Source organism: Pseudomonas citrullilanati (genome assembly GCF_030580855.1).
In the GTDB taxonomy this organism is placed as follows: Bacteria; Pseudomonadota; Gammaproteobacteria; order Pseudomonadales; family Pseudomonadaceae; genus Aquipseudomonas; species Aquipseudomonas citrulli.
Map to the genome: position 1 here is coordinate 1 of NZ_JAUQOP010000045.1, position 40,831 is coordinate 40,831.

The window sequence follows — 40,831 nt, forward strand, 5'->3', positions numbered from 1 at the left end:
CAAGGGCAAGTGCGCAAAAGTGGCCTTGGTGGCGTGTATGCGGGTATTGCTGGTCCGGCTCAACGCGATGGTGCGCGACGGCACGCCGTGGCGGGATCAAACCGCTTGAGGCCCCGGAGGGGGCCATCTGAGGCCGCGATAGCACCCAAAAGACGACCGCGGGTCGGGTGGGGGTGAAAGACAGTTGGCTCCCACGCTGGATCTTCAGCGTGCAGAAAACCTGTGTTTGGCACAGGTCCCCTGTGGGAGCGGGCTTGCTCGCGAAAGCGGTGGGTCAGCTTGCCTGGTGTTGGATGTGTCGGCCTCTTCGCGAGCAAGCCCGCTCCCACATTGGATCTTCAGCGGGCAGAGAACTTGTTTCGGCACCAACCCCTTGTGGGAGCGAGCCTGCTCGCGAAGGCGGCGGGCGGGTTGCTAGCGTGGATCGGCAATATCCAGCGCCCGATTCGCCAACAGTTCACTCAGCTCGATCACTTGCTGGTTACCCATCGCGACGTATTTGTCTAGATGCTGGATGTGCCGCCGCCGTTGCGAGCAAGTTTGCTCCACAAGGGATTCTGGCATTAGTTGGTTTGGCTATAACGCTTATTCGACCCCCAGCTTTCCTGCTAGACCTAGTACTTCTGCTAGTGGCTGTTGACGAGATATGGGTTTATATATCACGTAACTCCCAGACTACGGATGCGCAGTCATGTCTTCAAAAAAAGAAAGCTTTCAGATTTTTTATAGCTATGACCCGATTGACCGGCATACCGGTGTCAGGCATTCGGACGGTACGAGCGTACGCATATTTCATCGCGGCAACCGGGTTGCGACTGAAGTGGCGGACGATGCCGTGCACAGCGTATTTGAAGCGCAAGGCGCTCTTCTTGGCCAACAGACAGCAAATGGAGGTGGCCAGGAGACGACCTTGATTGCCCATGATGACAAGCGCTCGACTCTCCTCAGCCTAAGGGCAAGCCAGACAGTGCCGCAAGCAACGGCATATAGCGTGTCTGGCTACAGTCCTGTTGACGAGGCTTCACATCGTGTACTGGGCTTTAATGGGGAACGTCACGATAAAAGCAGCGGATTTTATTTGTTAGGTAATGGCTACCGCGCTTTTAACACGGTACTGATGCGTTTTAATAGCCCTGACAACCAGAGCCCATTTGGAGAGGGTGGAATGAACGCCTATGCGTATTGCGCGGGCGACCCGGTTAATAGAACCGATCCGACTGGGCATTCTTGGATGTCGCTCTTCAAGGGCATAGCTAATCTTGCCGGACGGCAGGGTCCGACGACACAGAACTTTGGTCATTTTGCCCGAGTGAAGTCTTCCACGACCCAGTTCAAGATTTATGCAAGGTCATCTGTCGACGATACCTTTAAGCGTGTAGGCCGCTTCCCCCGAAAAAACGGGTACACGCAAGAACAGGCCTTTGACTTGGCCAAGGAATTTAACGAAAAAGTGATCGCTAGGAGACAAGCTATTCTTGAAAAACAAATGGCCGATAGACGAAGGTTATACGCCAACGCAGAAATAGAGCGGAGGGTGGGGGCTGATGAGAGAGTTCAGCGACTTGAGTCGCAATTACAAGCGGCTGAGAGGGATGTTGACCGCGCCCGATCGGCGTTTAAAAGACGTGGAGGTAGGTTTGATCACGACAATGATTATACTCCCGGCGAAAACGAGGCATTCTCTAGACGGGACGCTATAAAATTTGAGCTGGAAAATATAAGAGAAAATATAAGAAATAAACATGAGCTCAACGTTTTGCTAAGGCAACGCCAAGAGAGAATTTCTACGTTTGGAAGATGACCGGACACCCGTCACTAAGCTTATCGATGATGAAGCGGATGTCTTTCACCGACGCCGAGTACATCAGTAAGCACAAGCAGGCCCGCAAGGAATTTGTGGGAGCGAGCTTGCTCGCGATAGCGGTGGGTCAGCTTGCCCGGATGTTGTATGTATCGGCCTCTTCGCGAGCAAGCCCGCTCCCACATTGGATCTTCAGCGGGCAGAAAACGTGTGTTCGGCACCAACCCCTTGTGGGAGCGAGCCTGCTCGCGAAGGCGGCGGGCGTTGCTAGCGTGGATCGGCGATATTCAGCGCTATTGCGAGCAAGCTTGCCCCACAGGGGATCCTGGCATTAGCTGGTTTGGCTATAACGATTATTCGAACCCGAGCTTTCCTGCTAAATCTAGTACTTCTGCTAGTGGCTGTTGACGGGAGATGGGGTTATATATCACGTAAGTCCCAGACTACGGATGCGCAGTCATGTCTTCAAAAAAAGAAAGCTTTCAGGTTTTCTATAGCTATGACCCGATTGACCGGCATACCGGTGTCAGGCATTCGGACGGTACGAGCGTCCGCATATTTCATCGCGGCGACCGGATTGCGACTGAAGTGGCGGACGATGCCGTGCACAGCGTATTTGAAGCGCAAGGCGCTGTTCTTGGCCAACAGACAGCAAATGGAGGCGGCCAGGAAACGACCTTGATTGCCCATGATGACAAACGCTCGACTCTCCTCAGCCTAAGGGCAAGCCAGACAGTGCCGCAAGCAACGGCATATAGCGTGTCTGGCTACAGTCCTATTGACGAGGCTTCACATCGTGTACTGGGCTTTAATGGGGAGCGTCACGATAAAAGCAGCGGATTTTATTTGTTAGGTAATGGCTACCGCGCTTTTAACACGGTACTGATGCGTTTTAATAGCCCTGACAACCAGAGTCCATTTGGAGAGGGTGGAATGAACGCCTATGCGTATTGCGCGGGCGACCCGGTAAATAGAACCGATCCGACTGGGCATTCTTGGATGTCGCTCTTCAAGGGTATAGCTAATCTTGCCGGACGGCAGAGTCCGACGACGCAGAACTTTGGTGACTATGTCCGAGTGAAGTTCTCCACGACTCAATTCAAGATTTACACAAGGTCGTCTGTCGACGATACCTTTAAGCGTGTAGAACGCTTCTCCCGAAAAGAGTACACGCTAGAAAAAGCCTTTGACCGGGCCAAGAAACTTAACGCAGAAATAATCAATAGACAACGCTCACACGCCAATGCTGCAATAGAAAGCGAAGTAGAACGGAGGATGAGGGGCGATCCGATAGTTCAGGACCTTGAATCGAAATTAAGAACAGCTGAGATTGAAGCTGCCAGCGCCCAAAAGGCGTTTGAAAAGCGTCAAGGTCGGTTTAGGCGGGGAATTTATACTCCCAGGGAAAAATTGGCGTTCTCTCTACGGGACGCTATACAATTTAGGCTGGACGAAATGAGAAACGGTATAAGAAACGGTATAAGAATCGAAAATGAACTCAACGAACTGCAAACGCTACGCGAACGTAAAATTGCTACGTTTGTAAGATAATCGGACACCCGTCATCAAACTTATCGATGATGAAGTAGATGTCCTTCGCCGACGCCGAGTACGTCGGCAAGCGCAAGCAGGCCCGCAGGGAATTTGTGGGAGCGAGCTTGCTCGCGAAGGCGGCGGGCGGGTTGCTAGCGTGGATCGGCGATATCCAGCGCCCGATTCGCCAACAGTTCACTCAGCTCGATCACTTGCTGGATCCCCATCGCGACATGCCGGCGTGAACCCTCGAGGTCGAATGCCAGGTCGTTGATCATGGCATTGGCCGAGGCGAGGTTTTCGCTGAGGTTGGCGAGCAGGCTTTCGCTGTCGACCCCCTCCACGACGGTGAAGAGCAGGCCTGCCGATGGAGCCTTCTTGGCTCTGGCCTGTTCCGGCTTCAAGTAGTAATCGAGCGCTCGCTCGGTGGCTTCCTGGAATTTTTCCGGATCGAGGCTTGAGTAGGACGAGGTGGGGTCTGATTCCGGTGGATTGGGGGTGGCTTTGAACATGGTGACGCTCCTAGGGGTAATGGAGCCGCCAGACATCGCTGCTAAACGAAGAGGGTGGCGACTGTACGCGGGTTAGCAGACCGGACCCCTAGAAGCCGGCAGACCCGAAGGTCTCCCACGCACAACCGCCATTACAGGCAGGCATCCAGACCTGCTCGACAATGAGGAGCACAGTGCGTCCAGGGATTCAGGCTGCTAAACCCGACCACTGATTTTCAGCGGCGAGATAACCATAAAGTCCTGCCCCAAAGCGCACAAGCGGGCGGATTCTGGCTTAGTTGTAGGCAAAGGCGCAAGGCGATGTAGCCTGGGAACTGGCGTTTCATGTCACTGGGTATTTATCTGTAGGGTCGATCCTGGCGGTTAAAGGTCAGCCTGCTTGGGTGTTGGTGCGCCACGGCTTTCGCAGCAGGCTCGCTCCCATACCGGATCTTCAGCGCATGAAAAATTATGTCCGGCACAAGACCCCCTTGTGGGAGCGAGCCTGCTCGCGAAAGCGGTAGTCCAGCTGGCCTGGACGCTGGATGTGCCGCCGTCATCGCGAGCAAGCTCGCTCCCACAAAGGTAATCGTCATAACCGTTCGAAATAGGCCTTATGCAAAACCCGTCTGTGGCGCCAAGGCATTTATGGCCCTGGCGGGGCGTCATATCTGGTGAACCGGTCTGTTCAGTATTGGATTTTCCCAAGTCCTCAGGCCCAGCTTTCATCCAGAAAAGAAGGAATAGGCTATGAACAAGGTGCTACGCATGCTGTTTTTGCTGAAGGTGCTGGTGATGCTGTCCCTGGGCTCGACGTTTGCCTGGGCCGAGTGCGACCAGCATGAGCAACACGCCTGGCGTGGGCAGGTGGGGCAGGGTGAGATGATGCTGGCGGCCACCGACCAGCAGGAGCCCGGCGACCAGGACGATGACGATTCGACCATCGACCAGCCAGATACCGACGACGGCGATGAAGGCGACGAGGGCGACAGCCAGACCTGAGACGTATGGTGTCTGTCGTTCCCATGCTTGAACAATCGACGCCCTGGTAACAGGGCGTTTTTATATCGCGGTTTGTCCTTCCTTTATCCCGATACCGGCTACCTGTCAGATCTGACAGTAGACGACCTGTTGGCCAGCTTTTATAAGCCAGGGAGCAGGCTTTCGCTGCTGATCATCCAAGGCAGGAGAACACCATGAAATCCAATGATTCGTCTGTAAAGGCAACTGGGCATCTGCAGGGTTGGGTAGGGGACGTCGCATTCGATTCCACGATGCTGACGTTGACGGCTGATGCGGACAGTCAGGATTTCGTGATCCAAGCCAGTTGGACGGCGCTTGATGGCGGCGATAGATTCCTGACCTTTTACATCCCTGAACGCGACCGCGAGCGAAAGATCTATCGGTTTCCTTCAGCGGAGGGCGCCGGAGCCTATTTCGAAATCGCCGGTGAACGGACGATGGACTGGCAGGGAGGAACCATTACCCGGGAGGAAGTGGATTTCACTTCGCCCGATCCCCTGCGATGGTACACGGCGATCCAGTTCAATTTTGAAGTCAGGGTCGATGGGCAAGTCGTCTGGATTAAAGGCGACGGTCAAATCACTGGCGCCTCACCTTGGGGCCGGAACATGCGCAAGCTCTTCCCGTTGCGCGTGGGGTAGCAGAAGCTCTCGCGCCTTACTTATCCATGTGGCGAGGGAGCTTGCTCCCGCTGGACTGCGCAGCAGGCCCCAATAGAGGGTCCGCTTTGCGGCCCAGCGGGAGCAAGCTCCCTCGCCACAAGTTTTACTGCCTGGGTGCTTTCCTGCCTTTTGCCTTACGCCGCGCCGTCGAGGAACTGCTCGGCGTAGTGACACGCCACCAGGCGGTTATCCAGCGGACGCAGGGCCGGTTCTTCGGTCTTGCAGCGTTCGGTGGCGTACGGACAGCGCTTGTGGAAAGCGCAGCCCGGTGGCGGGTTGAGCGGGTTGGGCAGTTCGCCGACGATCTTGATCTTCGGTTTGTTCGGGTCCGGGTGGATGGTCGGGGTGGCCGACAGCAGCGCCTGGGTGTAGGGGTGCAGCGGGCGGCTGTAGATGTTTTCGTTGGGGCCCATTTCCACTGGGCGCCCGAGGTACATCACCATCACGTCATCGGCCACGTGCTGGACCACCGCCAGGTTGTGGGAAATGAACACGTAGGCGGTGTTGAATTCCTGTTGCAAGTCCATGAACAGGTTCAGCACCTGGGCCTGGATCGAGACGTCCAGCGCCGAGGTCGGTTCGTCCGCCACCAGCACCTTGGGTTGCAGCATCATGGCGCGGGCCAGGGCGATGCGCTGGCGCTGGCCGCCGGAGAACATGTGCGGGTAGCGCTGGTAATGCTCGGGGCGCAGGCCCACCTGCTTCATCATCGCCTGGACTTTTTCCCGGCGTTCGGTGGCCGACAGGCTGGTGTTGATCAGCAGCGGCTCGGCCAATTGGTCACCGACTTTCTGCCGTGGGTTGAGCGACGCGTACGGGCTCTGGAAGACCATTTGCACGTCTTTGCGCAATTGCTTGCGTTCGGCCTTGTTGGCGCCGGCCACTTCCTGGCCGGCGATTTTCAGGGAGCCGGAGGACGGTTCCTCGATCAGCGTCAGGGCCCGGGCGAGGGTGGATTTGCCGCAACCGGATTCGCCCACCACGGCCAGGGTCTTGCCGGCCTCCAGCTCGAACGACACACCGTTGAGGGCGCGCACGGTCGCATGGCCCTTGAACATGCCACGGGACACTTCGTAATGACGGGTCAGGTCACGGGCGGTAAGTACGACGGCCATCACGCCACCTCCTGGTTAAGCGGGTAGAAGCAGCGGGCGAGGCTGTTGGATTTCGGATCGAGGGCCGGACGTTGCTGACGGCAGTTGTCCCGCACATATGGGCAGCGTGGCGACAGCAGGCAGCCTTGTGGACGGTCGTAGCGACCGGGAACGATGCCCGGCAGCGTGGCCAGGCGCTCGGCGCCCATGCTGTGCTCCGGAATCGCCGCCAGCAGCGCTTCGCTGTAGGGGTGGGCGGGGATGTCGAACAACTGCGGCACCTGGCCCACTTCCACGGCCTGGCCGGCGTACATCACGCACACGCGCTGGGCGGTCTCGGCGACCACGGCGAGGTCGTGGGTGATCAGCACCAGGCCCATGTTCTGCTCTTTCTGCAACGCCAGCAGCAGGTCCATGATCTGCGCCTGGATGGTCACGTCCAGGGCGGTGGTCGGTTCGTCGGCGATCAACAGCTTCGGCTCGCCGGCGATGGCCATGGCAATGGCCACGCGCTGGCTCATGCCGCCGGACAGTTGATGCGGGTAGGCGTCCATGCGGCTGGCGGCACCCGGGATTTCGACTTTCTCCAGCAATTCGATGGCGCGCTTGCGGGCGGCCTTGCCGGACATCTTCAGGTGCAGGCGCAGCACTTCCTCGATCTGGAAGCCCACGGTGTAGCTGGGGTTGAGCGCGGTCATCGGGTCCTGGAAGACCATCGCCAGGTCCTTGCCGACGATCTGCCGACGCTGGCGGTTGCTCAGCGTGAGCATGTTCTTGCCGTCGAAGTTCAGCGCGTCGGCGGTGACGATGCCGGGGTGCTCGATCAGCCCCATCAGCGCCATCATGGTCACGGATTTACCCGAGCCCGATTCGCCGACGATGGCCAGGACTTCGCCTTTTTCCACGCTCAGGTCCAGGCCGTCGACCACCGGCACGGCGGTGGCGTCGCCAAAGCGGACGTTGAGATTCTTGATTTCTAACAGTGACATGGGAATCTCCTCAGGCGGCATTCTTGAGTTTCGGGTCCAGCGCATCGCGCAGCCCGTCGCCCATCAGGTTGATTGCCAGCACGCTGAGCAAAATGGTCAAGCCAGGCAGGCTCACGACCCACCAGGCGCGTTCGATGTAGTCACGGGCCGAGGCCAGCATGGTGCCCCACTCCGGGGTGGGCGGCTGCACGCCCAGGCCGAGGAAGCCCAGGGCGGCGGCGTCGAGGATCGCCGAGGAAAAGCTCAAGGTCGCCTGCACGATCAGCGGCGCCATGCAGTTGGGCAGCACGGTGATGAACATCAGGCGCGGCAGGCCGGCGCCGGCCAGGCGGGCAGCGGTCACGTAGTCGCGGTTCAGTTCGCCCATCACGGCGGCGCGGGTCAGGCGCACGTAGGACGGCAGCGAGACGATGGCGATGGCGATCACGGTGTTGATCAGGCCTGGGCCGAGGATGGCGACGATCGCCACGGCCAGCAGCAGCGAGGGCAGGGCCAGCATGATGTCCATCAGGCGCATGATGGTCGGGCCGAGGATGCGCGGGAAGAACCCGGCGAACAGCCCCAGCAGGATGCCCGGGATCAGCGACATCACCACCGACGACAAGCCGATCAGCAGCGACAGGCGCGAGCCCTGGATCAGCCGCGAGAGCAGGTCGCGGCCCAGCTCGTCGGTGCCGAGCAGGAACTGCATCTGGCCGCCTTCGAGCCAGGCCGGCGGCGTCAGCAGGAAGTCGCGGTATTGCTCGCTCGGGTCATGGGGCGCGACCCACGGGGCGAAGATCGCGCAGAACACGATCAGGATCATGAACAGCAGCCCGGCCACGGCGCCCTTGTTGCGGGAAAACGCCTGCCAGAATTCTTTGTACGGGGACGGGTACAGCAGGCTTTGATCGACTGCTACCGAAGGAGTTGGAGTACTCATGGATTTGATCTCAGCGCTGGTGACGGATGCGTGGGTTGGCAAAGCCGTAGAGGATGTCCACGACGAAGTTGACCAGAATCACCAGGCAGGCGATTAACAGGATGCCGTTCTGCACCACGGGGTAGTCCCGGGCGCCGATGGCTTCGATCAGCCACTTGCCGATGCCCGGCCAGGAGAAGATCGTTTCGGTCAGGACCGCACCGGCCAACAGGGTGCCGACTTGCAGGCCGACCACGGTCAGCACCGGGATCAGCGCGTTGCGCAGGCCGTGCACGAACACCACCCGCGACGGCGACAGGCCCTTGGCCTTGGCGGTGCGGATGTAGTCCTCGCGCAATACTTCGAGCATCGAGGAACGGGTCATGCGGGCGATCACCGCCAGCGGGATGGTGCCCAGCACGATGGCCGGCAGGATCAGGTGGTGCAAGGCGTCGAGGAACGCGCCCGGCTCATCGGCGAGCAGGGTGTCGATCAGCATGAAGCCGGTCTTCGGCTCGATGTCGTAGAGCAGGTCGATCCGCCCCGACACCGGGGTCCAGCCCAGGGTCACCGAGAAGAACATGATCAGGATCAGGCCCCACCAGAAGATCGGCATCGAATAGCCCGCGAGGGAGACGCCCATCACCCCGTGGTCGAACAGCGACCCTCGCTTGAGTGCCGCGATCACCCCGGCCAAAAGGCCCAGGATGCCGGCGAACAACAGCGCGGCCATGGACAGTTCCAGGGTCGCGGGAAACAGGGAGCTGAATTCGGTCCATACGCTTTCACGGGTACGCAGCGATTCGCCGAGGTCGCCGTGGGCCAGCTTGCCGATGTAGTCCAGGTACTGGGCATACAGCGGCTTGTTGAGGCCAAGGCGTTCCATTGCCTGAGCATGCATTTCGGGATCGACCCGACGTTCGCCCATCATCACTTCCACGGGGTCGCCGGGGATCATGCGAATCAACGCGAAGGTCAGCAAGGTGATGCCGAAGAACGTGGGGATCAATAATCCCAGTCGGCGGGCAATAAAACTAAACATCTTAAGGTGTACCTCATCAGCCGGTTAGGCGTGCCCGGCAGGCCTTGGATAAGGGCCGCCGGGCGTTTTCTTATCTACTTCACCTGGGTGGTGGCGAAGTTGTTGGTGGTGAGCGGGCTAATCACGTAGCCCTCTACGTTGTTGCGCATTGCCGTGAACATGCGGGTGTGGGCCATGCTGATCCATGGCAGGTCCTGGTTGAAAATCACCTGGGCCTGTTCATAGAGCTTGATGCGCTCCTCAGGGTTCACCGAGGCGCGGGCCTGGTCGAGCAGCGCCTGGAATTTCTCGTTGCACCAGCGTGCATAGTTTTCGCCGTTCTTGGCCGCCTCGCAACTGAGCAAAGGCGTCAGGAAGTTATCCGGGTCGCCGTTGTCGCCCGCCCAACCGGCGGACACCAGGTCATGCTCGCCATTTTTCGCGCGCTTGAGCATCTCGCCCCATTCCATCACGCGGATGTCGATTTTGATCCCGATCTTCGCCAGGTCCGCTTGCATCATCTGCGCGCCGAGCATCGGGTTGGGGTTGGTCGGGCCCCCACCGTTGCGGGTGAACAGGGTGAACACGGTGCCTTCCGGCACGCCGGCGTCCTTGAGCAACTGGCGGGCCTTGTCCAGGTCCCGGGGCGGGTTCTTCAGGTCGTGGTTGAAGCCTAGCAGGGTCGGCGGGTACGGGTTGACCGCCACGGTGGCGTTGCCCTTGCCGAACAGCGCGTTGACGTAGGCTGCCTTGTCGAAGGCCAGGTCGATGGCCTGGCGCACCCGCACATCGCTCATGTATTTGTGGCTGGTGTTCATGGCGACATAGGACACGGTCATCGCGTCCAGCTCGGCGACCTTCAGGTTCGGGTCTTTCTTGACGTTCGGGATGTCGTCGGGCTTGGGGTACAGCGCGATCTGGCACTCGTTGGTCTTGAGCTTCTGCATGCGCACGTTGTTGTCGGTGGCGATGGCCAGCACCAGAGCGTCGGCTGGCGGCTTGCCACGGAAGTAGTCCGGGTTGGCCTTGAAGCGCACCTGGGCGTCCTTGTTGTAGCGCTGGAAGACGAACGGCCCGGTGCCGACCGGTTTGCTGTTGAGGTCGCCGGCCTTGCCGGCCTTGAGCAGCTGGTCGGCGTATTCGGCCGGGTAGATCGAGGAGAAGGCCATGGCGATGTCGGCCAGGAACGGCGCTTCGCGGCGGGTCAGGGTGAACTTGACCGTGTGCTCGTCGACTTTCTCGACGCTTTTGAGCAGCTCTTTGAAGCCCATGCTTTCAAAGTAGGGGAAGCCCACGCTCGACAGCTTGTGCCACGGGTGATTCGGGTCCAGCTGGCGCTGGAAGCTCCAGACCACGTCGTCGGCGTTCATGTCGCGGGTCGGCTTGAAGTATTCGGTGGTGTGGAACTTGACGCCCTGGCGCAGGTGGAAGGTGTACGTCAGGCCGTCCTCACTGATGTCCCAGGACTCGGCCAACGCCGGAATCACTTCCGTGGTGCCGGGCTTGAAGTCGGCCAGGCGGTTGAAAATGGTTTCCGCCACGGCGTCGGCGGTGACTGCAGTCGTGTACTGGACCATGTCGAAGCCTTCCGGACTGGCTTCTGTACACACCACCAGGGGCTTGGCCGTGGCGCCGACGGCGACGCTCAGCAGCGCAGCGGCGATGGCTGCACGTAGGGGAATCATGTTCATCGTCAATCCTCTGCAATCGGTTAATGGCAACGGTCGGACGGCCGACCTCGTGAGTCGACCGTCCGTGGAACGTTAGAGAATGTTGAACGGGATGGTGGTGACCAGGCGGAACTCGTTGAGGCTGCCGTCGGCCTGGTTTTCGCTGGCCCGGTGTGCAGTGTAGGTCGCCCGGATCGCGGTGGCTTTCAGCGGGCCGCTCTGCACGGCGTAGGATGCACCGATGCCGTATTCGTAGTGGTGCTCGCCGTCCATCGCTTTCACGTCGCTGTAGCCGGTGCTGTTGTAGTGCGTACCGTCGATGCCCCAGCCGCGCGCCTGGTAGATGTTGAACTTCAGGCCTGGCACGCCGTATTCAGCCATGTTCAGGCCGTAGGCGATCTGGAAGGACTTCTCGTTCGGGCCGTTGAAGTCCGACAGCAGGGAGTTGGCCAGGTAGATGCCGTTGGTCTCGTGCAGGTAGTCGAAGTACTCGTTGCCGTTCACTTCCTGGTACGAGAAGGTCAGGCTGTGGGCCTGGTGCGTCAGGCCGAACGACAGGGAGTAGGTGTCGTTGTCGATGTCGCCCAGTTTGCTTTTGCCCGAGTCCACGGTTTTGTAGTAGTTCAGGCCGGTGGTCAGGCTCAGCACCGAGCTGTCGCCCAGTTCATGAGTGGCACCGAAGTAGTACTGGTTCCACATGTCCTCGGCCTGGGTTGCCCAGAGGCTGGTCTTCAGGCTGGCGAGGGGCTGGTAGGTGATACCGGCGGTGTTGACGTGATCGGTTTCAACGCTGCTGTCGCCGTATTCGGAGCGGAACTTGCGCAGGCTTTCTTCGGTACGGGGCGAGTTGCGGTCGAAGGTGGCGATGTCGAAGCCCAGGTTTTCGAACTCTTCGCTGTGCAGGCTCACACCCTGGAAGCTGGAAGGCAGGGCACGGTTACCGATGACGTCGACCATCGGGCTGCTGAAGTTCTGGCGGCCGGCGGTCAGGGTGGTGTTGGACACGCGAGCCTTGACGTTGGCCAGGCCCAGTTTGCTCCACTGGCCGACAGCGTCGCCGCCTTCACGGGTCAGGGTACGGTTGTTGCCGGCGCCTGGACGGGTGGTCGGTGCGCCGCCGTTGTTGGAGGCCAGGTCCTTGCGATCCTGGTCCAGGGCGATGGCGTTGTAGGCGGCCAGCTCGGTGCTGAAGCCGACGGTGCCTTCGGTGAAGCCCGAGTTGTACTTGATGATGGTGCCTTGCAGCCAGTTGATACGGCGGTCGGTCTCACGGGCTTCGCCGTTCTTGCGGTAGGTGAGTTTCGCCCCCCGCTTGAATTGCTCGTTGGCGTACCAGTTCCGGGTCGAGCCGGTCACCGATTGCCCATCGATAAAACCCTTGGCTTCGCTTTGTTCACTGGTGGTCTTGAGGGTCACCGGGGTGACCGCCTGGCTTTGCGATTCGGCATAGGCCGTCGCGGTTACGCTGCTGATGGCCAGGGCCAGTAACGCGGTGCTGCTCAATTTCATGGGTGAAGCTCCTTTTTGTTTCTTTATTTATGCCGGTCTTTTTTGGTGATACGGCTTTGGTTTACAGCTCATTCATGCTTCGCAAACGTTTGCATGAGGTCCATTCAAGGAATTCAGGCAAGACGCCTGCGTGAAGGCCCCTGGGGGCCCTCGCGGCATGGCTAATCGGTTATGGGTTCAGGCTGACGCCCGAGAACACGTTGCGACCGAAGGGGCTGACCTTGAGCCCCTCGACTTTGGCGCTCAGCGGCTGGTTGACCGTCGAGTGGGCAACCGGGGTGATCGGCACTTGCTGCTTGAGCAACTGCTGGGCCTGTTTGTAGAGCACGGTGCGCTGGTCGCGGTCGGTGACGACCTTGGCCTGCTTGATCAACTTGTCGTAATCCTGGTCACACCACATGGAGTAGTTGTTGCCGCCAATGGCGTCGCAGCTGTACAGCGTGCCCAGCCAGTTGTCCGGGTCGCCATTGTCGCCGGTCCAGCCGATCAGGCTGACGTCGTGCTCGCCGTTCTTGGTGCGCTTGATGTACTCGCCCCATTCGTAGCTGACGATCTTCACTTTCAGGCCGATCTTCGCCCAGTCGGCCTGGAGCATTTCGGCCATCAGCTTGGCGTTGGGGTTGTACGGGCGTTGCACGGGCATGGCCCAGAGGGTGATCTCGGTGCCTTCCTTGACGCCGGCGGCCTTGAGCAGCTCCTTGGCTTTTTCCGGGTCGTAGGCGGCGTCCTTGATCGTGTCGTCGTAGGACCATTGGGTCGGCGGCATGCCGTTGACCGCCAGTTGCCCCGCGCCCTGGTACACGGCGTTGAGAATGCCTTGCTTGTTCACCGCCATGTCCAGCGCCCGCCGCACTTCGACCTGGTCGAACGGCTTGTGGCGGGTGTTGTAGGCGATGTAGCCGAGGTTGAAGCCGGGTTTTTCGATCAGTTGCAGCTTGGGGTCGTTCTTCAGGGCCGGCACGTCGGCGGGACGCGGATGCAGGGTGACCTGGCATTCGTTGGCCTTGAGCTTCTGCACCCGCACCGACGCATCGGTGTTGATGGAGAAGATCAGGTTCTTCAGCTTGACCCGTTCCGGCGCCCAGTACTGGGTGTTGGCGACGTAGCGGATGTTGGAATCTTTCTGGTAGCTCTTGAACTCGAACGGCCCGGTGCCGATCGGTTTCTGGTTGATGTCGCTCGGCTTGCCGCTTTTCAGCAACTGGTCGGCGTATTCGGCCGACAGGATCGCGGCGAAACTCATGGCGATGTTCTGGATGAACGCGGCGTCCACGCTGTTGAGGGTCATGACCACGGTCAACGGCCCGGTCTTCTCGACCTTGGCGATGTTCTTGTTCAGGCTCATGCCGTTGAAGTACGGGAACTCGGTGGGGTAGGCCTGGCGGAACGGGTGCTGCGGATCGAGCATGCGGTTGAAGGTGAACAGCACGTCGTCGGCGTTGAAGTCCCGGGTCGGTGTGAAATAGTCGGTGGTATGAAATTTCACGCCTTCACGCAGGTGAAAGGTGTACTTCAGGCCGTCTTCGGAAATATCCCACTTTGTCGCCAGGCCTGGTACGACGTTGGTCGCGCCTTTTTCAAACTCGGCCAGGCGGTTGTACAGCGGTTCGGCGGCATCGTTGTCGGTGGCGGTGGTGTACTGCGCGGTGTCGAAGCCGGCGGGGCTGCCTTCGGAACAGAACACCAGGCTGCCGTCGGCGGCCTGGGCTGCGGACGCTGCTGCCAGCAATGCGGAAAAAACCAAGGTATGGCGCATGACGCTCCCTCTTTCGTTCGGGGTGTTTTATCAGTGGGCCGGTGTCCTTCCGGGGACGTCTCCGGCGCACACTGAGCTCATTCCATTGCGTAGCGATGCCGCAGGATCAGCACTTCGTCCGGCACCGACGGTATGAGCCGTGGGCCAAGCGGTAAATGCGTAATGCCTGAAAGACTTGTGGGAAAAGGCGACACGTCCTAAACCTCCTGCTGTGGTACGCAGTGCTTTTGGATGTAGGCGATTTCCCGGGTCTTGATCTCGGCAGATAAAGCAACGGCGACGTCAGGGACGCCGCCGTTGCCAATCCTTACTTGCTGACGCTGACGCCGTAGAAGGAGTTCAAGCCAAATGGGCTGATCTTGAAGTCCTGCACGTTGGCGCGCATGGGTTGATACACCGTCGAGTGAGCGATAGGTGTCATGGGCACGGCATCCTTGAGGACGTGTTGTGCCTGTTTGTACAGTTCGGTGCGCTTGGCCTGGTCGGTGGTGCGCTTGGCTTCCTTCACCAGACCGTCGAACTTCTTGTCACACCATTTGGAGAAGTTGTTGCCGGCCAGCGAGTCGCAGCCGAACAGCACGTTGAGCCAGTTGTCCGGGTCACCGTTGTCACCGCTCCAGCCGATGATCATCGCCTGGTTCTCGCCGCCCTTGGAGCGCTTGATGTACTCGCCCCATTCGTAGCTGACGATGTTGACGTTCAGGCCGATCTTCTTCCAGTCGGACTGCAGCATCTCGGCCATCAGCTTGGCGTTCGGGTTGTACGGACGCTGGACCGGCATCGCCCACAGGGTGATGTTGGTGCCTTCCTTGACGCCGGCTTCCTTGAGCAGCGCCTTGGCTTTCTCAGGGTCGTACTTGGCGTCCTTGATGGTGGTGTCGTAGGACCACTGGGTCGGTGGCATGGCGTTGACCGCCAGCTGGCCGGCGCCCTGGTAGACCGAGTCGATGATCTGCGGCTTGTTGACCGCCATGTCCAGCGCCTGGCGGACCTTCAGGTCGGCGAGCACGTTCGGCTCGTTGCTGCCCTTGATCTTGTCCATCACGTTATAGGCGATGTAGCCGAGGTTGAAGCCGGCCTGGTCCGGCATCTTCAGGTCCTTGTCGTCCTTCAGGGCCTTGAGGTCGGCGGGGCGCGGGAAGAGGGTGACCTGGCACTCGTTCTTCTTCAGCTTCTGGATACGCACCGAAGGGTCGGTGGTGATGGCGAAGATCAGGTTGTCGATCTTCACGTCTTCTGGCTTCCAGTAGTCCTTGTTGCCGGTGTAGCGGATGTTGGAGTCTTTCTGGTAGCTCTTGAACACGAACGGGCCAGTGCCGACAGGCTTCTGGTTGATGTCGGAGGCCTTGCCTTCCTTGAGCAGCTGGGCGGCGTACTCGGCGGACTGGATCGAGGCGAAGCTCATGGCCAGGTTCTGGATGAACGCGGCGTCGACATCCTTGAGGGTGAACTTGACGGTGTGGTCGTCGACTTTGTCGATCTGGGTGATGTTGGTGTCCATCCCCATGTCGGTGAAGTACGGGAATTCGGTCGGGTACGCCTTACGGAACGGGTCGTCCTTGTTGATCATCCGGTTGAAGGTGAACAGCACGTCGTCGGCGTTGAATTCGCGGGTCGGCTTGAAGTACGGGGTGGTGTGGAACTTGACGCCTTCACGCAGGTGGAAGGTGTAGCTCAGGCCGTCTTCGGAGATATCCCACTTGGTTGCCAGGCCAGGAATCACGGCGGTGCCGCCGCGCTCGAACTGGGTCAGGCGGTTGAACATGGTTTCAGCAGAGGCGTCGAAGTCGGTTCCGGTGGTGTACTGACCAGGGTCAAAACCGGCTGGGCTCCCTTCGGAGCAGAACACCAGGTTAGTCGCGGCTTGGGCGAAGGGTGCGCTGGCTAATAGGCTTGCGCCGACTAAAAACGGAATGACCGCGTGTTTAAGCATGTTGGCCTCATGATTTGTTGTCATTTTTGGATTTGAGGGCGACCTCGTGAGTCGTCCTGCGGATACTTATGCAGGCCCCATACCCAATGCAAGATCCAGAGCGGTCGCAAGTCCGAAACAGTGGCACGAACGTACCTTAATGTCGCATTCGTGTAACTTCTGACGCAATTGATCGTTTGCGGGCGTTTTTTTGGCGTCAAACGCGCCCCTCGCCGGTGCGTCAACGAGCTCTGGCGCACCGGTTTGGAGCGGGTATTACTTCGTCAAACCCACGCCGTAGAAGGGTGTAAGCCCGAATGGGCTGAGTTTGAAGTCCACCACTTTCCTGTTTATCGGCTGGAAGACCGTGGAGTTGGCGATGGGGGTGATCGGCACCTGTTGCTTGAGGATTTTCTGCGCCTGTTGGTACAAATCGATCCGTTTCTGGCGGTCTGTCGAGACTTTGGCCTGCTGAATCAAGCGGTCATACGCCGGGTCGCACCACTTGGCGTAGTTGCTGCCCTTGACTGCCGCGCAGCTGTACAGCACCCCCAGCCAGTTGTCGGGGTCGCCGTTGTCGCCGGTCCAGCCGTAGATCATTGCGTCATGTTCGCCATTTTTTGCACGCTTGATGTATTCGCCCCATTCGTAGCTGACGATGTTCGCCTTGATCCCGATCTTGGCCCAGTCCTGCTGGATCATCTGTGCCGACATCCGTGCGTTGGGATTGGACGCGCGCTGCACCGTCATCGCCCACAAATCGATGGTAGTACCCGGCGCAACCCCCGCCTCCTTGAGTAGCGCCTTGGCCTTGGTCACGTCGTGGGGGGCATCCTGGATACTGCGGTCGAACGACCATTGCGCCGGCGGCAAGGCGTTCTGCGCCAGTTGGCCGGCGCTCTGGTACACGGCCTTGATGATCGCCGGCTTGTCGATGGCCATGTCCAGGGCCTGGCGGACCTTGAGCTGGTCGAGGGGCGGGTGGGTCACGTTGTAGGCCAGGAACCCGAGGTTGAAACCGGGCTGCTTGAGCACTTGCAGGTTCGGGTCCTGCTCCATCACTTCGATGTCGGCCGGGCGCGGATAACCACTGACCTGGCATTCGTTTTTCTTGAGTTTCTGCAGGCGCACGGCGGCGTCCGGGGTGATGGAGAAAATGAGATTGTCGAGCTTCACATCCTCGGGTTTCCAATACGCGGTGTTGCCGGCGTAGCGGATCTGCGAATCCTTCTGGTAGCGCTTGAACACGAACGGGCCGGTGCCGACGGGCTTCTGGTTGAGGTCGCCGGCCCGGCCTTCCTTGAGCAACTGCGCGGCGTATTCGGCGGACTGGACGGACGCGAAGCTCATCGCCAGGTTCTGCACGAAGGCGGCATCGACGTTGTTGAGGTTGAAGCGCACGGTGTGTTCGTCGACTTTCTCGACGCTCTTGATCGTGGTGTTCAGGCCCATGTCGGTGAAGTACGGCGACTCGGTGGGGTAGGCCTGGCGGAACGGATGTTGTGGGTCGAGCAGGCGCTGGAAGGTGAACAGCACGTCGTCGGCGTTGAAATCGCGGGTGGGGGTGAAGAAGTCGGTGGTATGAAATTTCACCCCGTTGCGCAGGTGAAAGGTGTAGGCCAGGCCGTCGCTGGAAACATCCCAGCTGGTCGCCAGCCCCGGCTCGACTTCAGTGCCACCGCGCTTGAACTGGGTGAGGCGATTGAAGACGGTCTCGGCCGAAGCGTCGAAGTCGGTGCCGCTGGTGTATTGGCTGGGGTCGAACCCGGCGGGGCTGGCTTCGGAGCAGTACACCAGGGTGGTGGCGGCCTGGGCCATGGGTGCGCTGCTGATCAGGGCGAGGGTGAGTAGCAGAGGTTTGAAGGTGGTTCTGTCCATGAAAGCCCTTGGAGGGTTGAAGAAGATTTTCTGAAGACTAGCCGGTTGGGCGGCGGCGTAGGAAATATCCAAATGTGAGGGGGACTGTAGGGTTTGGGTATAGCCGACCTGTGTCTTTTGCCGTACGCCAAGCCATTGTGGGAGCGAGCCTGCTCGCGAAGGCGCCTTTGCAGGGGTGTGTCGGCGGGGGCAAGCTTCCTCGCCACGGGGCGAGCAGCGCGTCCCGCTGTATGAGCGTACACCTGTCAACCCTGACAGTAGCGGTGGCGTCCATCGGGTAATAGGGTGATGACAGGCGCGCTTTGCGCAGTAGCGGTGCCAACCCGACTCAATTCAATGGATGAGGTGTAAAGATGGCCGCTAAAGAAATTCGTATCTCAATCGAAGACCTCGATCGTGATAGCAGCCCAGAGGTCTTGCTTGAGTTTTATCTGGGCAAGGAGCTCAATTTCGCAACCTCCGTGTCTTCCTCATCGAAGAATGGCGACTACGACAGGGTTGACGTAAGAGGCGACGCTGACGAAGACGGTGACTTCGACGCGACGGATGACGGACTGTTCATCGACCTCGCCCGAGCCGCCGTGGCGCTGCTGAAGTAGCGCCACGGCAGACCATGGGCCCGAGCGCCCATGGTCGCGGCACAAACCCTGCGTTTATTGCATCAGCACTTCAATCGCCCCATCCGCCGTCATGGTCACCTTGCTGGTGCCCGCTTCGACGTCCGGCGTTACCGACTCGGCATCCATGGACGCGCCTTTCATCATCATCGGTGCGCGCAGGTACGGTTGTGGATAACCGTTGCTGTTGAGGTTCAGGTTGACGATCTTGTAACCCTTGCCACCCAGGGCTTCGGTGGTCAGTTGGGCGCGGGCCTTGAAGGCGTTGACGGCGTCCTTGAGCAGGGCGTCCTCGCTGCTCTGGCGGGTATCGGTGGAAATGGCGAAGTCCATGCCGCCCATTTTCAGGTCGGTCAGCAGTTCGCCGGTGAGCTTGGACAGGGCCGCGAAGTCGGCGCTTTCCAGGCGCAGTTCGGCGCGTTCGCGCCAGCCGGTGATTTTCCCGCCTTTGTTATCGTAGATCGGGTAGCTGTTGCGGCTGCCCTGGCGCAGGGTGATGCCATTGACCTGCTTGGCCTGGCCGATGGCCTTGTTCAGCGTGGTGCTGACGGCGGCGGCGAGTTTGGCCGGGTCGGTGTTCTGTTCCTCGGTGTAGAGGGTGACGATCATCAGGTCGCGGGCCACGTCCTTGTTGACTTCGGCGCGCAGGGAAATCTGGTTGTAGTGCAGCTCGTCGGCGGCCAGGGCCGGCAGGCTGGCGGCGGTGCCGAGGCTGAGGGCGAGCAGGGCGACGTGGCGACTGGAGATGTGCATGAAAGCTCCTTGGGATGATGCGCAGGGATAAGGTCCGGCCCTGCGTGAACGATAAGACTCTAGCTTCTGCGATCCGGTTCTCACAGTTACAACTTCTATACAGATGGCGGATGAGTTTTTTTTGTGGCGAGGGGATTTATCCCCGCTGGGGCGCGCAGCGGCCCCAATCTTTCAGGCACTGTGCTGAGTAGGGGCATGACAATGTCGGGCCTGCTGCGCAGTCCAGCGGGGATAAATCCCCTCGCCACAAGGGCATGCAGCGAGGCTGAGGGCTGTGGCGCTTTGCCGCACAGTTGTCTGTGCAACCCGCGCGTTGGTTATACTCCGTGCGATTCGCCTGGAGCGCTCATCAGGAGAGCTCATGCTCGCCCCTTTGCAACTGACTTCCGCCTCTCGCCAGAACCTCTGGCGCCTGACCTTCATCCGCATTCTGGTCCTCGCCGCCCAGGCCGGCTCGGTGGGGCTCGCCTATTGGTTCGACCTGCTGCCGCTGCCCTGGCTGCAGTTGGCGATTACTTTGGTCTGTTCCTCGGTGCTCTGCGCGCTGACGGCGATTCGCTTGCGCGCCTCGTGGCCGGTGACCGAGCTGGAGTACGCCGTGCAGCTGGCCGGCGACCTGTTTATCCACAGTGCGTTGCTGTATTTCTCCGGCGGTTCCACCAACCCGTTCGTGTCTTATTACCTGGTGCCGTTGACCATCGCCGCGGTGACCTTGCCGTGGCGTTTCTCGCTGATTCTTTCCGGCATTGCCCTGGCGTTGTACACCTTGTTGCTGGTGCGTTTCTATCCCCTGGAAACCTTTCCCATCGCCCGGGAAAACCTGCAGATCTACGGCATGTGGCTGAGTTTCGCCCTGGCTGCGGCGGTCATCACGTTCTTTGCCGCGCGCATGGCCGAGGAGTTGCGGCGCCAGGAAGAGCTGCGGGCGATTCGCCGTGAGGAGGGCCTGCGGGACGAGCAATTGCTGGCCGTGGCCACCCAGGCCGCCGGTGCCGCCCATGAATTGGGCACACCGCTGGCGACCATGAGCGTGTTGCTCAAGGAAATGCAGCAGGATCACCCCGATCCTGCGTTGCAGGACGACCTCGGCGTCTTGCAGGATCAGGTCAAGCTCTGCAAGGAAACCCTGCAGTACCTGGTGCGGGCCGCCGAGGCCAATCGTCGGTTGGCCATCGACATGCAGGACGTCACCGACTGGCTCGACGAGGCCTTGAACCGCTGGCACCTGATGCGTCCGGAGGCCAGCTATCGCTTCCAGCGCCTGGGCCAGGGGCCGGTGCCGCGCATGGCGCCACCGCCAGACCTGACCCAGGCATTGTTGAACCTGTTGAACAATGCCGCCGATGCCTGCCCCGAGGGCATGGAAGTGACGCTGGACTGGAATGCCTTCGATCTGACCATCAGCATTCGCGACCACGGCGCGGGCGTGCCGCTGGCCATCGCCGAGCAGATTGGCAAACCGTTCTATACCACCAAGGGCAAAGGCCTGGGCCTGGGCCTGTTTTTGAGCAAGGCCAGCGTGACACGCGCCGGCGGCTCGGTGAAACTCTACCCCCATGAGAGCGGCGGCACGCTGACCGAGCTGCGCCTGCCCCATGCCGACCGAGGAGACGAAACATGAGTGACGAGATCCAAGTCGACGGCGAAGAACTGCCGCACCTGTTGCTGGTGGATGACGACGCCACGTTCACCCGCGTCATGGCCCGAGCCATGTCCCGCCGTGGCTTTCGCGTGAGCACGGCGGGGTCCGCCGAAGAAGGCCTGGCCATCGCCCAGGCCGACTTGCCGGACTACGCCGCGCTGGACCTGAAGATGGACGGCGATTCGGGCCTGGTGCTGCTGCCCAAGTTGCTGGAGCTGGACCCGGAGATGCGCGTGGTGATCCTCACCGGCTATTCGAGCATCGCCACCGCGGTCGAGGCCATCAAGCGCGGTGCTTGCAACTACCTGTGCAAACCGGCGGACGCCGACGACGTGCTGGCGGCGCTGTTGTCCGAACATGCCGACCTCGACACCCTGGTGCCGGAAAACCCCATGTCGGTGGATCGCCTGCAATGGGAGCACATCCAGCGGGTGCTGACCGAGCATGAAGGCAACATCTCCGCCACCGCCCGCGCCCTGGGCATGCACCGGCGGACCTTGCAGCGCAAATTGCAGAAGCGTCCCGTGCGTCGCTGAACCTGCGCTGAACGAATGCTGTCCACCCTCGCGACACATCGGGCCGTTGTTTTATGATCGGCCCGAGTTCTTTTCCCTATTGAGCCTTAACCATGAATCAGAACGCTGAATATTCCGCGGTCAATGACGCGGTGCGCGGGCAGTTTTTTCGCCGTGTCTGGCAAATGACCACGCCGTACTGGCGCAGTGAGGAGAAGGGCAAGGCCTGGACGTTGTTGATCGCCGTGATCGCGCTGTCGTTGTTCAGCGTGGCGATCTCGGTGTGGATCAACAGTTGGTACAAGGATTTCTACAACGCCCTGCAAGAGAAGAACAGCGCGGCGTTCTGGCAGTTGATCCTGTACTTCTGCGGCATCGCGGCGGTGGCGATCCTCGGTGCGGTGTACCGCTTGTACCTCACGCAGATGCTCACCATTCGCTGGCGGGCCTGGCTCACCGAGCAGCACTTCGCCCGCTGGCTCGATCACAAGAATTACTACCGGCTGGAGCAGGGCGGCTATACCGACAACCCCGACCAACGGATTTCCGAAGACCTCAACAGCTTCACCACCAACACCCTGGGCCTGGGGTTGGGGTTGCTGCGTACCGTGGTCAGCCTGGTGTCGTTCTCGATCATCCTGTGGGGCGTGTCCGGCAGCATCGAAGTGTTCGGCTACACCATCCCCGGCTACATGTTCTGGTGCGCCCTGGTGTACGCGGCAGTGGGCAGTTGGCTGACACACCTGATCGGCCGTCGCCTGATCGGCCTGAACAACAACCAGCAGCGCTTCGAGGCCGACCTGCGTTTTTCCATGGTGCGGGTGCGTGAGAACGCCGAGAGCATCGCGCTGTACAACGGCGAGCCGAACGAGAATCGCCGCCTGAGCGGGCGGTTCGGGCTGGTCTGGCATAACTTCTGGGACATCATGCGGGTGTCCAAGCGCTTGACCTTCTTCACCTCCGGCTACGGCCAGATCGCGATCATCTTCCCGTTCATCGTCGCTGCGCCGCGTTACTTCGCCGGCAAGATCCAGCTCGGTGAGCTCATGCAGATCAACTCGGCCTTTGGCAACGTGCAGGAGAACTTCAGCTGGTTCATCAGCGCCTACGCCGACCTCGCCGCGTGGCGCGCGACGTGCGATCGTCTGCTGAGTTTCCGCCAGGCCATGAGCGATAACGAAGAGCGCGTGCCGGCCATCGCGGTGCAGCACCAGGGCAGCGTGTTGACGGTGCGCCACCTGGGGCTGGACCTGGCCGACGGTCGGCATCTGCTCGACAACGCCGACATGACCGTGGAACCGGGTGAGCGGGTGATGCTCAGCGGCCGTTCGGGCAGCGGTAAATCCACCCTGTTTCGCGCGATGGGGCATTTGTGGCCGTCCGGGCATGGCAACATCCTGCTGCCTTCGGCGCGCTACCTGTTCCTGCCGCAAAAGCCTTACCTGCCCATCGGCAGCCTGCGCGAGGTGTTGAGTTATCCCCAGGCCGGCGACGTCTACCCCAACGAACGTTATGCACAGGTGCTGGAGACCTGCCGCCTGCTGCACCTGATCCCGCGCCTGGACGAAAGCAATCACTGGCAGCGCATGCTGTCCCCGGGTGAACAACAACGCCTGGCCTTCGCCCGCGCGTTGCTTTATGCGCCGCAATGGCTGTACATGGATGAAGCGACGTCGGCGATGGACGAAGAAGACGAAGCGACGCTGTACCAGGCGTTGATCGACCAGTTGCCAGGCTTGAGCATTGTCAGCGTTGGCCATCGAAGCAGTTTGAAACGTTTCCATCCGCGACATGTGCGGATCGAAAATGGCCAACTGGTGGAGCGTACCGTCACCGCCTGATAATCGTCGGACCTGTTGTGGCGAGGGGATTTATACCCGCTGGGCTGCGCAGCAGCCCTTGATCCGCCTGCAGACGCCATGCTTTGCGCTTTATTTGGTAGAGGGGGCGCTTCGCGCCCCAGCGGGGATAAATCCCCTCGCCACAACGGTGCATGGCGGTAATCTTGACAAGGCCGCCAGGGAGCACGGTGATCGTACAACCACGTTGCGCTATCATGATGCGCATTCAGCCGCTTGCCGAGACACAGAGCCATGGAAAACCCGATCGACGTACCCCGCCTTCCCCGCAAGCGCCGCAGCCTGGCGCAGGAGCTGGTGACGGTGCTGACCGAGCAGATTCGCGACGGTCTGCTCAAGCGTGGCGATAAATTGCCCACCGAGTCGGCGATCATGGAAGCCCATGGCGTCAGTCGCACCGTGGTGCGCGAGGCGATTTCGCGGTTGCAGGCGGCCGGCCAGGTGGAAACCCGGCATGGCATTGGCACCTTTGTGCTGGACACGCCGAGCCCGAGCGGGTTTCGTATCGACCCGGCCACCGTGGTCACCCTGCGTGACGTGCTGGCGATCCTGGAGCTGCGCATCAGCCTGGAAGTGGAATCCGCCGGCCTCGCGGCGCAGCGGCGCAGCGCCGAGCAACTGGCGGCGATGCGCGCCGCCCTCGACGCGCTGAACGAAAGCGCGGCCCACGCCAGCGATGCGGTGGCGTCGGACTTCGCCTTCCACCTGGAAATCGCCCTGTCCACCGGCAACCGCTACTTCACCGACATCATGACCCACCTGGGCACCAGTATCATCCCGCGCACCCGGCTGAATTCGGCGCGCCTGGCCCATGATGACCAGCAGCACTACATGGACCGGCTGAGCCGCGAGCACGAGGAAATCTACGAAGCCATCGCCCGCCAGGACTCCGACGCCGCCCGTGCCGCCATGCGCCTGCACCTGACCAACAGCCGCGAGCGGCTGCGCCAGGCCCATGAAGAGGCGCAAGCCCAGGGCTAGTATCGGTCAATCACTGTTCTGCTTGACCTTGGGCGCGGTCCCTGTGGCGAGGGGATTTATCCCCGCTGGGTTGCGCAGCAGCCCCAAATCAGTCGACCCAATCGCGATATCAGAGGCGGCCATTTGGGGGACGCTTCGCGCCCCAGCGGGGATAAATCCCCTCGCCACAATAAAGGGTACCTGGCTTGGTATCCGGGTGCCTGCCTGAAGGCCCTACGCCACGATCCGCAACATTTGCGGCTCGGATAAATCCGGATCCCAACTCTCGTAGCTGACCTCGTAACGAAGCTCGACCACTTTACCGCTGAACGCTTTCAGGTCGGCGCTGGTGAGCGTCAATGTCACATCCTTGCGTGGCGTCGCCTCCTCGAACTCGGTCAGCGGGGCGAACGTGCCTACCCGAGCGGAAGGGGTCGAGCCGACGCCCAGCGTCAGTTGCGCCGATGAGTTCGGTTCGAAATCCGCATTCGGAATCTTTACGGTCAACGTCTTGGTCTTCGACAAGCTGATGGTGACCTCCCCGGAGGTTGGATTGGCTGAAAAATCCTTGAGGGTGGGCTTTGCATACGTCGTCATGGTGTCACTCCCTGTGAGGCGGCCCTGATCGTCGCGTAGGGCGACTCACCTGAAAGATTGAGAAAGGGACTGCGACCGGTAGGGCACGGTCATTCATGGGTTATGCCTCCCTTCCGACAACGGTGGCTACTGGCAGAGTTGACAGTGGCGATGAGCGGTCCGGGGTGCTCGACCGGCAGGTTTTATCGGTTTTGCGTTCGCCTCAATGCCCCGATTGACAGGGCTTGCCGGCAAATCCCCGAGGCCGGGCACCCGACAAAAGACGAAATACAGTTGACGTTCATGTTTTAAGTTGTACGATGACCTACAACTTCTGGCCGAAGCTTAACTCTCTCATACCTACATTGCGTCCCAGGGTGTTCGAATAATGAATCCACAAGAACTGAAGTCCATCCTCTCGTCTGGCCTGCTGTCGTTCCCGGTCACCGATTTCACTGCCCAAGGCGATTTCAATCGCGACAGCTACATCAAGCGCCTCGAGTGGCTGGCCCCGTACGGCGCCTCTGCCTTGTTCGCAGCCGGCGGTACCGGTGAATTCTTCTCCCTGGCCGCCAGCGAGTATTCGCAAGTCATCAAGACCGCCGTCGACACCTGCGCCACCAGCGTGCCCATCCTGGCCGGTGTCGGCGGTGCCACCCGCCAGGCCATCGAATACGCCCGAGAGGCCGAGCGCCTGGGGGCCAAGGGCCTGTTGCTGCTGCCGCACTACCTGACCGAAGCCAGCCAGGACGGCGTTGCCGCCCACGTCGAAGCCGTGTGCAAATCGGTGAAGATCGGCGTGGTGGTGTACAACCGCAACGTCTGCCGCCTGAACGCCAACCAGCTGGAACAACTGGCCGAGCGTTGCCCGAACCTGATCGGCTACAAGGACGGCCTGGGCGATATCGAGCTGATGGTGTCGATCCGTCGTCGTCTCGGCGATCGCTTCAGCTACCTGGGCGGCTTGCCGACCGCCGAAGTCTACGCCGCGGCCTACAAGGCCCTGGGCGTGCCGGTCTACTCCTCGGCCGTGTTCAACTTCATCCCGAAGACCGCGATGGATTTCTACCACGCCATTGCCCGCGACGATCACGCCACCGTTGGCAAGATCATCGACGACTTCTTCCTGCCGTACCTGGACATCCGCAACCGCAAGGCCGGTTACGCGGTGAGCATCGTCAAGGCGGGCGCCAAGATCGTCGGCTATGACGCCGGCCCTGTGCGCACCCCGCTGACCGATTTGCTGCCAGAAGAATACGAAGCACTGGCCGCGCTGATCGACAAGCAAGGCAAGCAGTAACCGACCTGGCAAGGCCGCTGAGCAATCAGCGGCTTTTTGCGTAGGGCATTTTGTAAAGACTTCTTGTAGGAGTAGCTCAGTGGCAGATGCAAAGCGTTTCGATAACTACATCAACGGTGAGTGGGTGGCCGGTGCGGATTATTGCGCCAACATCAACCCGTCTGACGTGTCCGATGTCATCGGTGAATACGCCAAGGCTGACGCAGCACAAGTCAATGCCGCCATCGACGCCGCCCGTGCCGCCTTCCCGGCCTGGTCGACCTCGGGCATCCAGGCGCGGCACGATGCGCTGGACAAAGTCGGCAGCGAGATCCTCGCTCGCCGCGAAGAACTCGGCCAATTGCTGGCCCGGGAAGAGGGCAAGACCCTGCCCGAAGCCATCGGCGAAGTGACCCGCGCCGGCAACATTTTCAAATTCTTCGCCGGTGAATGCCTGCGCCTGTCGGGCGATTACCTGCCGTCGGTGCGCCCGGGCGTCAACGTCGAAGTGACCCGTGAAGCCCTGGGGGTGGTCGGCCTGATCACGCCGTGGAACTTCCCCATCGCCATCCCGGCCTGGAAAATCGCCCCGGCCCTGGCCTACGGCAACTGCGTGGTGATCAAGCCCGCCGAGCTGGTGCCGGGCTGCGCCTGGGCCCTGGCGGAAATCATTTCCCGCGCCGGTTTCCCGGCCGGTGCGTTCAACCTGGTGATGGGCAGCGGCCGCGTCGTCGGTGAAGTGCTGGTCAACAGCCCGAAAGTCGACGGCATCAGCTTCACCGGTTCCGTGGGCGTGGGCCGGCAGATCGCGGTCAATTGCGTGTCGCGCCAGGCCAAGGTGCAGTTGGAAATGGGCGGCAAGAACCCGCAGATCATCCTCGACGACGCCGACCTCAAGCAGGCGGTCGAGCTGGCGGTGCAGAGCGCGTTCTACTCCACCGGCCAACGTTGCACCGCGTCCAGCCGCCTGATCGTCACGGCCGGCATCCACGACAAGTTCGTCGACGCCATGGCCGAGCGCATGCAGTCGATCAAGGTCGGCCATGCGTTGAAGGCGGGCACTGACATCGGCCCGGTGGTTTCCGAAGCCCAGCTCAACCAGGACTTGAAGTACATCGACATCGGCCAGAGCGAAGGTGCGCGGCTGGTCAGCGGTGGCGGCCTGGTGACCTGCGACACCGAAGGCTATTTCCTGGCGCCGACCCTGTTCGCCGACAGCGAAGCGTCGATGCGCATCAGTCGCGAAGAGATCTTCGGCCCGGTGGCCAACGTCGTGCGCGTGGCGGACTACGAGGCGGCGCTGGCGATGGCCAACGACACCGAGTTCGGCCTGTCGGCCGGTATCGCCACCACCTCCTTGAAATACGCCAATCACTTCAAGCGCCATTCCCAGGCGGGCATGGTCATGGTCAACCTGCCGACCGCCGGCGTGGATTACCACGTGCCGTTCGGCGGGCGCAAAGGTTCGTCCTATGGTTCGCGTGAGCAAGGTCGCTACGCGCAAGAGTTCTACACCGTGGTGAAAACCTCCTACATCGGCTCGTAACCGCAACACCGGCCGGGTGGGTCATTCCCCCGGCCGCACAATCTGCTGACCCGCATAAAAATAAATAGTGGGAGTACTTCTACATGCAAGCGACCAAGCCGACACACGTCCGCTATTTGATCCTGCTCATGCTGTTTCTGGTGACAACGATCAACTACGCCGACCGTGCCACCATCGCCATCGCAGGTTCGAGCCTGCAAAAAGACCTCGGCATCGATGCCGTGACCCTCGGTTATATCTTCTCCGCATTCGGCTGGGCCTACGTGGCCGGGCAGATCCCCGGCGGCTGGCTGCTCGACCGGTTCGGTTCGAAAAAAATCTACGCCCTGAGCATTTTCACCTGGTCGTTGTTTACCGTGCTGCAAGGCTATGTCGGTGAATTCGGCATGTCCACGGCCGTGGTTGCGCTGTTCATGCTGCGCTTTCTGGTCGGGCTGGCCGAAGCGCCGTCCTTCCCGGGCAACGCCCGCATCGTCGCCGCGTGGTTCCCCACCGCGGAGCGCGGCACCGCCTCGGCGATCTTCAACTCGGCGCAGTACTTCGCCACGGTGCTGTTCGCGCCGCTGATGGGCTGGATCGTCTACCGCTTCGGCTGGCAGCACGTGTTCATCGTGATGGGCGTGATCGGCATCGTGTTCTCGCTGATCTGGCTGAAAGTGATCTACAGCCCGCGCCAGCACCCGATGATCAACGAAGCCGAGTTCAACCACATCGCCGCCAACGGCGCGATGGTCGACATGGACCAGGACAAGGGCAAGGAAAAGAAAGCCGACGGTCCGAAATGGGACTACATCCGCCAACTGCTGACCAACCGCATGATGCTCGGCGTGTACCTGGGCCAATACTGCATCAACGGCATCACCTACTTCTTCCTGACCTGGTTCCCGGTGTACCTGGTGCAGGAGCGTGGCATGACCATCCTCAAGGCCGGTTTCATCGCGTCCTTGCCGGCCATCTGCGGCTTCATCGGCGGCGTGCTCGGCGGGGTGATTTCCGACTACCTGCTGCGCAAGGGCCGCTCGCTGACCTTCGCCCGCAAGGCACCGATCATCGGCGGCCTGCTGGTGTCCAGCAGCATCGTGGCGTGCAACTACGTTGAAATCGAATGGATGGTGGTGGGCTTCATGGCCCTGGCGTTCTTTGGCAAAGGCGTGGGCGCACTGGGCTGGGCCGTGGTGTCCGACACCTCGCCGAAACAGATCGCCGGCTTGAGCGGTGGCCTGTTCAACACCTTCGGCAACCTGGCCTCGATCACGACGCCGATCGTCATCGGCTACATCATCAGTGCCACCGGTTCGTTCAAGTGGGCGCTGGTATTCGTCGGTTGCAATGCCCTGGTGGCGGTGTTCAGCTACCTGGTCATCGTCGGGCCGATCAAGCGTGTCGTGCTCAAGGAACCCACCGCCCAGGATGCCGGCGTCTCCAGTCTGTCCGAAGCTAAATCCTGAAGGAGCGGCACCGATGCAACTGATTGAACATGCCGATTCGCCGCGTTACATCCGCCTGCATGAGCGGGACAACGTCGTGATCGTCGTCAATGACCAGGGCGTACCGGCCGGGACCGAGTTCCCGGATGGCCTGGTCACCGTGGATTTCGTGCCGCAGAGCCACAAGGTCACCCTGCAGGACATTCCTGAAGGGGACGAGGTCATTCGCTATGGCCAGGTCATCGGCTATGCGCTGCAACCGATTCCCCGCGGCAGCTGGGTCAAGGAAGATCAACTGCGCATGCCCACCGCGCCGCCCCTGGACAGCTTGCCGTTGTCCACCGACGTGCCGGCGGCCGATGCGCCGCTGGAAGGCTACACCTTCGAGGGCTATCGCAACGCCGACGGCACCGTCGGCACGCGCAACATCCTGGGCATCACCACCACGGTGCAGTGCGTGACCGGGGTGCTGGACCATGCGGTCAAGCGCATCAAGGAGGAGTTGCTGCCCAAGTACCCGAACGTCGATGACGTGGTGGCGCTGACCCACAGCTACGGCTGCGGCGTGGCGATCACCGCCACCGATGCGTACATCCCGATCCGCACCGTGCGCAATCTGGCGCGCAACCCGAACCTGGGGGGCGAGGCGCTGGTGATCAGCCTGGGCTGCGAGAAACTGCAGGCCGGGCAGGTCATGCATGAAGGCGACAGTTCGGTGGACCTCAGCGAGCCGTGGTTGTATCGCTTGCAGGACTCCAGCCATGGCTTCACCGAAATGATCGAGCAGATCATGGAACTGGCCGAGGCCCGCCTGAAGAAACTCGACCAGCGCCGTCGGGAGACGGTGCCGGCGTCGGAGCTGATCCTGGGCATGCAATGCGGCGGCAGCGATGCGTTTTCCGGCATCACCGCCAACCCGGCCCTGGGCTATGCCTCGGACCTGCTGCTGCGGGCCGGGGCGACGGTGATGTTTTCCGAAGTCACCGAAGTGCGCGACGCGATCTACCTGCTGACGTCCCGGGCGCAAACCCGGGAAGTCGCCCAGGAACTGGTGCGGGAAATGGACTGGTACGACCGCTACCTGGCCAAGGGCGAGGCGGACCGCAGTGCCAATACCACGCCGGGCAACAAGAAGGGTGGGCTGTCGAACATCGTCGAGAAGTCCCTGGGCTCGATCGTCAAGTCCGGCAGCAGCGCGATCAACGGCGTGCTCGGCCCGGGCGAGCGGTTCAAGCACAAGGGCCTGATCTTCTGCGCCACGCCGGCCAGCGATTTTGTCTGCGGTACGCTGCAATTGGCGGCGGGGATGAACCTGCACGTGTTCACCACCGGCCGTGGCACCCCTTACGGCCTGGCCATGGCGCCGGTGGTGAAGGTTTCGACCCGTACCGAGCTGGCCCAGCGCTGGCCGGACCTGATCGACATCGACGCCGGCCGCATCGCCACCGGCCGTGCGTCGATCGAGGAACTGGGTTGGGAACTGTTCCACTACTACCTGGACGTGGCCAGCGGCAAGAAACAGACCTGGGCCGAGCGGCACAAGTTGTTCAACGACATCACCCTGTTCAACCCGGCGCCGATTACCTGAGTTCATAGCGCCAGATGTCCCTGGTGGGAGCGGGCTTGTCCGTGAAAGCGGTGGTCCAGCTGGCATGGACGTTGAATGTGCCGACGTCTTCGCGAGCAAGCTCGCTCCCACAGGGTTGTGGGGTGGACGCGGTTTCTGTGTCCGGCGCAGATCCACTGTGGGAGCGGGCTTGCCCGCGAAAGCGTTGGTCCAGCTTGCATGGATGTTGGATGTGCCGACGTCTTCGCGAGCAAGCTCGCTCCCACAGGGTTGTGGGGTGGATGCGGTTTCTGTGTCCGGCGCAGATCCAATTTGGGAGCGGGCTTGCCCGCGAAAGCGGTGGTCCAGCTGGCATGGACGTTGGATGTGCCGATGGCTTCGCGAGCAAGCTCGCTCCCACAGGGAATGTGGGGGGGAGGCGGTTTCTGTGTCCGGCGCAGATCCAATGTGGGAGCGGGCTTGCCCGCGAAAGCGGTGGTCCAGCTTGCATGGATGTTGGATGGGCCGAGGTCTTCGCGAGCAGGCTCGCTCTCACAGGGAATGTGGGGGGGATGCGCTCCTGTGACCGGCGCAGATCCAATGTGGGAGCGGGCTTGCCCGCGAAAGCGGTGGTTCAGCTGGCATGGACGTTGAATGTGCCGAGGTCTTCGCGAGCAGGCTCGCTACCACTGGGGTTTGGGGTGGATGCGGTTTCTGTGTCCGGCGCAGATCCACTGTGGGAGCGAGCCTGCTCGCGAAGAGGCTCTACCAGACGCCAATGCCGTGAGTGGCTTATCATTAGCCACCTAACGACACATCCTTTCAAGGTACTCCGGCATGCTGGCAATTTTCCTCGAAACCCTGAACGTCACCGCGCCGGTGTTTGCCATGCTGTTTCTGGGGGTGTTGCTCAAGCGCATCGACTGGATCAACGACAACTTCATCCACATCGCCTCGTCCCTGGTGTTCAACGTCACCATGCCGGCGCTGTTGTTCCTTGGCATCCTCCATGCCGACCTGCACGCGGCGTTGCAGCCTGACCTGCTGATCTACTTTTCCATCGCCACCCTGGTGAGTTTCGCCATGGCCTGGGGCTGGGCGATCTGGCGGTGTCCGCGCCAGGACCGCGGCATCTACACCCAGGGCGCGTTTCGCGGCAACAATGGGGTGATCGGCCTGGCGCTGGCGGCGAGCATGTACGGCGACTATGGGATTTCCCTGGGGGCGATCCTCGCGGCGCTGGTGATCCTGTTCTACAACACCCTGTCGACCATCGTGCTGGCGGTCTACAGCCCGGTGATCAAGTCGGACCCGTGGAGCATCTGCAAAAGCGTGTTCAGCAACCCGCTGATCATCAGCGTGATCGTCGCCGCGCCGTTCGCCTATTGGCAGATCGGCCTGCCGAACTGGCTGGAGACCTCGGGCAAATACCTGGCGCAGATGACCCTGCCCCTGGCGTTGATCTGCATCGGCGGCACGCTGTCGCTGGCGGCGTTGCGCAAGAGCGGCAAGATGGCCATGAGTTCGAGCCTGGTGAAGATGGTCGGCCTGCCGCTGCTGACCACCCTGGGCGCCTGGGCCTGGGGGTTTCGCGGGGCGGAGCTGGGGATCCTGTTCCTGTACTTCGGCAGCCCCACCGCGGCGGCCAGCTTCGTCATGGCCCGTGCCGCCGAAGGCAACCATGAGCTGGCGGCGGCGATCATCGTCATCACCACCTTGATGGCGGCGATCACCACCAACGTCGGGATCTTTGTGTTGCAGTGGGGTGGGTGGATCTAGTGTCCTGTCTCGGAAATAAGCTGTTCACTTTTGGCGGCGTCTTGTGTGCCCGGCCGGCGTTGCCACTCCTCGCCATAGCCCTGCTATGACTCGTCGCGGCGCCTTGGCCGAGCACCCAAGCCACTCGCCAAAAGAGAACGTATTTCCGAGACAGGACACTAGATTCAAAGGTTGTGGTGTTCTTTAGGCCCAATCGCGAGCAAGCTCGCTCCCACAGGTAGTCGCAGGTGTACAGGGGGTTTGTGTACACCGAAGATCCCCTGTGGGAGCGAGCTTGCTCGCGATAGCGATCTAACGGTCACTCGGATTTCTGATAACTGTCGATCACTTCCTGCGCCGCCCGAAACGCATCGATCGCCGCCGGCACGCCGGCATACACCGCGCAATGCAGCAGCGCCTCGCGAATCTCTTCCACCGTGCAGCCGTTGTTCAGCGCGCCGCGCACGTGGCCTTTCAATTCCTGCGGGCACTTGAGGGCCGTGAGGGCGGCGAGGGTGATCAGGCTGCGGGTCTTGAGCGGCAGGCCTTCGCGACGCCAGACGCTGCCCCAGGCGTGTTCGTTGACGAAATCCTGCAACGGCCGGGTGAAGTCGGTGGCGTTGCCCAGGGCGCGGTCGACGAATGCGTCGCCCATGACCTGGCGACGCATGTCGAGGCCGGTCTCTGGAGTGTCGGTCATGGCAAATCCCTCTTGTGGTGTTGGCGGCGCCAGGCGCGCACGGAAGTGAACAACAAGAACGCGAGCAAGGTGGGTAACACATAGAACAGCATCAGCCGCTCCAGTCGGCCGGCCAGGGGCATGCCGGTGGTGAACGACACCACGTGGAGCCCATAGGCCAGGTACAGGCCCAGGAGCAGCAAGCCCTCGGCGCGGGTGACCCGGTACCCGGAATAGAACACCGGCAGGCACAGCACCGCCACGCCGAGCATCACCGGCAGGTCGAAGTCCAGGGCGTTCGGCGAGACCGACAGCGGCGTCGGCGCGACCAGGGCGGTCACCCCCAGCACCCCCAGCAGGTTGAACAGGTTGCTGCCGATCACGTTGCCCACCGCGATGTCGCGCTGGCCGCGCAGGGCGGCGATCAGCGAGGTGGCGAGTTCCGGCAGCGAGGTGCCGACGGCGACGATGGTCAGGCCGATGATGCGTTCCGACAACCCCAGGTCCGTCGCCACCGCCACGGCCGCCCCCAGCAGCAGGTGCCCGGCGTAGACCAGCAGCGCCAGGCCGAGCACGATCATCGCCAGGCTCTTGGGCCAGGACACCTGCGCCGCGTCGACACCCGTGGCGTGGGGCCGCGTGGAGTGCCGTGACTGGCGCAACAGCAGGCCCAGGTACACCGCCAGGGCCGCCAGCAGCAGTATCCCGTCCAGGCGGGTGAGTTCTTCGTTCAAGGCCAGCACGAACACCAGCAGGCTGGCGCCGATCATCAGCGGGATGTCCAGGCGCACCAGTTGGCGCGACACCCGCAACGGGATGATCAGCGCCGACAGCCCGAGGGTGACGAGGATATTGAAGATGCTGCTGCCGATCACGCTGCCCACGGCGATGTCGGCGTTGTGCGCCAGGGTCGCTTGCAGGCTGACGGCCATCTGCGGCGCACTGCTGCCCAGGGCGACGACGGTCAGCCCGATGATCAGGGGGCGCACTTGCAAGCGTGCCGCCAGGCCGACGGCGGCGCGCACCAGCAGCTCGGCACCGGCAACCAGCAACAGCAGGCCGCCGGCCCATTCGATCAGGCTGAGCAGCGGTAAAGCGGCGAGTAGGGAAATGGCCGGGCTCCGTCTATCAATCGTCCAGGGCTTGCACGCGCACCCGTGCGGTGCCGGTGCGCAACATGCCCAGTTGCTCGGCCGCTTCGCGGGACACATCGATCAAGCGCCCACGAGTATACGGGCCGCGGTCGTTGATGCGGACCACGACGCTGTCATTGTTGCCCAGGTTGGTGATTTTCACCCGTGTGCCGAACGGCAACTGGCGATGGGCGGCGGTCAGGCCGTGCTGGTCGAAACGCTCGCCGCTGGCGGTGCGCTTGCCGTGGTGCCTGTTGCCGTAATAAGAGGCGACGCCGGTCTGGTCGTAGCCGTGTGGATCGACCGTCCCGCTCTGGCTGGCGCAACCGGCCAGCAGGGACAGCAGGGCGCAGGCGCCGAGGAGACGCTTCATGTTGGGGGTTCCAACCACAGATAGGGGAACTGGCCAATGAGAGAAAAGCCTGCGGGAGCAAAGCTTGCTCGCGACGAACGATAACGCCGTCCACTGATGGATCGAGGTGTCTTCATCGCGAGCAAGCTTTGCTCCCACAGGCCCGCTCCCACAGGGGGGTGAGCCAGACTTCAGGACTGGCTCCATTGTAATCAGCCCTCGAGCTTGCTTTTGAGCAGTTCGTTGACCTGTTGCGGGTTGGCCTTGCCCTTGGAGGCTTTCATGGCCTGGCCGACGAAGAAGCCGAACATCTTGCCGCGCTTGGCTTCGTCTGCCGCGCGGTATTGTTCGACCTGTTCGGCGTTGGCCGCGAGCATTTCATCGAGCACGGCGCTGATTGCCCCGGTGTCGGTGACCTGCTTCAGGCCGCGCTTGTCGATGATCTCGTCGGCGCTGCCCTCGCCATTGGCCATGGCTTCGAACACCATCTTGGCGATCTTGCCGGAAATGGTGTTGTCCTTGATCCGCAACAGCATGCCGCCCAGTTGCTCGGCCGACACTGGCGACTGGTCGATCTCCAGGCCCTGCTTGTTCAGCAGGCTGCCCAGCTCGACCATCACCCAGTTGGCCGCCAGCTTGGCGTCGCCGCCGATGCTCACGACCTTCTCGAAGTAATCGGCCTGTTCGCGGCTGGTGGCCAGGACGTTGGCGTCGTAGCTCGACAGCCCGAACTGCGCCTGGAAACGCTCGCGCTTCTGCGGCGGCAGTTCCGGCAGGGTGGCACGGACGTCATTGAGGAACGCGTCCTCGATGACCACCGGCAGCAGGTCCGGGTCGGGGAAGTAGCGGTAGTCGTTGGCTTCTTCCTTGCTGCGCATCGGACGGGTCTCGTCCTTGTTCGGGTCGTACAGGCGGGTCTGCTGGATGACCTTGCCGCCGTCCTCGATCAGTTCGATCTGGCGCTGGATCTCGCTGTTGATCGCCTTCTCGATGAAGCGGAACGAGTTGACGTTCTTGATCTCGCAGCGGGTGCCGAACTCGGCCTGGCCCTTGGGCCGGATCGACACGTTGCAGTCGCAGCGCAGCGAACCCTCGGCCATGTTGCCGTCGCAGATGCCCAGGTAGCGCACCAGCGCGTGGATCGCCTTGACGTAGGCCACCGCTTCCTTGGCGCTGCGCATGTCCGGCTCGGAGACGATTTCCAGCAGCGGCGTGCCGGCCCGGTTCAGGTCGATGCCGGTGGCGCCGTTGAATTCTTCGTGCAGGCTCTTGCCGGCGTCTTCCTCCAGGTGCGCCCGGGTGATGCCGACGCGCTTGACCGTGCCGTCTTCCAGGGCGATGTCCAGGTGGCCCTTGCCGACGATCGGCAGTTCCATCTGGCTGATCTGGTAGCCCTTGGGCAGGTCCGGGTAGAAGTAGTTCTTGCGGGCGAACACGTTGTGCTGGCCGATCTCGGCGTCAATCGCCAGGCCGAACATCACCGCCATGCGCACCGCTTCGGCGTTGAGCACCGGCAGCACGCCGGGCATGCCCAGGTCGACCAGGCTGGCCTGGGTATTGGGCTCGGAGCCGAACGTGGTGGCGCTACCGGAAAAAATTTTCGACCGGGTGGTGAGCTGGGTGTGAATCTCCAGCCCGATCACGACTTCCCATTGCATGTGTTTCTCCTCAGAAGTCTTATCAGGGAATTTTGAAACGTTGCGAGCGAAGGTAAGGCAAGGCGAAAACTGGAGAGAAAGCGGAGTTGACGTTAGTCAATGAGCATTTCGAGTCAGTTTTCAACGCAGCCTTACCGAGCGCAGCAGTTTCAAAACCCCTGGGGGGTGCGGGTGTGCCAGTCAGTGTTCAACTGATACTGGTGGGCAACGTTCAACAGGCGACCTTCCTGGAAATACGGCGCGAGCAACTGCACGCCCACCGGCAGGCCATCGACGAAGCCGGCCGGCATGGACAGGCCTGGCAGGCCGGCAAGGTTGGCGGTGATGGTGTAGACGTCTTCCAGGTAGGCGGCCACCGGGTCGCTGTCCTTGGCGCCGAGTTTCCAGGCCGGGTTTGGCGTGGTCGGGCCGAGGATGATGTCGACCTCGTTGAAGGCGGCCATGAAGTCGTTTTTCACCAGCCGGCGGATTTTCTGCGCCTTGAGGTAGTAGGCGTCGTAATAACCGGCGGACAAGGCGTAGGCACCGACCATGATCCGGCGCTGCACCTCGACCCCGAAGCCTTCGCCACGGGAGCGCTTGTACAGGTCCATCAGGTTTTCCGGGTTCTCGCAGCGATGGCCGAAGCGCACGCCGTCGAAACGCGACAGGTTCGAGGAGGCTTCCGCCGGCGCGATCACGTAGTAGGCCGGAATCGCGTGTTGCATGTTCGGCAGGCTGATTTCCTTGACCACTGCGCCGAGTTTTTCCAGTTCCTTGACGCTGTTCTGGATCAGGTCGGCGATGCGCGGGTCGAGGCCGGCGCTGAAGTATTCCTTCGGCACGCCGATGCGCAGGCCTTGCAGGGAACCGTTGAGGCTGGCGCTGTAGTCCGGCACCGGTTCATCGATGCTGGTGGAGTCGTTCGGGTCGAAGCCGGCCATGCCTTGCAGCAGGATCGCGCAGTCTTCGGCCGTGCGGGCCAGCGGGCCGCCCTGGTCGAGGCTCGACGCGTAGGCGATCATGCCCCAGCGCGACACCCGGCCGTAGGTCGGCTTCAGGCCCGTGAGGTTGGTGAACGCCGCGGGTTGGCGAATCGAGCCGCCGGTGTCGGTGGCGGTGGCGGCCGGCAGCAGGCGCGCGGCCACGGCGGCGGCGGAACCGCCGGACGAACCACCCGGTACGTGTTCCAGGTTCCACGGGTTCTTCGCCGCGCCGTAGTAGCTGGACTCGTTGGCCGAACCCATGGCGAATTCGTCCATGTTGGTCTTGCCCAGGGTCACGGCGCCGGCGGCGGCCAGCTTGGCGACCACGGTGGCGTCGTACGGGGCCTTGAAGTTGTCGAGCATCTTCGAGCCGCAGCTGGTGCGGATGCCCTGGGTGCAGAACAGGTCCTTGTGGGCGATCGGCGCGCCCAGCAATGCACCGTGTTCGCCCTTGGCGCGCCGGGCGTCGGCGGCCTTGGCCTGGCTCAGGGCCAGTTCTTCGGTGACGCTGATGAAACTGTTGAGCTGCGGGTCGAGCTGGGCAATGCGCGCCAGCAGGACCTGGGTCAGCTCTTCGGAGGAAAATTTCTTGTCGGCGAGTCCGCGGGCGATCTCGGCCAGGGTCATGTGATGCATGAGAGGCTCTTTCCCTTTAGTCGATGACTTTCGGAACCAGGTACAGGCCGTTTTCGACCGCTGGTGCGATGGACTGGTAGGCCTCGCGATGATCGGATTCGGTCACGACGTCGGCGCGCAGGCGCTGGCTGGCTTCCAGCGGGTGGGCCAGCGGTTCGATGCCATCGGTATTGACCGCCTGCATCTCGTCGACCAGGCCCAGGATGCTGTTCAGGGCAGAAGTGATGTGTGGAAGATCGGCTTCATTGAGGCCCAGGCAGGCCAGATGAGCGATTTTTTCCACGTCGGAGCGTTCAAGCGCCATGGGATTCTCCAGTGGAAAACAGAACGGGCGCGGTCGGCCCGTGTGTTAGATTGTCGGAACACTACCGCAGTTCTACGGTCTTACGGCCGCGATTGTAGGGTTTGGTGCACAGAAAAGCGGCCAATTTAACATATTGGCGCCTTGCCCAAAATCCCTGTCGTTGTTAGAGTTTGCCGCACTTTTTTACCCACGCGTTGCCTAGGGTCCCTTTCCCATGTTCAAGAAACTGCGTGGCATGTTTTCCAGCGATCTTTCCATTGACCTGGGCACTGCCAACACCCTTATTTACGTGCGCGAGCGCGGTATCGTCCTGAATGAACCCTCGGTCGTGGCCATCCGCACCCACGGCAACCAGAAAAGTGTCGTGGCTGTCGGTACGGAAGCCAAGCGCATGCTGGGCCGTACACCGGGCAACATCGCCGCCATTCGCCCGATGAAGGACGGCGTGATCGCCGACTTCAGCGTCTGCGAAAAGATGCTGCAGTACTTCATCAACAAAGTTCACGAAAACAGTTTCCTGCAGCCCAGCCCTCGCGTGCTGATCTGCGTTCCTTGCAAGTCCACCCAGGTGGAGCGTCGCGCCATCCGTGAATCGGCCCTTGGCGCCGGTGCCCGCGAAGTGTTCCTGATCGAAGAGCCGATGGCCGCTGCCATCGGTGCCGGCCTGCCGGTGGAAGAAGCCCGTGGCTCGATGGTCGTCGACATCGGTGGCGGTACCACTGAAATCGCGCTGATCTCCCTCAATGGCGTGGTCTACGCCGAGTCCGTACGCGTGGGCGGCGACCGTTTCGACGAAGCGATCATCACCTACGTGCGTCGCAACTACGGCAGCCTGATCGGCGAGTCCACCGCCGAGCGCATCAAGCAGGAAATCGGCACCGCCTACCCGGGCGGCGAAGTGCGTGAAGTCGACGTTCGCGGCCGCAACCTGGCCGAAGGCGTCCCACGTGCCTTCACCCTGAACTCCAACGAAGTCCTGGAGGCGCTGCAAGAGTCCCTGGCCACGATCGTCCAGGCGGTGAAAAGCGCCCTGGAACAGTCGCCGCCGGAACTGGCGTCGGACATCGCCGAGCGCGGCCTGGTGCTGACCGGTGGGGGTGCGCTGTTGCGTGACCTCGACAAGCTGCTGGCCCAGGAAACCGGCCTGCCGGTGATCGTTGCCGAAGACCCGCTGACCTGCGTGGCCCGCGGCGGCGGTCGTGCCCTGGAAATGATGGACAAGCACACCATGGACCTGCTCTCCAGCGAATAAGCCGGGTGGGGTGGTGCATGTTGTTCGCTCCCGGGCAGCACTTTGCAGTGCTGCCCGTTGGCGTTTATCTTCTGTCATTCGTATCCAGGCCGGTCTGATGCCGTATGAATAAAGAAAACATTTGCCTGGGAGGAGCGGCCTATTAAACCGCTTTTCGCCAAAGGCCCTTCATTGGGCGTGCGCCTGCTGGTGCTGGCCGTGCTGTCGGTCGCGCTGATGGTGGTCGATGCCCGCTTCACGCTGCTCAAGCCTGTGCGCAGCCAGATGTCGCTGGTGTTGATGGAATCCTATTGGATCACCGACCTGCCGCAGCGCTTGTGGCAGGGTGTGGCCAGCCAGTTTGGCAGCCGCACGGAGCTGGTGGCCGAAAACGAAAAACTCAAGACCGAGAACCTGTTGCTGCAGGGACGCATGCAGAAGCTGGCGGCCCTCACCGAGCAGAACGTGCGGCTGCGCGAGTTGCTCAACTCCTCTGCGCTGGTCAATGAAAAGGTCGAAGTGGCCGAGCTGATCGGCATGGACCCCAATCCCTTCACCCACCGTATCCTCATCAACAAAGGCGAGCGCGACGGTGTGTTCCTTGGCCAGCCGGTGCTCGACGCCCGGGGCCTGATGGGCCAGGTGGTGGAGTTGATGCCCTACACCGCCCGCGTGCTGTTGCTCACCGACACCACCCACAGCATTCCGGTGCAGGTCAACCGCAACGGCCTGCGCGCGATTGCCAGCGGCACCGGCAACCCGGAGCGCCTGGAACTGCGGCACGTGGCCGATACCGCCGACATCAAGGAGGGCGACCTGCTGGTCAGCTCCGGTCTCGGCCAGCGCTTCCCGGCCGGCTACCCGGTGGCGACCGTCAAGGAAGTCATCCATGATTCCGGCCAGCCGTTCGCCATCGTCCGCGCGGTGCCGACCGCTGCGCTGAACCGCAGCCGCTACCTGCTGCTGGTGTTCAGCGACAATCGCACCCCCGAAGAACGCGCCAACGATGCCGCGGTTGCCCAGGAAGCCCAGGACCGGCAGGGCGGCGAGTCGGCTGCGCCTGGCACCCAGGTGCCGGCTCCCGTGCCAGCCACCGTGCCCAAGCCAGCGCCCGCCCCGGCGACGCCGGCGGCACCCGCCACGACGCCAGTGGCC

Annotated in this window: 34 protein-coding genes and 1 pseudogene; 17 read left to right on the plus strand and 18 right to left on the minus strand. The window is 61.6% G+C overall.

Going from position 1 to position 40,831, the window contains the following annotated elements; all coding sequences use genetic code 11:
* The 3 genes and pseudogenes from Q6A48_RS22130 to Q6A48_RS22140 all read left to right on the plus strand — a co-directional run.
* Positions 1–109: pseudogene (locus tag Q6A48_RS22130) on the plus strand (IS110 family transposase); the annotation flags it as partial.
* Positions 110–691: 582 nt separating this feature from the next.
* A complete protein-coding gene (locus Q6A48_RS22135; protein ID WP_304556357.1) occupies positions 692–1,801 on the plus strand; it encodes an RHS repeat-associated core domain-containing protein in 1,110 nt (369 codons plus the stop codon).
* Positions 1,802–2,260: 459 nt separating this feature from the next.
* Positions 2,261–3,352: an RHS repeat-associated core domain-containing protein gene (locus tag Q6A48_RS22140; RefSeq protein ID WP_304556358.1), complete on the plus strand. Its 1,092-nt coding sequence runs from the start codon at positions 2,261–2,263 to the stop codon at positions 3,350–3,352.
* Positions 3,353–3,486: 134 nt separating this feature from the next.
* On the opposite strand, the gene Q6A48_RS22145 is transcribed toward Q6A48_RS22140, so the two are convergent.
* Positions 3,487–3,846: a DUF6124 family protein gene (locus Q6A48_RS22145; protein ID WP_304556359.1), complete on the minus strand. Its 360-nt coding sequence runs from the start codon at positions 3,844–3,846 to the stop codon at positions 3,487–3,489.
* A 729-nt stretch (positions 3,847–4,575) separates the two neighbouring features.
* On the opposite strand from Q6A48_RS22145, the gene Q6A48_RS22150 reads away from it, so the two are divergent.
* Positions 4,576–4,827, plus strand: a complete 252-nt coding sequence (locus tag Q6A48_RS22150) for a hypothetical protein (protein WP_304556360.1) — start codon at positions 4,576–4,578, stop codon at positions 4,825–4,827.
* A 194-nt stretch (positions 4,828–5,021) separates the two neighbouring features.
* Positions 5,022–5,489 carry a hypothetical protein gene (locus Q6A48_RS22155; RefSeq protein WP_304556361.1) on the plus strand — a complete coding sequence of 156 codons (468 nt, stop codon included), beginning with the start codon at positions 5,022–5,024 and terminating at the stop codon, positions 5,487–5,489.
* A 155-nt stretch (positions 5,490–5,644) separates the two neighbouring features.
* Here Q6A48_RS22155 and Q6A48_RS22160 read toward each other — a convergent pair whose 3' ends face one another.
* The 9 genes from Q6A48_RS22160 to Q6A48_RS22200 form a co-directional block, all read right to left on the minus strand.
* Positions 5,645–6,625, minus strand: coding sequence for a peptide ABC transporter ATP-binding protein (locus tag Q6A48_RS22160; RefSeq protein ID WP_042732220.1), 981 nt, complete (start codon positions 6,623–6,625; stop codon positions 5,645–5,647).
* A complete protein-coding gene (locus Q6A48_RS22165; RefSeq protein WP_304556362.1) occupies positions 6,625–7,593 on the minus strand; it encodes an ABC transporter ATP-binding protein in 969 nt (322 codons plus the stop codon). The genes Q6A48_RS22160 and Q6A48_RS22165 overlap by 1 nt, the downstream gene beginning before the upstream one ends.
* A 10-nt stretch (positions 7,594–7,603) precedes the next feature.
* Positions 7,604–8,515 (minus strand): ABC transporter permease subunit, encoded by a 912-nt coding sequence (locus tag Q6A48_RS22170; protein ID WP_042732218.1) that lies wholly within the window; start codon positions 8,513–8,515, stop codon positions 7,604–7,606.
* A 10-nt stretch (positions 8,516–8,525) separates the two neighbouring features.
* A complete protein-coding gene (locus Q6A48_RS22175; RefSeq protein WP_304556363.1) occupies positions 8,526–9,536 on the minus strand; it encodes an ABC transporter permease subunit in 1,011 nt (336 codons plus the stop codon).
* A 74-nt stretch (positions 9,537–9,610) separates the two neighbouring features.
* Positions 9,611–11,206, minus strand: coding sequence for an ABC transporter substrate-binding protein (locus Q6A48_RS22180; protein ID WP_304556364.1), 1,596 nt, complete (start codon positions 11,204–11,206; stop codon positions 9,611–9,613).
* A 72-nt stretch (positions 11,207–11,278) separates the two neighbouring features.
* Positions 11,279–12,694: an OprD family porin gene (locus Q6A48_RS22185; RefSeq protein WP_304556365.1), complete on the minus strand. Its 1,416-nt coding sequence runs from the start codon at positions 12,692–12,694 to the stop codon at positions 11,279–11,281.
* Between the two features lie 169 nt (positions 12,695–12,863).
* Entirely contained in the window at positions 12,864–14,450 is a 1,587-nt protein-coding gene (locus tag Q6A48_RS22190) for an ABC transporter substrate-binding protein (RefSeq protein WP_304556366.1), read from the minus strand.
* 307 nt (positions 14,451–14,757) lie between these two features.
* Positions 14,758–16,383 carry an ABC transporter substrate-binding protein gene (locus Q6A48_RS22195; protein WP_304556368.1) on the minus strand — a complete coding sequence of 542 codons (1,626 nt, stop codon included), beginning with the start codon at positions 16,381–16,383 and terminating at the stop codon, positions 14,758–14,760.
* 255 nt (positions 16,384–16,638) lie between these two features.
* A complete protein-coding gene (locus Q6A48_RS22200) occupies positions 16,639–18,240 on the minus strand; it encodes an ABC transporter substrate-binding protein (protein WP_304556369.1) in 1,602 nt (533 codons plus the stop codon).
* Positions 18,241–18,593: 353 nt separating this feature from the next.
* Between Q6A48_RS22200 and Q6A48_RS22205 the strand changes: the two genes are divergently transcribed.
* Complete coding sequence (locus Q6A48_RS22205) at positions 18,594–18,839, plus strand: hypothetical protein (RefSeq protein ID WP_304556370.1); 246 nt, start codon at positions 18,594–18,596, stop codon at positions 18,837–18,839.
* A 54-nt stretch (positions 18,840–18,893) separates the two neighbouring features.
* Here Q6A48_RS22205 and Q6A48_RS22210 read toward each other — a convergent pair whose 3' ends face one another.
* Positions 18,894–19,610, minus strand: coding sequence for an SIMPL domain-containing protein (locus Q6A48_RS22210; protein WP_304556371.1), 717 nt, complete (start codon positions 19,608–19,610; stop codon positions 18,894–18,896).
* Between the two features lie 361 nt (positions 19,611–19,971).
* Between Q6A48_RS22210 and Q6A48_RS22215 the strand changes: the two genes are divergently transcribed.
* From Q6A48_RS22215 to Q6A48_RS22230, 4 genes are all read left to right on the plus strand, one after another.
* On the plus strand, positions 19,972–21,231 hold the full coding sequence (locus tag Q6A48_RS22215) for an ATP-binding protein (protein WP_304556372.1): 1,260 nt from the start codon (positions 19,972–19,974) through the stop codon (positions 21,229–21,231).
* Positions 21,228–21,788 (plus strand): response regulator transcription factor, encoded by a 561-nt coding sequence (locus Q6A48_RS22220; protein WP_025211826.1) that lies wholly within the window; start codon positions 21,228–21,230, stop codon positions 21,786–21,788. Before Q6A48_RS22215 ends, Q6A48_RS22220 begins: the two co-directional genes overlap by 4 nt.
* A gap of 92 nt (positions 21,789–21,880) precedes the next feature.
* Positions 21,881–23,608 (plus strand): ABC transporter ATP-binding protein/permease, encoded by a 1,728-nt coding sequence (locus Q6A48_RS22225; RefSeq protein WP_304556373.1) that lies wholly within the window; start codon positions 21,881–21,883, stop codon positions 23,606–23,608.
* A gap of 252 nt (positions 23,609–23,860) precedes the next feature.
* A complete protein-coding gene (locus Q6A48_RS22230; protein ID WP_304556374.1) occupies positions 23,861–24,607 on the plus strand; it encodes a FadR/GntR family transcriptional regulator in 747 nt (248 codons plus the stop codon).
* A 213-nt stretch (positions 24,608–24,820) separates the two neighbouring features.
* Here the strand turns inward: Q6A48_RS22230 and Q6A48_RS22235 are convergent, their stop codons facing one another.
* Positions 24,821–25,183 (minus strand): hypothetical protein, encoded by a 363-nt coding sequence (locus Q6A48_RS22235; RefSeq protein WP_304556375.1) that lies wholly within the window; start codon positions 25,181–25,183, stop codon positions 24,821–24,823.
* Positions 25,184–25,550: 367 nt separating this feature from the next.
* Here Q6A48_RS22235 and kdgD point away from each other — a divergent pair, with 367 nt between their 5' ends.
* The 5 genes from kdgD to Q6A48_RS22260 all read left to right on the plus strand — a co-directional run bounded on the left by kdgD (position 25,551) and on the right by Q6A48_RS22260 (position 32,739).
* Positions 25,551–26,462, plus strand: a complete 912-nt coding sequence (kdgD, locus tag Q6A48_RS22240; RefSeq protein ID WP_304556376.1) for a 5-dehydro-4-deoxyglucarate dehydratase — start codon at positions 25,551–25,553, stop codon at positions 26,460–26,462.
* A gap of 79 nt (positions 26,463–26,541) precedes the next feature.
* Positions 26,542–27,987, plus strand: a complete 1,446-nt coding sequence (locus Q6A48_RS22245; RefSeq protein WP_304556377.1) for an aldehyde dehydrogenase family protein — start codon at positions 26,542–26,544, stop codon at positions 27,985–27,987.
* An 83-nt stretch (positions 27,988–28,070) separates the two neighbouring features.
* Positions 28,071–29,435, plus strand: a complete 1,365-nt coding sequence (locus tag Q6A48_RS22250) for an MFS transporter (RefSeq protein WP_304556378.1) — start codon at positions 28,071–28,073, stop codon at positions 29,433–29,435.
* Between the two features lie 13 nt (positions 29,436–29,448).
* Positions 29,449–31,002 (plus strand): galactarate dehydratase, encoded by a 1,554-nt coding sequence (garD, locus tag Q6A48_RS22255; RefSeq protein ID WP_304556379.1) that lies wholly within the window; start codon positions 29,449–29,451, stop codon positions 31,000–31,002.
* A gap of 795 nt (positions 31,003–31,797) precedes the next feature.
* Entirely contained in the window at positions 31,798–32,739 is a 942-nt protein-coding gene (locus Q6A48_RS22260) for an AEC family transporter (RefSeq protein ID WP_304556380.1), read from the plus strand.
* A 298-nt stretch (positions 32,740–33,037) separates the two neighbouring features.
* Here Q6A48_RS22260 and Q6A48_RS22265 read toward each other — a convergent pair whose 3' ends face one another.
* The 6 genes from Q6A48_RS22265 to gatC all read right to left on the minus strand — a co-directional run bounded on the left by Q6A48_RS22265 (position 33,038) and on the right by gatC (position 38,445).
* Positions 33,038–33,418, minus strand: coding sequence for a carboxymuconolactone decarboxylase family protein (locus tag Q6A48_RS22265; protein WP_304556381.1), 381 nt, complete (start codon positions 33,416–33,418; stop codon positions 33,038–33,040).
* Positions 33,415–34,476, minus strand: a complete 1,062-nt coding sequence (locus tag Q6A48_RS22270; RefSeq protein WP_304556559.1) for a calcium/sodium antiporter — start codon at positions 34,474–34,476, stop codon at positions 33,415–33,417. Before Q6A48_RS22270 ends, Q6A48_RS22265 begins: the two co-directional genes overlap by 4 nt.
* Positions 34,477–34,525: 49 nt before the next feature.
* The gene (locus Q6A48_RS22275) at positions 34,526–34,903 is read right to left on the minus strand and encodes a septal ring lytic transglycosylase RlpA family protein (protein ID WP_304556382.1); all 378 of its coding nucleotides are present in this window, start codon (positions 34,901–34,903) and stop codon (positions 34,526–34,528) included.
* A gap of 191 nt (positions 34,904–35,094) precedes the next feature.
* Positions 35,095–36,540, minus strand: coding sequence for an Asp-tRNA(Asn)/Glu-tRNA(Gln) amidotransferase subunit GatB (gene gatB, locus Q6A48_RS22280; RefSeq protein WP_304556383.1), 1,446 nt, complete (start codon positions 36,538–36,540; stop codon positions 35,095–35,097).
* Between the two features lie 149 nt (positions 36,541–36,689).
* The gene (gene gatA, locus Q6A48_RS22285) at positions 36,690–38,141 is read right to left on the minus strand and encodes an Asp-tRNA(Asn)/Glu-tRNA(Gln) amidotransferase subunit GatA (RefSeq protein ID WP_304556384.1); all 1,452 of its coding nucleotides are present in this window, start codon (positions 38,139–38,141) and stop codon (positions 36,690–36,692) included.
* A 16-nt stretch (positions 38,142–38,157) separates the two neighbouring features.
* On the minus strand, positions 38,158–38,445 hold the full coding sequence (gene gatC / locus Q6A48_RS22290; RefSeq protein ID WP_042730612.1) for an Asp-tRNA(Asn)/Glu-tRNA(Gln) amidotransferase subunit GatC: 288 nt from the start codon (positions 38,443–38,445) through the stop codon (positions 38,158–38,160).
* Between the two features lie 214 nt (positions 38,446–38,659).
* Between gatC and mreB the strand changes: the two genes are divergently transcribed.
* Positions 38,660–39,697, plus strand: a complete 1,038-nt coding sequence (gene mreB / locus Q6A48_RS22295; RefSeq protein WP_002555108.1) for a rod shape-determining protein MreB — start codon at positions 38,660–38,662, stop codon at positions 39,695–39,697.
* Between the two features lie 141 nt (positions 39,698–39,838).
* Positions 39,839–40,831: rod shape-determining protein MreC (gene mreC / locus Q6A48_RS22300; RefSeq protein WP_304556560.1), on the plus strand; the 993-nt coding region annotated here is incomplete at its 3' end.

Coding starts and splice junctions, on each gene's coding strand:
- Q6A48_RS22135 (WP_304556357.1), top strand. CDS start 692: ATGTCTTCAAAAAAAGAAAGCTTTCAGATTTTTTATAGCTATGACCCG.
- Q6A48_RS22140 (WP_304556358.1), top strand. CDS start 2,261: ATGTCTTCAAAAAAAGAAAGCTTTCAGGTTTTCTATAGCTATGACCCG.
- Q6A48_RS22145 (WP_304556359.1), bottom strand. CDS start 3,846: ATGTTCAAAGCCACCCCCAATCCACCGGAATCAGACCCCACCTCGTCC.
- Q6A48_RS22150 (WP_304556360.1), top strand. CDS start 4,576: ATGAACAAGGTGCTACGCATGCTGTTTTTGCTGAAGGTGCTGGTGATG.
- Q6A48_RS22155 (WP_304556361.1), top strand. CDS start 5,022: ATGAAATCCAATGATTCGTCTGTAAAGGCAACTGGGCATCTGCAGGGT.
- Q6A48_RS22160 (WP_042732220.1), bottom strand. CDS start 6,625: ATGGCCGTCGTACTTACCGCCCGTGACCTGACCCGTCATTACGAAGTG.
- Q6A48_RS22165 (WP_304556362.1), bottom strand. CDS start 7,593: ATGTCACTGTTAGAAATCAAGAATCTCAACGTCCGCTTTGGCGACGCC.
- Q6A48_RS22170 (WP_042732218.1), bottom strand. CDS start 8,515: ATGAGTACTCCAACTCCTTCGGTAGCAGTCGATCAAAGCCTGCTGTAC.
- Q6A48_RS22175 (WP_304556363.1), bottom strand. CDS start 9,536: ATGTTTAGTTTTATTGCCCGCCGACTGGGATTATTGATCCCCACGTTC.
- Q6A48_RS22180 (WP_304556364.1), bottom strand. CDS start 11,206: ATGAACATGATTCCCCTACGTGCAGCCATCGCCGCTGCGCTGCTGAGC.
- Q6A48_RS22185 (WP_304556365.1), bottom strand. CDS start 12,694: ATGAAATTGAGCAGCACCGCGTTACTGGCCCTGGCCATCAGCAGCGTA.
- Q6A48_RS22190 (WP_304556366.1), bottom strand. CDS start 14,450: ATGCGCCATACCTTGGTTTTTTCCGCATTGCTGGCAGCAGCGTCCGCA.
- Q6A48_RS22195 (WP_304556368.1), bottom strand. CDS start 16,383: ATGCTTAAACACGCGGTCATTCCGTTTTTAGTCGGCGCAAGCCTATTA.
- Q6A48_RS22200 (WP_304556369.1), bottom strand. CDS start 18,240: ATGGACAGAACCACCTTCAAACCTCTGCTACTCACCCTCGCCCTGATC.
- Q6A48_RS22205 (WP_304556370.1), top strand. CDS start 18,594: ATGGCCGCTAAAGAAATTCGTATCTCAATCGAAGACCTCGATCGTGAT.
- Q6A48_RS22210 (WP_304556371.1), bottom strand. CDS start 19,610: ATGCACATCTCCAGTCGCCACGTCGCCCTGCTCGCCCTCAGCCTCGGC.
- Q6A48_RS22215 (WP_304556372.1), top strand. CDS start 19,972: ATGCTCGCCCCTTTGCAACTGACTTCCGCCTCTCGCCAGAACCTCTGG.
- Q6A48_RS22220 (WP_025211826.1), top strand. CDS start 21,228: ATGAGTGACGAGATCCAAGTCGACGGCGAAGAACTGCCGCACCTGTTG.
- Q6A48_RS22225 (WP_304556373.1), top strand. CDS start 21,881: ATGAATCAGAACGCTGAATATTCCGCGGTCAATGACGCGGTGCGCGGG.
- Q6A48_RS22230 (WP_304556374.1), top strand. CDS start 23,861: ATGGAAAACCCGATCGACGTACCCCGCCTTCCCCGCAAGCGCCGCAGC.
- Q6A48_RS22235 (WP_304556375.1), bottom strand. CDS start 25,183: ATGACGACGTATGCAAAGCCCACCCTCAAGGATTTTTCAGCCAATCCA.
- kdgD (WP_304556376.1), top strand. CDS start 25,551: ATGAATCCACAAGAACTGAAGTCCATCCTCTCGTCTGGCCTGCTGTCG.
- Q6A48_RS22250 (WP_304556378.1), top strand. CDS start 28,071: ATGCAAGCGACCAAGCCGACACACGTCCGCTATTTGATCCTGCTCATG.
- garD (WP_304556379.1), top strand. CDS start 29,449: ATGCAACTGATTGAACATGCCGATTCGCCGCGTTACATCCGCCTGCAT.
- Q6A48_RS22260 (WP_304556380.1), top strand. CDS start 31,798: ATGCTGGCAATTTTCCTCGAAACCCTGAACGTCACCGCGCCGGTGTTT.
- Q6A48_RS22265 (WP_304556381.1), bottom strand. CDS start 33,418: ATGACCGACACTCCAGAGACCGGCCTCGACATGCGTCGCCAGGTCATG.
- Q6A48_RS22275 (WP_304556382.1), bottom strand. CDS start 34,903: ATGAAGCGTCTCCTCGGCGCCTGCGCCCTGCTGTCCCTGCTGGCCGGT.
- gatB (WP_304556383.1), bottom strand. CDS start 36,540: ATGCAATGGGAAGTCGTGATCGGGCTGGAGATTCACACCCAGCTCACC.
- gatA (WP_304556384.1), bottom strand. CDS start 38,141: ATGCATCACATGACCCTGGCCGAGATCGCCCGCGGACTCGCCGACAAG.
- gatC (WP_042730612.1), bottom strand. CDS start 38,445: ATGGCGCTTGAACGCTCCGACGTGGAAAAAATCGCTCATCTGGCCTGC.
- mreB (WP_002555108.1), top strand. CDS start 38,660: ATGTTCAAGAAACTGCGTGGCATGTTTTCCAGCGATCTTTCCATTGAC.